Annotated in this window: 64 protein-coding genes (2 of these 64 cut by a window edge); 11 read left to right on the top strand and 53 right to left on the bottom strand. The window is 31.4% G+C overall.

Features of this window, described 5'->3' with window-relative positions; genetic code table 11:
• Together AB1282_RS19685 and phaQ are read right to left on the bottom strand one after the other, a co-directional pair.
• A protein-coding gene (locus AB1282_RS19685; protein ID WP_429900007.1) for a hypothetical protein crosses the window boundary here: on the bottom strand, positions 1 to 141 show its start. Its footprint begins 441 nt before the window's first position; 141 of the gene's 582 nt are visible here — the first part of the coding sequence; the start codon lies at positions 139 to 141; the stop codon falls past the left edge of the window.
• Entirely contained in the window at positions 138 to 560 is a 423-nt protein-coding gene (gene phaQ, locus AB1282_RS19690; protein ID WP_390311867.1) for a poly-beta-hydroxybutyrate-responsive repressor, read from the bottom strand. Before phaQ ends, AB1282_RS19685 begins: the two co-directional genes overlap by 4 nt.
• A 159-nt stretch (positions 561 to 719) precedes the next feature.
• On the opposite strand from phaQ, the gene AB1282_RS19695 reads away from it, so the two are divergent.
• Both AB1282_RS19695 and AB1282_RS19700 read left to right on the top strand, forming a co-directional pair.
• Positions 720 to 1,502: an alpha/beta fold hydrolase gene (locus AB1282_RS19695; protein WP_429900009.1), complete on the top strand. Its 783-nt coding sequence runs from the start codon at positions 720 to 722 to the stop codon at positions 1,500 to 1,502.
• A 163-nt stretch (positions 1,503 to 1,665) separates the two neighbouring features.
• Complete coding sequence (locus AB1282_RS19700) at positions 1,666 to 2,289, top strand: hypothetical protein (RefSeq protein ID WP_429900011.1); 624 nt, start codon at positions 1,666 to 1,668, stop codon at positions 2,287 to 2,289.
• 134 nt (positions 2,290 to 2,423) lie between these two features.
• On the opposite strand, the gene AB1282_RS19705 is transcribed toward AB1282_RS19700, so the two are convergent.
• The 5 genes from AB1282_RS19705 to AB1282_RS19725 all read right to left on the bottom strand — a co-directional run bounded on the left by AB1282_RS19705 (position 2,424) and on the right by AB1282_RS19725 (position 5,330).
• Positions 2,424 to 3,893 (bottom strand): recombinase family protein, encoded by a 1,470-nt coding sequence (locus tag AB1282_RS19705; protein ID WP_429900013.1) that lies wholly within the window; start codon positions 3,891 to 3,893, stop codon positions 2,424 to 2,426.
• Positions 3,887 to 4,042 carry a hypothetical protein gene (locus AB1282_RS19710; protein ID WP_335408428.1) on the bottom strand — a complete coding sequence of 52 codons (156 nt, stop codon included), beginning with the start codon at positions 4,040 to 4,042 and terminating at the stop codon, positions 3,887 to 3,889. The genes AB1282_RS19705 and AB1282_RS19710 overlap by 7 nt, the downstream gene beginning before the upstream one ends.
• A gap of 230 nt (positions 4,043 to 4,272) precedes the next feature.
• Positions 4,273 to 4,491 (bottom strand): YozE family protein, encoded by a 219-nt coding sequence (locus tag AB1282_RS19715; RefSeq protein WP_025671848.1) that lies wholly within the window; start codon positions 4,489 to 4,491, stop codon positions 4,273 to 4,275.
• 112 nt (positions 4,492 to 4,603) lie between these two features.
• Positions 4,604 to 4,894, bottom strand: a complete 291-nt coding sequence (locus AB1282_RS19720) for a YokU family protein (protein WP_098234086.1) — start codon at positions 4,892 to 4,894, stop codon at positions 4,604 to 4,606.
• Positions 4,887 to 5,330, bottom strand: a complete 444-nt coding sequence (locus AB1282_RS19725; protein ID WP_429901187.1) for a lysine 2,3-aminomutase — start codon at positions 5,328 to 5,330, stop codon at positions 4,887 to 4,889. The genes AB1282_RS19720 and AB1282_RS19725 overlap by 8 nt, the downstream gene beginning before the upstream one ends.
• A gap of 848 nt (positions 5,331 to 6,178) precedes the next feature.
• On the opposite strand from AB1282_RS19725, the gene recJ reads away from it, so the two are divergent.
• A complete protein-coding gene (recJ, locus tag AB1282_RS19730) occupies positions 6,179 to 7,849 on the top strand; it encodes a single-stranded-DNA-specific exonuclease RecJ (protein ID WP_429900014.1) in 1,671 nt (556 codons plus the stop codon).
• Between the two features lie 375 nt (positions 7,850 to 8,224).
• Positions 8,225 to 8,557, top strand: coding sequence for a hypothetical protein (locus AB1282_RS19735; protein WP_429900016.1), 333 nt, complete (start codon positions 8,225 to 8,227; stop codon positions 8,555 to 8,557).
• Between the two features lie 42 nt (positions 8,558 to 8,599).
• Here AB1282_RS19735 and AB1282_RS19740 read toward each other — a convergent pair whose 3' ends face one another.
• The 7 genes from AB1282_RS19740 to AB1282_RS19770 all read right to left on the bottom strand — a co-directional run bounded on the left by AB1282_RS19740 (position 8,600) and on the right by AB1282_RS19770 (position 18,712).
• On the bottom strand, positions 8,600 to 11,200 hold the full coding sequence (locus AB1282_RS19740; protein ID WP_429900018.1) for an AAA family ATPase: 2,601 nt from the start codon (positions 11,198 to 11,200) through the stop codon (positions 8,600 to 8,602).
• Positions 11,197 to 11,802 (bottom strand): hypothetical protein, encoded by a 606-nt coding sequence (locus AB1282_RS19745; RefSeq protein WP_429900020.1) that lies wholly within the window; start codon positions 11,800 to 11,802, stop codon positions 11,197 to 11,199. Before AB1282_RS19745 ends, AB1282_RS19740 begins: the two co-directional genes overlap by 4 nt.
• Complete coding sequence (locus AB1282_RS19750; RefSeq protein WP_429900022.1) at positions 11,799 to 13,268, bottom strand: hypothetical protein; 1,470 nt, start codon at positions 13,266 to 13,268, stop codon at positions 11,799 to 11,801. Before AB1282_RS19750 ends, AB1282_RS19745 begins: the two co-directional genes overlap by 4 nt.
• Positions 13,269 to 13,867: 599 nt before the next feature.
• Positions 13,868 to 14,314 (bottom strand): hypothetical protein, encoded by a 447-nt coding sequence (locus tag AB1282_RS19755; RefSeq protein ID WP_429900024.1) that lies wholly within the window; start codon positions 14,312 to 14,314, stop codon positions 13,868 to 13,870.
• 1,003 nt (positions 14,315 to 15,317) lie between these two features.
• Entirely contained in the window at positions 15,318 to 16,259 is a 942-nt protein-coding gene (locus tag AB1282_RS19760) for a hypothetical protein (RefSeq protein WP_429900026.1), read from the bottom strand.
• A 13-nt stretch (positions 16,260 to 16,272) separates the two neighbouring features.
• Positions 16,273 to 17,130, bottom strand: a complete 858-nt coding sequence (locus AB1282_RS19765; RefSeq protein ID WP_429900027.1) for a hypothetical protein — start codon at positions 17,128 to 17,130, stop codon at positions 16,273 to 16,275.
• A gap of 778 nt (positions 17,131 to 17,908) precedes the next feature.
• Positions 17,909 to 18,712, bottom strand: coding sequence for a hypothetical protein (locus AB1282_RS19770; protein WP_429900029.1), 804 nt, complete (start codon positions 18,710 to 18,712; stop codon positions 17,909 to 17,911).
• A 383-nt stretch (positions 18,713 to 19,095) separates the two neighbouring features.
• Between AB1282_RS19770 and AB1282_RS19775 the strand changes: the two genes are divergently transcribed.
• Together AB1282_RS19775 and AB1282_RS19780 are read left to right on the top strand one after the other, a co-directional pair.
• A complete protein-coding gene (locus AB1282_RS19775; protein WP_429900030.1) occupies positions 19,096 to 20,370 on the top strand; it encodes a DNA polymerase thumb domain-containing protein in 1,275 nt (424 codons plus the stop codon).
• Positions 20,367 to 20,711, top strand: coding sequence for a YolD-like family protein (locus AB1282_RS19780; RefSeq protein WP_429900032.1), 345 nt, complete (start codon positions 20,367 to 20,369; stop codon positions 20,709 to 20,711). Before AB1282_RS19775 ends, AB1282_RS19780 begins: the two co-directional genes overlap by 4 nt.
• A 197-nt stretch (positions 20,712 to 20,908) precedes the next feature.
• Here AB1282_RS19780 and ltrA (AB1282_RS19785) read toward each other — a convergent pair whose 3' ends face one another.
• From ltrA (AB1282_RS19785) to AB1282_RS19795, 3 genes are all read right to left on the bottom strand, one after another.
• The gene (gene ltrA / locus AB1282_RS19785) at positions 20,909 to 22,237 is read right to left on the bottom strand and encodes a group II intron reverse transcriptase/maturase (RefSeq protein WP_429899052.1); all 1,329 of its coding nucleotides are present in this window, start codon (positions 22,235 to 22,237) and stop codon (positions 20,909 to 20,911) included.
• 599 nt (positions 22,238 to 22,836) lie between these two features.
• Positions 22,837 to 23,469: a PH domain-containing protein gene (locus AB1282_RS19790; RefSeq protein ID WP_429900033.1), complete on the bottom strand. Its 633-nt coding sequence runs from the start codon at positions 23,467 to 23,469 to the stop codon at positions 22,837 to 22,839.
• A gap of 14 nt (positions 23,470 to 23,483) precedes the next feature.
• Positions 23,484 to 24,668, bottom strand: coding sequence for a YHYH domain-containing protein (locus AB1282_RS19795; RefSeq protein WP_429900035.1), 1,185 nt, complete (start codon positions 24,666 to 24,668; stop codon positions 23,484 to 23,486).
• Between the two features lie 442 nt (positions 24,669 to 25,110).
• Between AB1282_RS19795 and AB1282_RS19800 the strand changes: the two genes are divergently transcribed.
• Positions 25,111 to 25,470, top strand: a complete 360-nt coding sequence (locus AB1282_RS19800) for a hypothetical protein (RefSeq protein ID WP_429900036.1) — start codon at positions 25,111 to 25,113, stop codon at positions 25,468 to 25,470.
• Between the two features lie 150 nt (positions 25,471 to 25,620).
• Here AB1282_RS19800 and AB1282_RS19805 read toward each other — a convergent pair whose 3' ends face one another.
• The 18 genes from AB1282_RS19805 to AB1282_RS19890 form a co-directional block, all read right to left on the bottom strand.
• Positions 25,621 to 25,788 (bottom strand): hypothetical protein, encoded by a 168-nt coding sequence (locus AB1282_RS19805; RefSeq protein WP_429900037.1) that lies wholly within the window; start codon positions 25,786 to 25,788, stop codon positions 25,621 to 25,623.
• Positions 25,789 to 26,064: 276 nt separating this feature from the next.
• Complete coding sequence (locus AB1282_RS19810) at positions 26,065 to 26,376, bottom strand: hypothetical protein (protein WP_429900039.1); 312 nt, start codon at positions 26,374 to 26,376, stop codon at positions 26,065 to 26,067.
• 173 nt (positions 26,377 to 26,549) lie between these two features.
• On the bottom strand, positions 26,550 to 26,828 hold the full coding sequence (locus tag AB1282_RS19815) for a hypothetical protein (protein WP_429900041.1): 279 nt from the start codon (positions 26,826 to 26,828) through the stop codon (positions 26,550 to 26,552).
• Between the two features lie 97 nt (positions 26,829 to 26,925).
• Positions 26,926 to 27,111: a hypothetical protein gene (locus AB1282_RS19820; protein ID WP_429900042.1), complete on the bottom strand. Its 186-nt coding sequence runs from the start codon at positions 27,109 to 27,111 to the stop codon at positions 26,926 to 26,928.
• A gap of 166 nt (positions 27,112 to 27,277) precedes the next feature.
• Positions 27,278 to 27,838, bottom strand: coding sequence for a hypothetical protein (locus AB1282_RS19825; protein ID WP_429900043.1), 561 nt, complete (start codon positions 27,836 to 27,838; stop codon positions 27,278 to 27,280).
• A 160-nt stretch (positions 27,839 to 27,998) separates the two neighbouring features.
• On the bottom strand, positions 27,999 to 28,262 hold the full coding sequence (locus AB1282_RS19830) for a hypothetical protein (RefSeq protein WP_429900045.1): 264 nt from the start codon (positions 28,260 to 28,262) through the stop codon (positions 27,999 to 28,001).
• Between the two features lie 308 nt (positions 28,263 to 28,570).
• A complete protein-coding gene (ltrA, locus tag AB1282_RS19835; RefSeq protein WP_429899052.1) occupies positions 28,571 to 29,899 on the bottom strand; it encodes a group II intron reverse transcriptase/maturase in 1,329 nt (442 codons plus the stop codon).
• Between the two features lie 583 nt (positions 29,900 to 30,482).
• Positions 30,483 to 30,881, bottom strand: coding sequence for an RDD family protein (locus AB1282_RS19840; RefSeq protein ID WP_429900047.1), 399 nt, complete (start codon positions 30,879 to 30,881; stop codon positions 30,483 to 30,485).
• Positions 30,882 to 31,088: 207 nt separating this feature from the next.
• Positions 31,089 to 31,586, bottom strand: coding sequence for a hypothetical protein (locus AB1282_RS19845; protein ID WP_387331913.1), 498 nt, complete (start codon positions 31,584 to 31,586; stop codon positions 31,089 to 31,091).
• Positions 31,587 to 31,733: 147 nt separating this feature from the next.
• A complete protein-coding gene (locus AB1282_RS19850) occupies positions 31,734 to 32,072 on the bottom strand; it encodes a hypothetical protein (RefSeq protein WP_429900049.1) in 339 nt (112 codons plus the stop codon).
• A gap of 179 nt (positions 32,073 to 32,251) precedes the next feature.
• Complete coding sequence (locus AB1282_RS19855; RefSeq protein WP_429900051.1) at positions 32,252 to 32,479, bottom strand: hypothetical protein; 228 nt, start codon at positions 32,477 to 32,479, stop codon at positions 32,252 to 32,254.
• Between the two features lie 165 nt (positions 32,480 to 32,644).
• On the bottom strand, positions 32,645 to 32,800 hold the full coding sequence (locus tag AB1282_RS19860) for a hypothetical protein (RefSeq protein ID WP_156339672.1): 156 nt from the start codon (positions 32,798 to 32,800) through the stop codon (positions 32,645 to 32,647).
• A 1,037-nt stretch (positions 32,801 to 33,837) separates the two neighbouring features.
• Positions 33,838 to 35,166, bottom strand: a complete 1,329-nt coding sequence (ltrA, locus tag AB1282_RS19865; protein ID WP_429899052.1) for a group II intron reverse transcriptase/maturase — start codon at positions 35,164 to 35,166, stop codon at positions 33,838 to 33,840.
• Positions 35,167 to 35,715: 549 nt separating this feature from the next.
• Complete coding sequence (locus AB1282_RS19870) at positions 35,716 to 36,147, bottom strand: hypothetical protein (RefSeq protein WP_429900053.1); 432 nt, start codon at positions 36,145 to 36,147, stop codon at positions 35,716 to 35,718.
• A gap of 210 nt (positions 36,148 to 36,357) precedes the next feature.
• Positions 36,358 to 36,612 (bottom strand): hypothetical protein, encoded by a 255-nt coding sequence (locus tag AB1282_RS19875; protein ID WP_429900055.1) that lies wholly within the window; start codon positions 36,610 to 36,612, stop codon positions 36,358 to 36,360.
• 254 nt (positions 36,613 to 36,866) lie between these two features.
• Entirely contained in the window at positions 36,867 to 37,010 is a 144-nt protein-coding gene (locus AB1282_RS19880) for a hypothetical protein (RefSeq protein ID WP_429900057.1), read from the bottom strand.
• A gap of 71 nt (positions 37,011 to 37,081) precedes the next feature.
• Positions 37,082 to 37,621, bottom strand: a complete 540-nt coding sequence (locus tag AB1282_RS19885) for a hypothetical protein (RefSeq protein WP_429900058.1) — start codon at positions 37,619 to 37,621, stop codon at positions 37,082 to 37,084.
• 1,246 nt (positions 37,622 to 38,867) lie between these two features.
• Positions 38,868 to 39,215: a DUF2538 family protein gene (locus AB1282_RS19890; RefSeq protein ID WP_429900060.1), complete on the bottom strand. Its 348-nt coding sequence runs from the start codon at positions 39,213 to 39,215 to the stop codon at positions 38,868 to 38,870.
• A gap of 199 nt (positions 39,216 to 39,414) precedes the next feature.
• On the opposite strand from AB1282_RS19890, the gene AB1282_RS19895 reads away from it, so the two are divergent.
• The gene (locus AB1282_RS19895; protein ID WP_429900061.1) at positions 39,415 to 39,741 is read left to right on the top strand and encodes a helix-turn-helix domain-containing protein; all 327 of its coding nucleotides are present in this window, start codon (positions 39,415 to 39,417) and stop codon (positions 39,739 to 39,741) included.
• Between the two features lie 378 nt (positions 39,742 to 40,119).
• Here the strand turns inward: AB1282_RS19895 and AB1282_RS19900 are convergent, their stop codons facing one another.
• The 6 genes from AB1282_RS19900 to AB1282_RS19925 form a co-directional block, all read right to left on the bottom strand.
• The gene (locus tag AB1282_RS19900) at positions 40,120 to 40,917 is read right to left on the bottom strand and encodes a helix-turn-helix domain-containing protein (RefSeq protein WP_429900063.1); all 798 of its coding nucleotides are present in this window, start codon (positions 40,915 to 40,917) and stop codon (positions 40,120 to 40,122) included.
• Positions 40,918 to 42,149: 1,232 nt separating this feature from the next.
• Complete coding sequence (locus AB1282_RS19905; protein ID WP_429900065.1) at positions 42,150 to 43,688, bottom strand: recombinase family protein; 1,539 nt, start codon at positions 43,686 to 43,688, stop codon at positions 42,150 to 42,152.
• Positions 43,660 to 45,159, bottom strand: a complete 1,500-nt coding sequence (locus AB1282_RS19910) for a recombinase family protein (protein WP_429900067.1) — start codon at positions 45,157 to 45,159, stop codon at positions 43,660 to 43,662. The genes AB1282_RS19905 and AB1282_RS19910 overlap by 29 nt, the downstream gene beginning before the upstream one ends.
• Positions 45,160 to 45,178: 19 nt before the next feature.
• The gene (locus tag AB1282_RS19915) at positions 45,179 to 45,337 is read right to left on the bottom strand and encodes a hypothetical protein (protein ID WP_429900068.1); all 159 of its coding nucleotides are present in this window, start codon (positions 45,335 to 45,337) and stop codon (positions 45,179 to 45,181) included.
• A gap of 507 nt (positions 45,338 to 45,844) precedes the next feature.
• Positions 45,845 to 46,864, bottom strand: coding sequence for a DUF4030 domain-containing protein (locus AB1282_RS19920; RefSeq protein ID WP_429900070.1), 1,020 nt, complete (start codon positions 46,862 to 46,864; stop codon positions 45,845 to 45,847).
• Complete coding sequence (locus tag AB1282_RS19925) at positions 46,861 to 47,373, bottom strand: sigma-70 family RNA polymerase sigma factor (protein WP_429901189.1); 513 nt, start codon at positions 47,371 to 47,373, stop codon at positions 46,861 to 46,863. Before AB1282_RS19925 ends, AB1282_RS19920 begins: the two co-directional genes overlap by 4 nt.
• Positions 47,374 to 47,702: 329 nt before the next feature.
• Between AB1282_RS19925 and AB1282_RS19930 the strand changes: the two genes are divergently transcribed.
• A complete protein-coding gene (locus tag AB1282_RS19930) occupies positions 47,703 to 47,846 on the top strand; it encodes a hypothetical protein (protein WP_429900071.1) in 144 nt (47 codons plus the stop codon).
• 52 nt (positions 47,847 to 47,898) lie between these two features.
• A complete protein-coding gene (locus AB1282_RS19935) occupies positions 47,899 to 48,051 on the top strand; it encodes a hypothetical protein (protein ID WP_429900073.1) in 153 nt (50 codons plus the stop codon).
• A gap of 80 nt (positions 48,052 to 48,131) precedes the next feature.
• On the opposite strand, the gene AB1282_RS19940 is transcribed toward AB1282_RS19935, so the two are convergent.
• From AB1282_RS19940 to AB1282_RS19995, 12 genes are all read right to left on the bottom strand, one after another.
• Entirely contained in the window at positions 48,132 to 48,848 is a 717-nt protein-coding gene (locus AB1282_RS19940) for a hypothetical protein (RefSeq protein ID WP_429900074.1), read from the bottom strand.
• Positions 48,849 to 48,966: 118 nt separating this feature from the next.
• The gene (locus AB1282_RS19945) at positions 48,967 to 49,818 is read right to left on the bottom strand and encodes a hypothetical protein (protein ID WP_429900076.1); all 852 of its coding nucleotides are present in this window, start codon (positions 49,816 to 49,818) and stop codon (positions 48,967 to 48,969) included.
• A gap of 178 nt (positions 49,819 to 49,996) precedes the next feature.
• Positions 49,997 to 50,245: a hypothetical protein gene (locus tag AB1282_RS19950; protein WP_429900077.1), complete on the bottom strand. Its 249-nt coding sequence runs from the start codon at positions 50,243 to 50,245 to the stop codon at positions 49,997 to 49,999.
• Between the two features lie 207 nt (positions 50,246 to 50,452).
• Positions 50,453 to 51,235 (bottom strand): hypothetical protein, encoded by a 783-nt coding sequence (locus AB1282_RS19955; RefSeq protein WP_429900079.1) that lies wholly within the window; start codon positions 51,233 to 51,235, stop codon positions 50,453 to 50,455.
• Between the two features lie 254 nt (positions 51,236 to 51,489).
• Positions 51,490 to 51,750 (bottom strand): hypothetical protein, encoded by a 261-nt coding sequence (locus AB1282_RS19960; RefSeq protein ID WP_429900081.1) that lies wholly within the window; start codon positions 51,748 to 51,750, stop codon positions 51,490 to 51,492.
• 196 nt (positions 51,751 to 51,946) lie between these two features.
• The gene (locus AB1282_RS19965) at positions 51,947 to 52,387 is read right to left on the bottom strand and encodes a hypothetical protein (protein WP_429900082.1); all 441 of its coding nucleotides are present in this window, start codon (positions 52,385 to 52,387) and stop codon (positions 51,947 to 51,949) included.
• Between the two features lie 438 nt (positions 52,388 to 52,825).
• Complete coding sequence (locus AB1282_RS19970; RefSeq protein ID WP_429900084.1) at positions 52,826 to 53,017, bottom strand: hypothetical protein; 192 nt, start codon at positions 53,015 to 53,017, stop codon at positions 52,826 to 52,828.
• Between the two features lie 585 nt (positions 53,018 to 53,602).
• Positions 53,603 to 54,130 (bottom strand): orotate phosphoribosyltransferase, encoded by a 528-nt coding sequence (pyrE, locus tag AB1282_RS19975; protein ID WP_429900085.1) that lies wholly within the window; start codon positions 54,128 to 54,130, stop codon positions 53,603 to 53,605.
• Between the two features lie 78 nt (positions 54,131 to 54,208).
• Positions 54,209 to 55,219, bottom strand: coding sequence for a DUF4179 domain-containing protein (locus tag AB1282_RS19980; RefSeq protein ID WP_429900086.1), 1,011 nt, complete (start codon positions 55,217 to 55,219; stop codon positions 54,209 to 54,211).
• Complete coding sequence (locus tag AB1282_RS19985) at positions 55,197 to 55,724, bottom strand: sigma-70 family RNA polymerase sigma factor (protein WP_429900087.1); 528 nt, start codon at positions 55,722 to 55,724, stop codon at positions 55,197 to 55,199. The genes AB1282_RS19980 and AB1282_RS19985 overlap by 23 nt, the downstream gene beginning before the upstream one ends.
• A 281-nt stretch (positions 55,725 to 56,005) precedes the next feature.
• Entirely contained in the window at positions 56,006 to 56,413 is a 408-nt protein-coding gene (locus tag AB1282_RS19990) for an NUDIX hydrolase (protein ID WP_429901191.1), read from the bottom strand.
• Positions 56,414 to 56,597: 184 nt separating this feature from the next.
• On the bottom strand, positions 56,598 to 57,101 hold the full coding sequence (locus tag AB1282_RS19995; RefSeq protein ID WP_429900088.1) for a hypothetical protein: 504 nt from the start codon (positions 57,099 to 57,101) through the stop codon (positions 56,598 to 56,600).
• A 234-nt stretch (positions 57,102 to 57,335) separates the two neighbouring features.
• On the opposite strand from AB1282_RS19995, the gene AB1282_RS20000 reads away from it, so the two are divergent.
• Positions 57,336 to 57,671, top strand: the 5' portion of a protein-coding gene (locus AB1282_RS20000) for a hypothetical protein (protein WP_429900090.1). It continues 123 nt past the right edge of the window; the window shows 336 of its 459 coding nt (coding positions 1-336); its start codon is at positions 57,336 to 57,338; its stop codon lies beyond the right edge, outside the window.

Here is a 57,671-nt window from a genome sequence, read left to right on the forward strand (position 1 = left end):
ACTGTCTCTTAGATGAATCAAACTACTTTCATATTGATCCCAAAGTGTATTAAAAAAAGGATCCATAAAATATTTTTCTACTTTCTCATCTTCAATTTTTTGAACTTCCACCTTTGATTTTGAAGCTTTCTGTATCGTCAAACTTCTTCCTCCTCTTTTGGTATCGATTTTTTCTCTATTTTATCCTCTCTTTGTAATGGAGGAATGTAGAGTTCTAGAAAACTAGTGTACATTTTGAAAAATTGATCAAGCATTGATTGATAAAGTTCGAGTTGTCTTGCGTTACCTGTTAAGTATGCCTTCCCAGCTTCAGTAATTGAATAGCAGCGCTTTGCAGGTCCGCTTCCTTTCGTATCCCATTCCGATTGTACAAGATTTTCTTTCTCTAGTTGTCTTAGTAATCGATATAAATTTCCTTGGTCAAGTGTTTGAAACCCGAATGCGTGGAGCTTTTGAATTAGATCATATCCATGAAGTGTCATCCGACTTAGGAGTAGAAGAATAAAAGGCATTATAAAATTCTTTGATGGAGTAATATTTTTATCTTTATCATTGTTCATTGGTAACACCTCTATAAAAAATCTATAGGTGTATTTTACACATATATGAATATAGCGTCAATACAGTCAATATAATTTATTATAAATTTTCAAAAAACTTCAAACATAGCGTTTATTCGTTAAATATTTTAGTAAAAAAGTTACAAAGGAGTGATAAAATTGTACGTTATAAAAACGGAAAGTATCAAACTGTATTATGACCGGTTAGGTACTGGAGAACCTCTCGTATTAATTCATGGTCTTGGAGAAGTTAAAGAAAGCTGGTTTAAGCAATATGAACTAGCGAATGAATTCGATTTAATTATTCCTGATTTGAGAGGTCATGGAGAAAATGATTTAACTGAAGGGATCTCAATTAAGAATTTTGCAAAAGATGTACTTGATTTAATGGATGAGTTAGGAATTGAAAGTGCGCATATATTAGGCTTATCTATGGGTGGGATTGTTGCCCAAGAGATGTACCGCCAAGCACCTACTAGATGTCGCTCTTTAATTCTAGTTAGTACATTTCATTTTGCTCCAAGATTACTAGGATTATGGTTTATTCAATATAAAGAGCTTCGTTCAAAAATTTTTACTCCACAACAGTTAAAAGAGATGACAGCAAGAACATGCCTTTTTTCATGGGAAAAAGAGTCATTACAACAATTCAAACAATATTATCGCCCAAATCCAGAAGGTTATGACAAGTCAATGAAAGCCTGTTTTAAGGTCGATAACAGAGAATTGTTACCAAATATAAAAGTGCCAACGCTTATTATTGGTGGTCAGTATGATCCGATTACTCCAGTATGGCTTCAATTAATAATGCATAATAGTATTCCAAATTCTAAATTAGTTATTTTCAAAAATACTGGCCATGTATCCAAAATGGAAGCTGCAGAAAAATTTAATCAAACGATTCGCTCTTTTTTAAATAAACAAATACCTGTTAAGATTTAAGATTAATTTCGAACAAATTAGATCAACCTATTTCAGCTTTCTTTTACCTAATAAAGTTTTTTATAAATACGTAAAAAATGACCTTTATAAACGTATTGCATCTAATAGTACTATTCTAAAAAAAGCCTCCATATAGTTTAACAAAAACAGGAGGCTACCAAATATGTACGAAAATTGGCTGGATACATTATCATCTAATGATTTATTTCTGACCTTTCTATCAATCTTAATTGGTGCAATAGGTGGTTATGCCAATATATTATTAGCAAATGAAGGCTACATTAGAAGTTATCGTTTTAAAGATTCTGATGGTAGAGAAAGATATTCACTAGGTTCTAAGCGAGAAATAATTCTTGGAGCTATGGCAGGTTGTATATCTTACCTTATTGCTGTTCTAACGACAGATGATCAAACTCCTGTATCTATTATCATTTATGCTTTTATTTGTGGAGTTAGCGGCGGTGCATATTTAGAAAAATTGGTTGATAAAAACGTTAATAACAAAATCATTGATTTTAGTTCAACTCTTGAAGAAATGGAAAAAGAGAAAAATAATAACAAAAAGACAAGTGCCCCTTCGACTACCATGGGAAATATGCATCAAACTGATACTGGAGTTGTCGATGGAATAGAACTAAATAATGAAGATGACAGCACGAATGATGCAACGAATGAAGAAGTTGATTTTCATTACAATATTTTAATGAAAAGGTTAAAATGTGCAAGAAGTACTAAGGAAGCTGAAAAATATTTTAATGAATTAGTTAGATTGATCAATAGCAGATAAATAAAAAAAAGTTCAGTTCAATCTTTTCGAAGATGGTAAACTGAACTTTTTATTTTAACTTTGAGATTCTCAAAAAGTAATAACCGAGTGGCAGATTTCTAGAGGGAATCGTTTCATTGAAGATAATTAATGTGTTAGATCCATTCTATTTTAATAGTGGCAATTTCCTTACTTCGAGTAGTATCATGACTTGAATTCATATTACTACTAAACCATATTTTATTAATAAATACTTTTAAAAATTGATTACATAGTTCAGGATCAATTCCTTCTAAATCGTCCAGAGTTTCAATGATCTTCTCTATTTTTTGACGATCTTCTTTTTTGTTTCTTAAATTCTCTATTTGAGTCTGATAGAGTTCAATTTGCTCATTCATTTGATTCATTTGAACGATTAGTTCATTTTTTAATTCTTCAAATTCATTTTTAGTAATTTCTCCATCCATTCTCATTTCTCTAACATTATTATGTCTTTTTTGAATTTTATCCTTCTGTTTGATTAACGAAACGAGTTCAGTCGTTAATCTTTCTTCTAGTTCGATTGTTTTCTGAGAATCTAGTATTTTTAACGCATTCTCTAGCTCTGATTTTTTTTCTTTAATACTCTTTAAAACAAATTCTTCAACTAATTGATATTTATAGCCCCGATCATTACATTGATTGTTTGATATTTTATTTGAACATGATTTTATAAAATCAATATTTGAACGATCTTTTTGAATATATCGCTTCCGCCCACAGCAATTACAGTATATTAAATTTTGTAACCTACGAATTGATTTTCGGTTTGGAAAATAAACATTTTTATTATTTTCTAATATAGTTTGGACGGCAAAAAATTGCTCCTTTGTTATGATTGCCTCATGCGCATTTTCAATAAAAACTTCATCAATAATTTTATTATGAATACGCCTTCTAGCCTGAATTGCTCCATAATATACAGGATTCGTACGTAGCTGGCTAATATGTGATGTAGTAAGGATTTTACCTTGCCTACTTCGCCAATTTAACCTATTTAATTGTCGGGCTATTTCATTTACTGAAACACGTTCTAACGATTTATCGAATATTAGTCGAATGATTTTCGCTTCGTCTTCAATTATTTCTAATTTTTTTTCCGAATTTTTACGATATCCAAGTGGGGTCTTATTACTCATTACCCATTTTCCTTGCTCCGCTGCTGCTAATCTACCTCTTGATAACCGCTTCTTTATCTGTTTATATTCAAAATTAGCCAATACTGCTTGAAATGAAAATAACATTTCATTCGTTTCCTGGGATAAATCTATTTTACCTTGTGGGGTTAATATTTTAATATCATTTAAGATTAATACTTGCTTAATTTGTTCCGCATGAGCATTATCACGTGAAAGACGATCTATATCCATAATAATTAAATAATCAAATTCATGTATTTTCTTAAGCAATAAATTTAATTGTTCCCGCTCTGTATTGACACCGCTCGAAATTTCCTGATAAATGATATATTTTAAACTATGTTGATTGGCAAGCTTGATCAAAGCGTTTTTATGATTAAGTAAAACTTCTTCGACTTCTTTTTGTTCTTCGTTTCTTGAGAGTCTGAGATAAATAGCTGCTAACATAAAATCACCTTAGTATTATGCATTTTACTTAAGTGATGAATTCCCAATAAAAATAGAAAGTTTATATTTGTTATCTTACCGACAGTACCATATAACGTAATCACGACAATATCATCTACGTTATATTTGGGTTGTTTTTTCTTCGTCATACTTCTTACCTCCTTCTCCATACGTCGTGACTAATTCGTTTTTACTGTATACTATGCAACCAATAGATAATTGTCTGTCATTTTCATAGTAAATAAAAAAAGGGAATAGCCTATTTTGTAGGTAAGAAATTAATAGCTAGTTTCAAAAATGGTAGAATCAATAAATAAAGGGGAGATTATTAAAGGAGGTTTCAAAAAAAAGATGCAACTTAGTTAACCTAAGTCACATCTTATTGATCTTCTAAATATAAGTTCCATGCTTCATCAAAAACGCTCATCGATTGATGGAAAGTTCCATCAAACTCTAAATACGAGCTAATTTCGTCATAGCTTGAAGAATGTTTTGGAAATGAGTGATCATTAAAAAGATGATCTGCCAATATTCCAATTTCATTAGGAATTTTATAGTTTCTATGCTTCATCATATAATGGTAAAATGACTTTCTCATGATTCTCCCTCAGTTTTATTATTTATTTTGTCTCTTTTTCTAAAAATATTGTTACTTTTTAAATATACTTTAAACAATAACAGAGTTATTTTATATTTTAAAAATACTCGTTCTATGACGAGAAGTCAAAATAATTTCTTTTTAATAATCTAGGCTGCTTCATTAATTCATCAAATGTAACTGAAACTGGAAGTAATTTTGTTGAAATAAGAAACAACTGATCTTCTATTGATTTGACCATATCTTCCTTCTGATAGGTAAATTTGCACTGATCACAATGAAATGATGGTACACCAGTAATTGTGATTGCTCTGGAACCATCCGGTAATTCCCAATGTACAACTGCTTTTGTTTCCTGTACATTCTCCTCACCGCACCAATCACATTTTAATGTATTATTCATCTTTCTTTACACTTCCATCCATTTTTTGAATTTGTGATTGAAACTTTTTCTCCTTTAATTCATCTCGTTTTTCGCGTTTATTTTTTAATGAACTATGTGCTGGATCCGTTTGATATTGTTCTCTCTTTTTCATTCTTTCTAAATCTGAAGGAATAAGACTTTGCACTTGATCATTCATGATACTAGCAATACCAACCTTAGCTGCCTTATTTAAATAATCAGGGTAAACTAATGAAAAATAATCTTCTGCAGTATCCTCTTTATAGTTTTCAGGCTCTGGATAAGATGTGATGACACCCTCAAAATTTCTTAGTACTGTTTTTTTACTACTTTGAGAGACGATATAGTTTGGTTGAAGTGAGATTTTACCTCCTCCGCCTGGTGCATCTACTACGAATGTAGGTACTAAATTTTTTAAATAATGTACTTTAAGAATGGTACTACATCAAATAAATTTATTTTAGCTTAACCTCCTTTACTTAATCCAGAAAAGAGTTCAGAAATAAAAAAAACGGACTACTTTTTTACTGTAGTACCGTTTTTGAAGGCTATCATAACACTTTTTGCTATTAAATTAATATTTGGTTTATTTCGTAGAATAACTGTGCCAACGGGTTTTATAGGAGCTGATGTAGCACTGTTATTCTTTGAATCATCATTTACCATGCTACCCCGCCCTTTCCCTTTTGTATATGCCGAACTGTTGCTATACAGGGCGGTTAAGTGCTTATGCACATACCGTATTAAATTATATGTGTCGTATGCTTGCCTGTGTGCCTATGTACATGTAAATAAAAAAATAGAATGAAAAACGTTTAATTTCGTGTGATTAAAGCAAGGTGTGTTGTTACTCTGAACAGTCATGTAATAAGAAAAAGGATTAGCAAATATGCCAATCCCTTCAACCTAATTATTCTCTGCTAGCCAATTTTCAACCTTTTTGTTCATCTCTAATTGTAATTTTTCAATGTAAACGTCACCATATCCCCATTGTTTTACATACCTTCGCGGAAACATTCAATTTAAAGATACCCTAGGATTGTTTTCTTCTGGCTCTTTATATTCTACAACTGAATATGAGGATCCTTGTCTATTCAATTTAATCAAAAATGTTCCTTAATATTATATTAGTGAACCCTTTATTTATTAACTCCAAACAGTATATACACTAGTTTTTGAGTACCTATATCATTCTTGAATAAAAATAAAATGTTTTTATTTAAGAATAAACTCATTTCATGTCGTACATTCTATACATATGAAAGTTAAATTCGGAGGTACTTTATGAACTGGAATAAAATTAAACCGATTGAAGATGAAACAGAATTTGCAATGATTCGCTACCTCTCATCACAATATTGTCTTTATCCAACCATTATCCAACATTTATTTCATTTAGGGATAAATACATCTAAAAAACTGGGAGACTTTCTCATTCCCTCACTTAATTCGATGCATCATCCATTTTTACTAGATGAAATGAGTATGGCAGTCCCCCGAATCTTACAAGCTATTTCTCGGCAAGAACAAATTCTAGTATTTGGAGACTATGATTGCGATGGGATGACTTCTTCGACTATATTAAGCCAGGCTTTAATTGAATTGGGTGGTCATGTAGACACACGATTGCCTTTAAGAACAGAAGGTTACGGATTATCAAAGGAAATCGTTAACAGTCTATCAAAATCTTATTCACTGATTATTACAGTTGATAATGGGTCTAGTGCACATGACGCTTTACAAGCAGCGAAAATAAAAGGAATTGATGTGATTGTCACTGATCATCACGAGGTATTGAATGGGCGACCTGATTGTTTGGCTTTTATCAATCCAAAACGAAAAGACAACAACTATCCGAATGCAAACTTATGTGGAGCAGGCGTTGCATTAAAACTAGTACAAGCTATTTATCATAAGTTAAATCGAGAATGGATTGGTGAATCTTTTAAATTTTTTGACTTAGCAACCCTAGGAACAATCGCTGATGTTGTACCATTAATTGGAGAAAATCGAATAATCTGTTGGCATGGATTAAGAAAAATAAAAAATCATCCCCATCCTGCATTCAAAAAAATAATGGAAAAATTAAGGATTAGAACAGTTGATAGTTCAACATTTGGCTTTACGTTGGGTCCAATTTTTAATGCGTGCGGACGAATTGGAGACCCAAATTTCGCTGCTGCCATTCTTCGTTCTACTGATCCAACTAATGAAGAAATTGATCAACTCATTTCATTAAATGACAAACGAAAAAAAGTAACAGCAGAACAATTCTTGACGATTCAAGAAAAAATACAGAGTGAAAATTTACTAAACGATGACGTTTTAGTGATAAACGGGGATTTTCACAAAGGGATTATTGGGATTCTCGCATCCAGAGTTTCAAACTATTATAAAAAACCGACAATTGTTATCTCTAGTGACGGAACAGGTTCAGCAAGAAGTTTACAAGGAAGTCAATTTTCCATTATTAATTGTATATCTGGGTGTGAGGATTTATTGAAGAAATTCGGGGGTCATCCAATGGCAGCAGGTTTTTCGATCAATCTAACCGAAAACCAGGTTAATTTATTCCGATCTAACATACAAAAAGAAGCATTAAAACAGCACATCAGTTCACCACAACAATTTTATATTAGTAACATTCCAATTCAATCATTTCCAAGAGAATTGATGACTGATTTGCCTATATTGGAACCTTATGGAATGGGAATGCCAAAGCCAATTTTTAAAAGTAATGCAACCAAAATAGCATTATCTCAATACTTTGGAAAAGAGAAAGAACATTTAAAATTACTAATTAAAGATAAAAATGTTTTAGGTTTTTCACAAGCACATTTATTTCATAAACTAGAGGATCCATCAGTGTTAGATTTATTTTATTCAGTTAATTGTCATAAAAAAGAAGACTTCTTTTTACACGATTTGATGGAAATAAAAGAAAGAATCGATTAAATTTTTTAGTTTGGTTTAGTTCTTTTCATATATGATAGAAATTAATTTGGGGGCATTAGTAATTTAATATACCTATACCCTCTACAAAAATGTGTTAATGATTTCCTAAATTATTTCTTTTGAAGTTATTATCCATTAACGAATAAATGATCATTAATAACTTAATTAGATTAATTGCGAGATTATAAGAAACACATCACCAAGCTTCTATCTAGTTAGATTTTTCATATTTACCTAAAAACACTTAAGTGTCTGGATGAAATTGAAGATTTAATTATATTACGGAAAAAAATTTAATTTCAATCCTTTTTGGAATTCTACTAGCATAGATTTGAATTAATACTAATATAAAAAATGAATTAGAGAGGAATATATATGGAGAATAATTGGAAGTTTTTGTCAAACAGTGATAAAGATTTATTAATTGCAAAAGAAGTACTCGTTTTTAAATGCTTTCAGAAAGAAGGAGGATTCAATTGGTATAATGAACAGTATTCATTAGGGCATTGGAGATATAGTACTAACTTAGAAGACGCCCTTGATATGTACAATCGTCTTATTGGTGATGGAGAAGTACATATTGTTATGGGAAAAGATTTTTTTGCATGTGATGAAATTTCTAATGGAATAGAAAAAAAACCAGTCAATTTCAGGAGTACTACTCTGCCCGATTTATTGTGTAAAATTGCTATTTACTTAAAAAAATAGAAAAATAAATTATAAAAAACGTGTCAGAAATGACACGTTTTTTTATACTAATACAGTAGCATCACCATAACCTGTAAAATGAATATGAGTGTAATTAACTCCGAAACTTTTCATTTTATGTGTGATTAATCTTTCTAAATTTTCATCGCAAGTTGTAAAAAATAATTGGTCGATAAACCTATTGTTTTTGTTTGTCACTGCAAGCTCTGTACGAAGCAAATCAATGAACGATAGTATATTTAAATCATCCATTGTCTGGATCGGATCATCTAAAAAGAAACATTTAAAAGTATTCTCTTTCTGCCCCATAGAAATGGTCAGAAAGATTGCTAATGCCATTACAGAAAGTTGCCCAGCACTTAGGATATTTGTAGCGGCTACTTCTTCATTATTCACATTTGCATTTAAACTTGCTAACGGATTAGTTTTTCCTTGGACCAATAAATTTATATCCTGAATGTTCGTGTGTCGGTTAATTCTTCGATAAATTTGTTGAAGTGGAATCTTTAAGTTTTCCACCATTTTTTTATCCCACTGATTTCTTACGTTCTTTAGTTCTTTAAGGATTTCTTTCAGTTTTTCTAATTCTTTTATTTTTTTTATATAAGCCTCTTCACTCGCTCGATAACTACTCTTTAAATTAAGTACTTTTTTTTGTTTTAATGTTAACTCTTCATCAGTTTCAAGATGTATTATTAATTGATCAAGAAGTGCGATTTTACTTTCTAAATCTACAGGATTGACTTTATCTACTTCCATAATCAAAGGAAAAGCTTCTTTAATATTTTGATATTCTTTTATAAACAGTTGTATTGCATTAATTTTTCCATTTGTATCTAATAATTGAAAAACCGTTGTACTCATTCTATTACCATTTGTATCTAACATGCCAAAAAGTACTTCATTATCTCCGATTAAGCCTTTTATAATCATCTCTTCAAGTGATTGAATTTTTTTATCATCTGGTAATTCATTTTCAAGATTATGTTTCTTCTGATTGATTGTTACTTCACTAAGTTCGTCTAAATTTAAATTGAATAAATTACAGTAGTTTGCAAACTCATTCAACATGTTAAAGTTGCTCAATAAATTTTTTTGGTTTTTCAATCTAATATTAATGATCGTATCGAGGTATTCATAAAAAGATTGATAGATGATATTTACTTCTTTTTGATAATCAGTAAGCTTTTGTTGAAGTTCGTTTCGTTTTGTATCAATTTCTCCCAAAATGTTTTTTGCAATTGATGCGATTAAAATATTTTGATTAGCAAAATTCTCTTCACTACCACAAAGGGGACACTTTTTATGTCCATTACTACGATGAATTTCAAAGCCAGATTTATGATCAACGAGTAATCTCATGGCATTTAATTCATCATCTGCTGAATTAAAACCTTTTAATTCAGCTTCAATATTTTGATATTCCACAAGTTTAGAATCAATCGTCTTAAATTGTTCGATCTGTACCACATTTATGTTTTTCAGTTTTGTACTAAGATCTTTTAATATCTTGACTCCTTCTAAGGATGGTTTCGAAGATTTTAAAAGATCTTTATGGTAAAGACGGTACATTTGATTCACTTCAGTAATCGCCTGAATTGTTTTACCTTGAATACTGGTTATTTCTTCTTTAAGTTCAGCATAAGGATGATATATCCTCTTGATAAATTCGTCGTAATATCTCCTTTTTTCTAGATCCGCTTTAAATTGAGTAGAATAATGATATGAAATGGCTTTATCCTGTATGATTTTTATATTTTTTAAATAGTTTCTTTGCTTTTTTAAATGGATAACTTTTTCATCCATGTTTCCTTTTGAATCAAGAATAGACTCAGGAACTTCTTCTTCATTAAAAAGAAGTTGTTTAGGATAAATTAGCGTACTCATGTCCTCAATTTCATTATTTTGTTTTGCCTTTAACAAGCTATTTAGTTCCTCAACTGTCTCCTCATATTTTTCTTTTTTCTTATCAAAATCCAGTTTGATTTCTGTTTTAATCTTTAAATCTAATTGGTCAATTATTCCTCTTTTATTCTTATCTTTCTTGTCACCATCTAAATTCGTTATGATTGTTTCGATTTCTTTTGTCCCACCAAAAAATGAGGAGAACATATCATAAATATTTTCTCTGCTTTTTTCATAAACCCTTAAATTTTTCTCATAAGAACAAGTATACCGCTCATAAAAATCTTTCGAGATAGGCTCATCTAACACGTAGTCTATTGTTTTTTGTTCTAAAATATTATTTCCATTCACAAAAAACTGACTATAATCTGGCGCAAATGCAAGACTTTCATCTGCCCCATTAAAAACCCTTCTAATCGTTACATCATTCAGTTTATATACTGCATTTACTTCAACGATAACATCTTCATTTCTTCCATTATGCCGTATGAGACACTTTTTCAAATTTTTATTCTTTTTTTCTTTTCTTGCAATATAATCCTCTTTTAATCGTTGGACTGTACCAGTAAAACACCATTCAATTGCGTCGAGTAAGGAAGTCTTTCCGTACCCATTTGAGCCACTAAGTAAGATTAACCCCCGATTTTCTTCTTGTCTTTCAAAAAATGCGAATGTCTTTTCCTCGTATCCTCTAAAGTTTTTTATGTATATATTTCTAATTAAGAACCCGTTACTCATTTGAAATCCCCTTTTGAGTCTAATGACATCAGTATTTCGTTAAGGGCAAGATCATCAACTTCCCTTACCAAGAGATTAAATAAATTATCATTCATAACATCTTTTATTTCTTTAGTCAGACTATCAACCTGAACATTTTTTAATGCGACTTGTACATCTAATGCAAATGAGGGTAATATCGACATCTCCTGATTAAAATCATTACTAGAGGCATCTAAAAATATCTTTCTGCAATTATACTTACTTCTTTCAAAACTAATCATTTTATGAAATTCTTTTTGATTTTTTCTTGTATTAAATGGACATACTAATACTAGATTTATATTGTATTTAATTACATCTTTATTAGATAAAAATTGAATAAAAGTAAGGATTAAATTATCGAATTTTTCAAGTTCTGCTGGAGTAAACAAGCTCTCTTTTTCTTCTACTATATAAACCTCATTTTGATTTTGACTTATAAAAATTTGATTAAAAGGAAGAATATTTACTTCTTTCTTGTCTCTTCTCCCTTCACTATTAAGAAATGTACTATTTCTTAGAAAAGTTTTCTCAGTATAACCATTGGTACGTAAATAGTCGCAAACCTCTTCTATTTTCACGCTTCTTCTCCCCTAACTTTGCATTTATCCAAAAAAATATTCCCAATACGTCTACAATTTGATAGATCCGTAATTGCTAAGCAACCTAAACACTGTATATGATAATGATCTTCAGAAGGCTGCGCATATAAATGTTGTTCTACATCCTCTGATGGAGATGTAAAATCTAGCTCATAAGAGAGTCGATGCGAAGCATTAAACATTTCATCGTCATGTTTTACATACCAGACCTCTGGACGTAGTTCTTTATCTTTTAACCTAGGAAGCATATAGTTCAAGGATATGGAAAGATCGCCATAAAAATTTCCAATTAGCACACCCTTTCCTCTTTCTTCTGAAGGATAGGTGAATAACCAGCCTTTTTCATTTATTTCAAACCATTCGTCTAAGTAAATTTCTCCTTCTTCCATCTTATAATTAAATACTATTTTAGCTAGATTTGTTAAAATTTGCTTAATCGAATCACTTGCCTCTAAAAATGCTTTATATTCAGATAGTTTATTTAATTGGATTTCTTCTGTAAACTCCTTTGGAGTAATTGTTTGTAAAAACGAATACCTGTACTCAGCTTTTTGAAATTTCACTTTGAAAAAGGGACCAATGATTTCTGTATAGATTTTGGTGTAGATTTCTTTAACTTCATCTGAATATCCACGAATTTTATTATTAATAATTTCATTTATACTCGTATCAATAATCCCCATTACATAATCAATAATCTTAAGCATATAAAAATCTTTTTTTACAGTTACTTCTTCCTTAAATAAATTATTTAATTTCTCTAAAGTAAATCCCAACCCATTCGTGCTATCAGCAATTAGTTTACTAACTGCCGAAGCATATAGATGCTCTGGTGCATGACTAGGTTGAAGGTCTCCATATCTAATAGTCAGTTCATCTTTAAGTTGTTCAGTGATCGATGGATAATTGGGTGTTTTAACAAACTTTGTTCCAGATGAAAAACTTCCTCTATTTGAAGCGGAATCTAATCCAGTATGCTTTATCGCTTGAATAATACTTTGTAACTTTTTGGCTTCGGATTTTAAAGCATCACTTAATACATCCTGAGCATTCTTAACATCTGACTTATCATAATAAAAAATACTTGCCAGAAATTCTACATCTGTTACATTTCTTTCGATAAATTTTAAATAAGTAAAATATAGGCTTAGTACTGCACCATAATATTTTGAATTTGTTGTCCTTGAATCATGATGTTTCATCTGTGCAAGACGAATGTACCCTTTACCATCTTTTTCAAAATACTTTACGTAATCCTCAATTTTTTCTATTTGATAAGTCGCGTTACAATCTTCATCATCAAAAGCATCTTGCTCTCTACCATCAAATAATATATGTAATAGTGTTAATTCAAATTGGTAAAAGTAACCACTTATGGAATCAAACGCATCCCTGTCTTTGTTTATTTCATGGAGTTCGTTTATTGTCGTATCCAAATTCAACAACCCTTAAAACCTCCCATTATTAATCTACTAAGATAAATCTTACAATATATTCCAAATAATAACAATTTTTGCGCGTTTTATAGTATAAATTTATAATAAAAAAGAGGGCAATTAATGCCCTCTTTTTCCTATTAACATATTACTTTATTAAACTAATTATTTTATCAATAATATAATCATAAGTTTGAATAAATAATTAAATAAAAAACAAATCACTATTTTCTTAAAGGCTCTACTACAAAAAAACTTTAGTTTTCTTAAAATCCATATGATGAGTAAAGTTATTCATGCTATCAGAACAATCGATTGCATCCATATTTAATGTATCTAGTGTTACTTGATCAAAACATACAGAAAGAATACAAATCCGTTTGGTATGTCCTATTGCTGAATTATGTATTGTATCATATGCATGGACATAAAAATAAATAACCGAATGTATATGGAATTTTATAAAACTGGGATTTAGTTATTTAAAAATGTCTACGTCTTTATATCAATTATATCTGAAAGGGTAATTGGTTTTTTATTTTTACATTCACATAACAAAAAACCACTAACATTTTGTTAGTGGCAAGTATTTAAGGTAAAAATTCTATTTAATAGAAATTCTTTAAGACTTTTAATGTTAAAAAAGGTATCACAAAAAGAAAAAGTGAACAAATAAATGCAAACATTCCGTATCCATTACCAAATATAAAAGAAAGCACTAACCACGAAACAGCGAAGAGATATATACCACTTATTACCAAGAATAAGGTCGAAAGTGAACTATCGATTTCTTGCGATTTAACGTATACTTTTTTTCCTAATCCGAAGATTAAAATAATCGAAAATATACCAACTATGTAATTAAGCACTGATTTAATCCAATGTATTTCTATCCAGTTATGATGCTTAACCAACAATACATTTTCATCTCCGAACAAAATACTTAAAATATGGTCAAGTATATTTAATGGTATTGAAGAAACAAAAAATAACATGGCGACTATACCAGTAGCATATCTCAAAAATAAATATATGTCATCATCCTCATAATACACCTTACCACCCACCTAATTGTCTATTTTCACTTAAAATATATTATTTTACGGACGAGTTTATGCCATTTCACCTAAAAGAAATAAGCTCGATATCGCACATTTTGTACCAATATCAGAAACACAATATTGCTTTATGATAGATTTTTTCTAATAACAAAAAAGCAATCCATCAAATAAAGATAGACCGCTCAACTAATAACTGACATTCTTTTATGTATTAACCTGCTTTTCTACGTCATCCGTACCACCTAAAAGCCTATCTAGGATTAATTGACTCTCCTGGTTTGATTCTAATGGTAACACTAGAACTTTACTTATTTTCTTTTCATTCACCCTTGTTCTAGTTCTGGCTAAATCATTTGAATCGTACTTTAATGTTTCATTAGGTCCATACCAACCTTATAAGTAACCAGTATCATCATAATCTATATATTTCTCATTTTTTTAAAACACCTCAAACTAGTGACAGGACATTTTGTTTATTAAATACAAGCTTATTAAAAAATAATAAATCATTAATATCAATATAAATTTAACTATTCCCTTTATTTACATTTCATTTTAATATTGACCCTCTCGTCAAATTTCTAAGTTTTTCATACAAATCTAAATATTACCTTTCAACACTACGTTTGCTTTCTACTAAATAAAACCACCTATCTTTAGGTAGTTAAAAAAGTTATTTCCAATATATAAATAGAATTAATTTTGACTAATTAGATGTTAAAATGTAATGGTCGTATAATTTATTTTAGTTTGATAAAGAACGTGGTTTAATAGAAATATATTCTTTAATTGTAAATTACTTAGTTTTTTAAGCAGGTTCTTTGATTTTAAGTAGCTCACTCACGGAAAGTTGACTCATTTATTTCCGCTCCTTTATTTGGAGATTTTTTACATGATTGCTATTAATATAACAATTCTTATTTATGCTCCATTGAAAGAAAAAAGCACTTAACTACACGTTAAGTACCTTGGAAGTTCGCTCTTGTTACAGATATTTTTACAAGTAGCCAAATGCTTTAAATTGTTTATACCTATTAACTGCAAGAACTCCCATCCATTGTTGTCTTGCAATTTCAAAGTATTTAGGGTAACTTCCCCAACTCCATGAAATGTCCCAAACTCCATCCTTATTAATTTGTTGTACATAAAAATCTATATTTTTTTCAATTAAATTTCCTAATCTTTCGCATAGTGGATGGCGAGGATGATCAATAAAGTCTAATGGTAGGGATTTATACCCTGTTCCCCAATTAGAAACGTCTTTATCAATGCACTGTTCGGCTAAATCTAGTATTTTAATAGATATACTTTCTAAAGAGCGTTGTGTTCTTAGATCAAGCAGTTCTTTATACGGATCGATTATTTTAATGAATTGCTGATAATTATTAATTTCATGTCGATCCATTTCATTTTTTTGCATTAAATGATGAACTGCATTTTCAATCGAATGCCATCCTATCTTCGCAGACTCACTTTTCACAGTGGACCAATGTACTACGAAAGCAGCTAGTTCTATCCCTGGATTAAACATCCAATTTTCTTGCACACCCTCTATCCAATGCCACCAAGGCGCATGAGGATATTCATTTGTCTCTGCTAACACAGAATCCCACATACCTGATTCCTTATTATTTGTTTGAGCAAGATAATCAATCATTTGTTTTACCATTTGATGTTCTGCATCCAAATCGATTTCCATCATGATTTGTCCTGCAACCCACGTACCCATTGGAGATGAATTTGGTAACAAAAAATCTGGTTCTATGGCTTTACCAAAACCACCATCTTCATTCTGATACTCTTTTAACTCGTTCAATATTGATTTTTTATCACCATTCTCAAACTCAAAGTCAAACCTAGCGCTTTCTAATTTTCGACCGTTCGTCTTAATAAATGATTTGCCTTTATCGAATTGATTTTTCAGAATTTTATTAAACAAACAAAATCTCTCCTCATAATAAAATCATGTCATAATTCTTTAAAGTACGTAATACTTCCATGGTAATAATACTCTTCCATTCTTTTTCCCCTGTGCCAGCGTCCCAGTTTAATATAAAATTACCATCTTCGTCTTGGGTAAGTATCTCATTCGCTAGACAAGGTAGAGTATGTTCCTTAAGGAGAGGATATAGTGGACTTCGGGGTGAGGGAGCATACCAAAAAGGTTTTGCACAATACTCATTTGACCAAATCTCTTTCCTTGTTTCGATTAAGTCAAATATATTGGTTTTAACTTTATCTACTATTCTTTCGCGTAATGAATCTTCAACTCGATCAGCTAATCGAAGAAAACAAAGTGTAGCAAACCAACCATCCTTATTTAGCAACTGTAGTTTTTTCATAGCTTGTTCTGTCACATCTGTGAGAAAATGGGGCGGAACAAGTTCCTGATAATCATGTAAATAAGCAATTAATTCTGCACATGGATTCGCCCATTTATCTGTTATCATATAAAATTCAACAGGCGAATCTTTTAGATTTGGATACCAATATTTGAGATCCTTATCATAAGAGTTCATTATATAATTAATACCGTTACGAACAATCTCCTCATTGCTACTAGCGTTAATATCATGTAGGATTTGAAACGCCATATTTGTATCCATGGCATTTTCAGACTGCATTTCACCTTCACCTAAATTTTTGAATCCACCATTTTCTCCTTGATACTTTGCAAGTTCATAAATAACAGATTTTTTACTACCGTTTTCAAAATGGAACTTATATATTTCTTTTTCTAAATTTCTACCTTTAGTCATTAAATATTCTCTAGCTAATCTCAACTTATCATTAGATAGTTTTAGGGTCACTTAGTTCCCTCCATGGTATTTTTCTCAATTCCTTTAATGCTTTGCATATATTCAATTACTTGTAATAGTTAGCTTATTAGATACTTTAAGTATCAATCTTTACATAACCCGTTCTATTTATTAGCTCCACCAATTTCCTGTGTTTTTATTACTCAGTTTTACATATGAAGGAAATAGAAGAATAATAAAAACACCAAATATAGAAGATAGCGATCCCAAGGTTATAAAAACCTGTGTATCAAAAGAGATAAATTGTTTTTGACCACAATTGGCGCAATTCACACCTTCCCTTGAGTATGAAAGCTTCCACAATGATTTCTTACTCCATTTACAATCGCAACTTTGACATCTTGCCATAATATCTCCTTTTCGCGTTTATTTTAAGATAGTAGTATATATATACCATTTTCAAAGAAATTCGATCTAAATTAATTTTTTGTTATTTATTTTTATGAATTCATGCTTATTAATAATGCTTCTACTTCGTTGTTGCATTCAATAAATAACTTAAGTCGAAACAAAGTTTCTATCCCGAATTCTCATAAGTGATAATAGTGTATATTATCCAATTCTACATTCCTATATTAAGTCCTTTTTAAACTATAATGTCAGAAAGTGATTAAAGAGCTGAATTATCAACAGCTCCTTTTTTTGTTCGGATAACGCTAGCTTTAATTGGAGTACAACACATCACAAATTAATTATCACTTTTATTTGCTAAAATAACCAAAAAAGAAGCGTTCCCCTCTCTATAAGAAACGCCCCGTTTATAATATATTTAATGGAATTTTTGGCATTGTTTATTGCTTTCTTCTTGCGAAATAAGTTTCTCAATTTTTACATTTGCCACTTGTAACCCTGTTATGTTTGAATCCCTTACAGAAAAGGTAAGTTTATCATAATCTCCACCGTGGTGTCCTGAATAGTTTATAGCACTGGCAAAAATGAGATGTCTCCTGGGGTCCCCATCAATAGGTTCAATTCTGATTTTTGGACACATAAAAAAATCAGAATAAGATGGACCCAAATAATTTAAATAACGTGAATACAATGCCTCTTCAAGCAACTCTTCTTTAGTAGGTCCGTCCAATTCTTTTCTCCACTCTACTAAAAGCCAATCATAAAGAGATTGTGACTTTAATCGCATTTTTTGATTATTTTCCGAAACAATTAATTCTCCATCTTTAGCCGTACAGGTTTTGCGTTTATTGTCAATTACACATGTATAAGCGGGTTCAATGGTTATCACTTCATGGTTTGCCATTTTTAACATCAATTTATTGGATGGATTATCTAAAGATACCTCTATTGTTCCATTTACTCGGCTAGAGTTATTAAGCCAGTGTACCACTTTTCTGAGTACAAGTTCTTGAAAACCATCGTTAATACTGAATAAACGCTCTTGCCCAGAATCATTTTTAATTTTAATGTATTGAACCTCTTCATGCTTTAATGAGTGTGACTTTAATTGTTCCAAAAAAGGAACCCTTTGAATGGTATTATTCTTTGCTTCAGTTATTTGGCTGGATGAATTAATTAAAAATCCAATGAGGAATAGAATAACAAAATTATATTTCCTCATAATAGTGATTTTCCTACAACTAAAATTTCTAAAAAGCCATTTCTTACATGACAAGTTGTATCTTCATAAAAATTACTTGTTCCCAAAATAACCAAATGGGTTACCTCCTAGCTTTTAATTAACTCTAATTTTTAGTTTTGGAAAAATCCATTACCATTATTCTTGTTCAACTATACTGTCATTTAGTTCTACAAGAAATATCAATCTTGTTCTTAAACAAAGCCATTTTATCAATTGTACTTCAGACCTCTTAACAAAACACGAACAAAAGTTCTTGTTTTATATAATTTATCGTATACAAGAACAAATGTTTGTGTATAATAAATAATGAAACAAAATAAATAAGAACACACATTCTACAAAATGGGAGGTATTATTATATTATGTACGATTATTCAACTTTCCCTGAAGACCTGGTTTATTTTGTTGATATGAAGTCATTCTTTGCATCAGTTAGTTGTATTCTAATGGGATTAGATCCACTTAAAGTTAAATTGGCAGTCGTTGGTGATACAAATAGAGATGGATCAGTAGTCTTAGCAGCTACACCTGAAATGAAGAAATTAGGAATTAAAACAGGAAATCGACTTTTCGAAATACCTAAACAAAATGACATTTATATTGTCAATCCATCAATGAGTTTGTATGTAAATATTTCAAATAAAATTACTGAACTTATGCTTACTAAATATGTCGCTCCTATCGACTTCATGCAATATTCAATTGATGAATTTGCTTTTTCAATGAAAGGTTATGAAAAACTTCATAAGCTATCCCCTGTGGATCTAGCTTTTAAAATCCAACAGGATATTTACGATCATTTTGGCATTTCGAGTTCTATTGGAATTGGCAGTAACTTGTTACTCGCAAAAATCTGTATGGATATAGAAAGTAAAAAACATCCGAGTGGTATATCACAGTGGACTTATGTTGATGTTCCTACCAAAATGTGGAATATTACTCCATTAAGTAAATTCTGGGGCATTGCTAAGAAAACTGAACAAAAGTTAAACAGATTAGGCATAACTACTATTGGTGAGTTGGCGCGATACCCGAAAGAAGTTTTAATCAAACAATTTGGTAATGTGATAGGTACAGAATTACATCTCCATTCTAACGGAATTGATTACTCTCGAATTGGTGAAATGAAAGACTACAAACCGAAAGATAAGTCAATTGGCAAAAGCCAAGTTCTATTAAGAGACTATCATTCACATGAAATTAAAACGTTAATACTAGAACAACTTGAGGAAGTTTGTTTTCGATTAAGAAATCAAAACAATCAATCAAGAACTATTCATTTTGGTATTGGTTATAGTTCTGGCATTGGCGGATTTTCTAAAAGTGTCACCATTGAAGAACCAACAAATATAACAAATGACTTTTATCGAGTTTGTCTTAAAATTCTAGAAGAAAATTATAATCAAGAACCTGTAAGAACTATATCAATCGCTTTAAAGAACTTTGTAAAAACTGACTCAGAACAAATTTCATTTTTTACTAATCCAATTAAAAAGCAAAAGGAACAAAATTTATCAGCAGTTATGGATTCAATAAGAAGTAAATATGGAAAAAATAGTTTGTTGAGAGCATGCAGTTTTACAGATTTCAGCACTATTAGAGGTAATAATAAGAAAATTGGAGGTCATTTCGCATGACACAAGATCGAATGGGTCGAGGTATAATTAAATGGCAACCTTTTGCATCGATTCCACAGCAGTTTAAAGGGATTGCTGAAATTATCGATAATCAAAAAAAGATACCCCATCCAATATTAAATGATGATGAACAGGAACGTATTAATTATATTCTTGTTGAAGCTGTCGAAAGAAAAAATGATGTATCGTTAGTTTATTGGGTTAAAGGAAGTATTGTAACAGAAATTGGGAAAATAAAAAAGGTTGATCGGTTAAACGCTACTGTTATCTTTGTAGATAAATACGACTGTACTCATACACTCACTATGGTTTCATTAGTTGATGTTATACCCATTTTCTAGTCTAATGAAAATCTTTCCTATACATTAATTAGGTGGCTCATCTTTAAAAATTGGATATGAAAATCCAAGCCTTTTATAAATTCCTAATTGAACTAGTCGAGTAGAATGGAGTCTCTTTACCTTACGGTAAATTGCACTCCAAACCCTCTCAGAACCGTGCTTGCACTATTAATGCACACGGCTCCTCCAGTAATCATTTACAGAATATAGCTAATTTCTTTTCTTAAATCATAAATATTCACCTTAGCCCTTGGTGTGGGTAGTGGAAATTTGCTAAGGAAGAGTCTGTATTTCTCCCATTTAAAGGATTTTCTTTGACTTCTTCTATTGAGCCACTTAAATATTAGGTTCTCGATTTTAACTTTGAAAATGTTAACATTTGGGATATTATCAGTGATGCAATAGTAGTTGAAGTAGCCAATAAGAGAGCGTTTGAATCTGTCCATAATTATATGAATATTATTATTTCTATTCTTCTTCAACCATTCTTTAGACTCTTTTAATTTGCTTTGTACTTTCTTCCTACTTGATTTGCGTTTCACTCGAAATTTTCCTTGTTTACTTTTTCCACAATAGTGCGTAAAACCTAGAAAATCGAAGGTTTCTGGTTTTCCATTTCCTTGGTGCTTTTCAAGTTTCTCCGCAAGTCGTCCGAAAGGGATAATTTTGGTTTTATCTTCGGCTATTTCCAGATTGAACTTCTTGAGTCTTAATTTTAGAGATTGAAAGAATTCCTGAGCCTCATTCTTAAATTGAAAACAGCACACAAAATCATCTGCATACCTTACCAGGTATGCTTGTCCCTCGCACTGTTTCTTGACACTTTTCTCGAACCATAAATCAAGTACATAATGAAGATAGACATTAGCTAATACAGGAGATATTACTCCACCTTGCGGTGTACCATTATCTGTTTTGTATTTCTTTCCTTCTTCCATATATCCACCTTTAAGAAACCTACCGATTATTCTCAGTAAGCTCGGGTCAGTGATTCGAAGTTTTAAAAATTCTATCATCCATTTGTGGTCAACATTGTCAAAGAATCCTTTTATGTCTACATCTACAACATAGTTTACTGACCTCTTTTCTATATAGAAGTTCAGTATTTTCAAAGCATCGTGGCAACTACGATTTGGGCGAAATCCGAACGAACAGTCCAAAAAGTCAATTTCATAGATGGAGTTTAATATTTTCGTAACACCTTTTTGAACAATCTTATCTTCATGTTCCGGTATACCTAATGGTCTTTTCTTTTTCGAATTGAGCTTCGGAATATACAGTCTCCTAACTGGAACAGGACGATAGCTTTTGCCTTTAAGTCTCATTACTAAATCTTCTATGTTTTCCTCGAGATTTGCACTGTATTGTTCTTTAGTTGTGCCATTTATCCCAGTTGCTTTCTTATTTGGTAATTCAATGTGACATTGAACTAGTGACTGCTTATCTAGTAAATATGCAAGAGATGTAAATTGCATTTTAGGATCAGATTTTGCTAATTCTGCTATCCTTAGTAGTTTTGTTTCCATTTGTTATACCTACCTCTGTGTGTAGTAAATGTGTCCCTATTAAGGGTGATAAACTGGTAGTAGCCTTTCCTCCATCGGCATTACCCAACTTCATAGGTACTACGCTACTATCCGACTCCCAACATCGGCATTTGGCTTCCTTACTTTTTATCGCTTGTACACCATACTCTTCTAAAAAAAAAAAGAAAAGACCGGTTGGGTCTCCCGAGTTGCCGTATCATATCAATGTATGACGTGCCAAGGTCTCTGACTCCAGAGAGGCTTTACCATTCTTGCCTTACCGAAAGGTAAAGTGTAGCTTTCTGCTATGCGTAAAGCATCAGCCCTCTCGATTTACTAACATTATGGAGCTCAATCCCTTCAACCATTTGGCTTTCGGCCCGCCACCTAACTGTCTACGCTTAAAGATTAAAGTTACCTTTAATCCTCCAAGACTCGCTACGAGCGAATGGCTAGTTCTTACTCGACGGGAATCCCACCCGTTATATGATACGACCTATGCTCGGCCGCACACGCATCTGATAGTTCAATTAGGATATGTTTTATTTACTTTTGAATATAGCAAAAAAGGCTGAGTAAAAAAATACTCAGCCTTTTAATTATGCTGTTTGAGATATTTGTAAAATAGTGTTTCCTATTCTTTTCATTTGATTTCCATCAAAAATTTCATCAAATTCCAAACGTTTGACACCGTATTGTAAGTATAAGCCTTTCTCCAACATACCATCCTTAAACCACGAAACATCCTTTATCGTTTGATAGCGGAACTTTTGTACCATCGTTTGACTGTTATCAATAAACCACACTCTTTTATTTGTAGCAATCAGAAAACCTCTAATTTCTTTCTTTTTAGTTTTATCAAACTCACAATTAATAAATGTTAAACCTTGCTCTCCTGGTTCAAAAATGTTGTTATAAACACATTTGAAAAATTCCTCATTCCTTTTTACTTCGTTGTATTCATATTGTGTGTAATCTAAGTTTTTCACGTCAACAAATCGAGATAGGACTGAAAGGATTCTTTGCTTTTCTTGTTCTTTCTTTTCATCAGCGGCGCGTTGTCGTTCTTGAGTACGTTTAAGATGTACTTGTTTCTTACGAGTTTTCTCTTCCGCTATATTTTTTCTATATGTTTGAACATTTATTAAAGCTTTTTCTTTATCCGAGTTCCTTGTCAGAAACTTTATAAATATATCTTCAACCGCGTAACAAATCTTTTGGTATACTCCCATTCCGTCCACACCCCTTATTTAAGCATTTTTTTGGCAACATAAAATCTTCTACCTAACCATCCCGCAACACCAAAAGCAAGTGTACCAGCTATTTGACGATTATTTTCTTTTTTCTCCTGTTCCCCTTTTACATAATTGTATTTATAAATTACATCAGCATGCGTATATTTCTCAGGAACTTTATTGCTTTCACCATTTAAACCTGCATTGAAAGCGACTTTCGCTATGGATTTTACTATTTTATTAGAGTTAAAACCTTCTCTATACCATCCAATATATTTATCATTTTTTAATTTTGGTTGTTTATATTTAACCATCCTAAATGCTGCTTCATATCCTTGTTTGACGTACGTTTTTTTTAATTCCGCTTGACCCTTTTCATAACCTTTTTTATATGAATCTACAATAATGGCATTATCATTTTTAAGATCATTTAATACATCTGACTTTCCATCTTTATAACCAAAAGCTGTATACCTTTCAGTTAAGGCTTTATTAAAGCCTTGTTGATATGTATCTTTTAAAGCTTTAATTGATATGTAGCTTTTAGGAATTGTAACCTCGTCTTGTTTTTTACCCAACGAGTAACCCTCATTACTCGCTTTAAATTTAAGTTTTTCTAATTCTGCTGCACCTTTTTGGTAGCCAGTTTCATACCCTTTTCCAAACCCATCCTGATAAGCATCTGAACCAGTAGTTGATGAATCTTTTGAATTTCCTTTTTCACCATCACTTAAACCAGCTGAATAACCAGCTTTTTCACCTTTTGAGGAATCTCTTACAGCTTGTGCTTTCGCTATTTGCTCGGGACTTCCATTTATCTTTGATGTATCATATCCAGACGGCACCTCACACGGAATTCCATCATCAACCACGTTTCCCCAACCATCCAATTTCTCTGGGTCATAGGTAGCCGTATACCCTTTTTTATTCCAATATTCAACTACTTCATCGTAGCTAGAGAAATCAGAGCAATCTTTATCCCATGAACTATTAGAGTTTCCAGAAGAACTAGAACCTCCGCTTGAAGTTGAGCCGCCACCGTTATGGTAGTGATATCCTGTACAAAGTCCCTTTGCTTGTGATTTTGCGGAACAGTTGTGCCCCCCATTTGCATCGGTTCTTCCAGAGTGTGCATACGCATTTTGTTGAAACAAAAACACAAGTAAAATAGCTAATACTGTTGAAACCTTCCTCATCCCTTTATCTCCTCTACCTATTTAGTTTTCTATTACTATCTTACTAATTCCAAATAATGGATGTAAACGATTTCCTCATTTTTTGTTAAAAAAATTTAATTAAAATTTAATTTTATACAAACAAAGAAGCAATCTAATTTTAATAATCAACTTTCTTTTCAGAAGTAGAAACACCCCCACCCGTGCGTCTTTTTCTGTTTAATTTCATTTTGCACGACAAAATTGCAAATGAGCTCCAGTTAATTTAACATAGACTAAAAAAACTAACGAAATGCGTTAGTTACATAAGAAACTCTATAATTTCAAAATATCAATGATTCGGTATTAACAAATTGAAAAGATCAAAACACTGAAAATAAATTAAATTTGAATTTTAGAAAAATATTCCAATTCCTGTAAATTTCCAATAAAATAAAAGATAAAGAGGATAGGAGGTTTATTAATGAATAGAGTTTATTCTTTAGACCCAACTACTTATTTTCTAGGAAGTTTAAGTGTAATTGTTAACTTAATGGTGTATTTTACTTTTATGTTTCGATTAGATCTTCAAGACTTAGATGCTTTATTCATTATTAGTCTCTTTATTTTTATCCCAATGGGGCTTTTAATTTTAGGTTTCCGTTTTAGAAATCATTTGTTTATATATGGAGCCTTTTTAATATCTATCCCCTTTGGAATGTATTTGTTTTTTTTAACTCCAAATATCTTCATGCGAATTGGTGGATTACTTCAAGTAATTTATCTAATAATTGCTATTCGTATGACAACACATTTATCTAAAGCAAAAGAGGAAACTAAATAATAATTCATTTACTATGTCACTACGTATTAAAGACACGAAAGAAAGACCAATATGTTATCCTGAAATAAAGTGAACTAGAGGAAGATCTAATTGATCCTCCTCTAGTTGTTGTTGCATAACTAATGCATACGTTAGTTGAAGATTAATTGTTTATTCTCTATTCTTTTTTGATTTAAGGCGTAATACATCTAATGTAAAAAATAATCCTATAAATGCAAGAAAGAATGCCACTGAAGATAATTTTGAAGGATAATTCCAAATACCAAACACTAAAATAACAACAGTTAAACAAATTCGATAGAGTAATAATTTTTTCATTCAATTACCTCCATCTAAGATTTTTAATTTCATTTTTTAAAATTATACTTCGTCACGTCTGTAAGAAGTACCTGATTCTTATGCAACTTAACTGCTATTTAGTTCAATAAAAAAATCGACTTCTCAGCCGATCATGTTGTTCAACTAAAGCATGCGTTAGTTGAATAAGTTTTTATTTTTATCTATTAATTGATTTTCTAGTTTTAGAAATTAAGTTTTTAAGAAAATAAGCTTTTTTGTACAAGTTCAATAAGGGATACGGGCTTAAGTTTGCTCTTATTTTTCTTTTTTTGTGAAATAAGTAAGTACGAAAGGAATCAGAGGTACTAGCACAAGTAATCTAAACCAATTCTCTGATGCAATAAAAAAATACAGAGTTGGAAGTAATAATACAATTCCACTTATTAGTAATGATGTCCAAGATTTTTTCCAAAGACCCCATGCACATAGAACTAATCCAGAAAACATTAATACCCAAAAAATGAGACTTACCCAATCGATAACAATTGGAGCATCGATAACAATTGGAGCAGGTATTTCCGAAGTTCCACTTGCATCATCTACTAAAGTCACATTTCTTATCCTCATTACTCCACCTCTTATCAAAAAGAAAAGTTTTATAATAAATATTAAATATAAATATCAAATAGACCTTCTTCCAACAATACCAACTGTCAACCCAACCAAAGTCTGTAAAACAGTTCTTGATGATCTTCAACTAACGCATTAGTTAGTTACATAAGAAATATTACTTTGATTCATTAAATTTTTTGCACCCAAACCATAAATACCAGCTGATTATTAACCTTTTCATAGTCTGAAAATATAGCATGCTTCTTTTCAGTAAGTGTGTTTAACCTAACCAATTCAAATACTAATGAAGATGCAATTTTTTCATCTGTGGTTTTGTATCCATCATATAAATTTCCTATCTCGTTATATATTACATTATATGCCCATTCATGTGATTCTCGCATCGTTGAAAACGACATTCCATCTTCATACCATCGAATCCATGAAGCATTAGAAAGCTTTACCATTTAATACACCACCTATGAAATCGGATTTCTCTTATTCAACTAATGCATCAGTTAGTGCAATAAAATTTAAATAATTAATTTAAATTGCCTAACTGTTTTAGCTTGAAAGTTTATCTACTTCTTTATTATGTTGGAACACACCCCAAAGTAATACGATTGATATGATAAAATCAGTAACTTCAAAAGAATGAAACAAAAATAGTATGAGATGCAATAATATTGCAGTTAATATAATTAAATAAATGTTAATTTTCTTCGGGTATATTTCAGCACTTTTTTTCAATAATTCCCCCTCCTAATTCCAGTATATTTCTCTTTATTTGTTAAATTTCCTTCTTCAATTAATCTACCATTTACTTCAATAAAAAAACGAGCTGCGAGCAACTCGTGATCTTCAACTAAAGCACGCGTTAGTTGAATAAGGAAGATAGTGTGAATACGATGATGTATTAATTTTCTTTTACCGAACCAAGATACATTCCGTTCTTCGGATTATAGTAAACTTTAATAAGTTTATTTTCTTTAGTAAAGCCTTTAACACATAAAAAAAGCATTTCTTTTTGTTTCTCAAGACTAAATTGATAGCCATAAAAATATGGATTACCTTTTCCTGGTTTTATCTGAAATTCATTTTCTGCTTTTTTTACTACATAATCTGTATCTATTTTAATTTCATTAATATTCATATCTGGTTCATTAAGCCATGTAACTTTAGTATTCTCTCTAACAATTCCATCCTCAATAAATAGAACGTTTTTTTGTTTTTCAATAGGAAAATTAACAATGACGTTCCAATACCTTCTCTTGCCATCTCTTCCATTACACTTTGGATAGTCAACTGTATTCGCTAAAACAATTCTCATTCCATTACATTTTTCAGCAAAAAAATCACATGACTGTTTTAATGCTTCTTTTAATGTTATACATGTGTAATCTGAATTTGCACTTACAGGATTATAAATTAATAGAACACATAAAGCGACTACTATAACTTTAAATAAATTAATCATTCTTCACCCCGAGAAAGAGTATTTAAAGTTATTTTCTCCAAACATTGCTAATTATCCTTATTGAACTAAACTGCCATTTTGTTGAATAAAAAAAGCCGCATATAAGCAGCTTGTGTTCTTCAACTATTGCATCAGTTAGTTACATAAGTTAAATATAATTTTACTTACTTGTAATTGGTGATGTTTCTTTTCTCCAATCAGTAGGTCCTTCATTATTAGGTAAGAATTTTCTCCAGTATTCACCAGTTTCTTTATTAAAGATTATTACATTATTGTCGTTTGCTTGAATCATTTCGTACTTATATTCATTTGTTTTAACTGGATTTTCCTTTGTATTATCTGAAAAAGTAAACATTAAAAATAGCCCTAATATAGTACATCCTATGATTATTGCAACACCTATAATAATGTGATTATTTTTCAAATAAAATTCTCCTTCTCTAATGATATTTATTTATTTTAATTCAATTATCAATTAAGCCACAGTAAGCGTCAATTGGGTTATTTTTTGTGAGGTTTATCACATTTTTTAAATAAATAATCACCTTTATTTAAAGATTTTTTATACAACTAAACTGCCAGTTAGCACAATAAAAAGGCTGTAAAACAGCCTTTCGTGATCTTCAACTAGTCGAGTAGAATGGAGTCTCTTTACCTTACGGTAAATTGCACTCCAAACCCTCTCAGAACCGTGCTTGCACTATTAATGCACACGGCTCCTCCAGTAATCATTTACAGAATATAGCTAATTTCTTTTCTTAAATCATAAATATTCACCTTAGCCCTTGGTGTGGGTAGTGGAAATTTGCTAAGGAAGAGTCTGTATTTCTCCCATTTAAAGGATTTTCTTTGACTTCTTCTATTGAGCCACTTAAATATTAGGTTCTCGATTTTAACTTTGAAAATGTTAACATTTGGGATATTATCAGTGATGCAATAGTAGTTGAAGTAGCCAATAAGAGAGCGTTTGAATCTGTCCATAATTATATGAATATTATTATTTCTATTCTTCTTCAACCATTCTTTAGACTCTTTTAATTTGCTTTGTACTTTCTTCCTACTTGATTTGCGTTTCACTCGAAATTTTCCTTGTTTACTTTTTCCACAATAGTGCGTAAAACCTAGAAAATCGAAGGTTTCTGGTTTTCCATTTCCTTGGTGCTTTTCAAGTTTCTCCGCAAGTCGTCCGAAAGGGATAATTTTGGTTTTATCTTCGGCTATTTCCAGATTGAACTTCTTGAGTCTTAATTTTAGAGATTGAAAGAATTCCTGAGCCTCATTCTTAAATTGAAAACAGCACACAAAATCATCTGCATACCTTACCAGGTATGCTTGTCCCTCGCACTGTTTCTTGACACTTTTCTCGAACCATAAATCAAGTACATAATGAAGATAGACATTAGCTAATACAGGAGATATTACTCCACCTTGCGGTGTACCATTATCTGTTTTGTATTTCTTTCCTTCTTCCATATATCCACCTTTAAGAAACCTACCGATTATTCTCAGTAAGCTCGGGTCAGTGATTCGAAGTTTTAAAAATTCTATCATCCATTTGTGGTCAACATTGTCAAAGAATCCTTTTATGTCTACATCTACAACATAGTTTACTGACCTCTTTTCTATATAGAAGTTCAGTATTTTCAAAGCATCGTGGCAACTACGATTTGGGCGAAATCCGAACGAACAGTCCAAAAAGTCAATTTCATAGATGGAGTTTAATATTTTCGTAACACCTTTTTGAACAATCTTATCTTCATGTTCCGGTATACCTAATGGTCTTTTCTTTTTCGAATTGAGCTTCGGAATATACAGTCTCCTAACTGGAACAGGACGATAGCTTTTGCCTTTAAGTCTCATTACTAAATCTTCTATGTTTTCCTCGAGATTTGCACTGTATTGTTCTTTAGTTGTGCCATTTATCCCAGTTGCTTTCTTATTTGGTAATTCAATGTGACATTGAACTAGTGACTGCTTATCTAGTAAATATGCAAGAGATGTAAATTGCATTTTAGGATCAGATTTTGCTAATTCTGCTATCCTTAGTAGTTTTGTTTCCATTTGTTATACCTACCTCTGTGTGTAGTAAATGTGTCCCTATTAAGGGTGATAAACTGGTAGTAGCCTTTCCTCCATCGGCATTACCCAACTTCATAGGTACTACGCTACTATCCGACTCCCAACATCGGCATTTGGCTTCCTTACTTTTTATCGCTTGTACACCATACTCTTCTAAAAAAAAAAAGAAAAGACCGGTTGGGTCTCCCGAGTTGCCGTATCATATCAATGTATGACGTGCCAAGGTCTCTGACTCCAGAGAGGCTTTACCATTCTTGCCTTACCGAAAGGTAAAGTGTAGCTTTCTGCTATGCGTAAAGCATCAGCCCTCTCGATTTACTAACATTATGGAGCTCAATCCCTTCAACCATTTGGCTTTCGGCCCGCCACCTAACTGTCTACGCTTAAAGATTAAAGTTACCTTTAATCCTCCAAGACTCGCTACGAGCGAATGGCTAGTTCTTACTCGACGGGAATCCCACCCGTTATATGATACGACCTATGCTCGGCCGCACACGCATCATTTAGTTGAATAAGAAATAAGAAAAAAGCTACCGTAGCAGCTTTTTTCCACAATATATACTAGTTATTTATATACTACATAGGTATTAGCTAATTTATCGTGTAATGCTGTTTTCCTGGAAGAAAAAGCAATCATAATATAACCAATGCATAAAATAAAGCTGGAAACACATTGAGCTAATCCTCGACTAATTGCATCCAATAAGGATAGCCTGCTTCCATCTTTATTAATTACTTTAATTCCAACTGTAAACTTTCCAATCGTACCTTGTAATTTCGTTGCTGGCAAAAACATTAGATAAAAAATACCAATAAGGTCAGTTACTAAATTGTATGTAACATTTGATTTAGTAAAGATACCTAGAAAAACTTGACTAAGTATGTAACCCAATACGATGATTATAAAAAAATCAATTGCATACGCGCCAAACCTTATCCAAAATCCTGCATATTTAAATTGCAAAACTGACTCCCCCTAACATATACCTTTCACTTAGTAACTATAATTCGTCATAAATATACGAAATCCTTGTTCAACTAAACTGCCATTTAGTCGAATAAGAAGAAGCTACCCGAATTGGTAGCATCTATTGAACTCATGCATCATTTAGTTGTATAAGTAAGTATCTTTTAGATTCATTTTAGGAACTTGGAAAGCCATCTTTTGATTTTAAAAATTCTCATTTGTCGACTTTTTTAACTTTATGAGTTTCTCAAGACGAAGATAAATAAAGCTAACCGATATACCCACAATGAAACCACCTACTACTGCAAGGTCACTCCATTCAACAATTCCCCCTACAATATCATCCCAAAATACACTTTTCCAATTTTCCCAGAAGAATCGGTCTCTGTGATTAGATATATGCATTTCTGGACTAGTTGAAATTCCGATAATCCCAAGCTGAAAAGCATTGGATAAATAATAAAAAATAATTGAAACAAGCCACGTTGAGCTACTTGCTAAAGCGGACATCAATCTTGATTTGGAAGTTCGTGCTTCATTCAGAGCGATGGGTACAATTGGTACTAACCAAACACCATAAGTCAGCACTTTCCAAAAAAGCTCTCCTTGAACAAGCACATTTGAAATAAAACTATGAAAGTAAAAATCAAACACCCCAAATACAATCCCAATTACAATATAGACGAACCATCGTATTTTCACTAAACAATTCCTCTTTTCAGATTTATTTATCTTAAATTAGATTGATATTGTATATTCGGCTTCTAAATTAAACTATCCTGCCATTTTGTTGAATAAAAAAAGCGTTCTTCTATTGAAGAATCGCATGCTTAGTTGAATAAGTACTAACTAATCAATAATAAAAAAGTCATCAAAACATTCGCCATTTAGCTTGAAAAGCATTTTATAGACTCCAATTTTATTATCTTTATAAACGATTGGAACATAAGAAGTAACGTAATCAAAACCGTACTGCATATATGCATCTTTATTCCAAGCATCTATAAAAAGACCTAGTCCTTCCATATTAATAAACAACTGCTCTTTATCAAAATCCTCGCCAAAATTTTTCTGAAATTCATCATTTTGTTCCTTTTGATAATTTACAAATACTTCCCAAAAACTTTCAATTGTATAACTTTCAATAGAATGTTTTTCTGCCCATTTTCTTAGTTTATTTGTATCCATTTATAATTCCACCTTTCATGAAAAAACGGAGTTTACATCTAGAAAAATTATATCATAGGTTTCCTTTTCCTTATTGAACTAATCTGCCATTTACTTCAATAAAAAAACGAGCTGCAACACAACTCGTGATCTTCAACTATCGCATCAGTTAGTTGCATAAGACTCGATATTTTCTTTGTTTAAATTTTTCTTTTTTTGGTGTAAAAAGAAAGTGCAAAAGGAATAAGAGGAATCAGAGCAAGGTATTTCAACCAACTCGGTGAACCACCGAAATATAACATTGGTAGTATTAAAGCAAATCCACTCATTCGCAATGATTGCCAAGATTTTTTCCAAAGACCCCATACGAAAAGTACTACCCCTGAACCAATTAACCCCCAAAAGATGTAACCTATCCAATGATCCATTTGTTCACACCCTTGTCTATTTGCTGTTTATTAACATCTTATATGTCCTTGTTAAACAATCCTGCTCGTCAAACATATAAAAAGGGCTACCGAAACAGCCCTATGATCTTCAACTAATGCATCAATTAGTTGAATAAGAAAAGAAATTAGTAGTTATCAAATAAATTATTTTGAATTTAATAATTGGAAAATATTCCATAATTGTCCTCTAATATTGTCCAAATCCTCTTGTAAGTTATGAATTTGAAAACCGATATAGTATAACCCTGAAATAAGAGCAATACCAAAAATATACAGTGAAATTTTATCAAATTTACTCATTTAAATCCTCCTGATAAATTAACGTTAGTAATGATTATTCGGCAAATTAATATATAAACCTTTACTAAGTAAATTTCTTGGATTGTTATGCAACTAAACTGCCATTTAGTTGTACAAGAAAGTAGGGAAATCTCTCACGAGACTTCCCCCTTATCAAACCGTACGTGCCCTATTAAGGCATACGGCTTACCCATATGTTATATTGATTACCAAGAAGTTGCGTTCCAGGCATTATACATCCACTCTTGGCTCATTACTATTCCATACATTTTCTTAATGTTCATCCAATCGGTTTTACCGCAGTAACTCGATTGTTAACATAACATCTTGTCCATGACATGGAGCCATAGGTCGTTCCCCTTCCATTCATTCGGTGTTATGGTCACCGAACTACTCCTGTACTATGAGAACGTCTGACTTCTCCACCTGTTCTTCATCACTTCGGATTACCCTTATAGATTAGAACCCTGCCTGTTCGGTAAGGTGGAGATCTCACGGGGTCATCGCATTTTCCTTCAAGACATCCCCTGCACCATCACGTTATAAGCCACATTTTCTCGCTCTGACTTCTAAAGAAAATGCCGTTTTAGTGGGCTTCCTCACTTTTAGCAGAGTCGCCAACTTATCCCGCCGCCGTGCTTCACACTTCTTGCATTAGGGTCTATCTTTTCGTCTACGGGTCTCTCGATTTACCGCATCTCCTTCAGACACTACCTCACGATAATGCCCTAGATTAGACTTCTCGAGCTAGGTCAGTCTCCTCGAGTATGGATTTTCACCATCTGGAATTCATTATTTTATCTTTCTTCCAGTCGATACACCGCAATGCCGTCTCTGTCCAGATAACAAAATGAAGAGTGTTGACTGGGTCAGCACCCTATGCGACTGCCCGTCGCACAAAAAGAGCTGCCGAAGCAACTCATGTTGTTGAACTAGTCGAGTAGAATGGAGTCTCTTTACCTTACGGTAAATTGCACTCCAAACCCTCTCAGAACCGTGCTTGCACTATTAATGCACACGGCTCCTCCAGTAATCATTTACAGAATATAGCTAATTTCTTTTCTTAAATCATAAATATTCACCTTAGCCCTTGGTGTGGGTAGTGGAAATTTGCTAAGGAAGAGTCTGTATTTCTCCCATTTAAAGGATTTTCTTTGACTTCTTCTATTGAGCCACTTAAATATTAGGTTCTCGATTTTAACTTTGAAAATGTTAACATTTGGGATATTATCAGTGATGCAATAGTAGTTGAAGTAGCCAATAAGAGAGCGTTTGAATCTGTCCATAATTATATGAATATTATTATTTCTATTCTTCTTCAACCATTCTTTAGACTCTTTTAATTTGCTTTGTACTTTCTTCCTACTTGATTTGCGTTTCACTCGAAATTTTCCTTGTTTACTTTTTCCACAATAGTGCGTAAAACCTAGAAAATCGAAGGTTTCTGGTTTTCCATTTCCTTGGTGCTTTTCAAGTTTCTCCGCAAGTCGTCCGAAAGGGATAATTTTGGTTTTATCTTCGGCTATTTCCAGATTGAACTTCTTGAGTCTTAATTTTAGAGATTGAAAGAATTCCTGAGCCTCATTCTTAAATTGAAAACAGCACACAAAATCATCTGCATACCTTACCAGGTATGCTTGTCCCTCGCACTGTTTCTTGACACTTTTCTCGAACCATAAATCAAGTACATAATGAAGATAGACATTAGCTAATACAGGAGATATTACTCCACCTTGCGGTGTACCATTATCTGTTTTGTATTTCTTTCCTTCTTCCATATATCCACCTTTAAGAAACCTACCGATTATTCTCAGTAAGCTCGGGTCAGTGATTCGAAGTTTTAAAAATTCTATCATCCATTTGTGGTCAACATTGTCAAAGAATCCTTTTATGTCTACATCTACAACATAGTTTACTGACCTCTTTTCTATATAGAAGTTCAGTATTTTCAAAGCATCGTGGCAACTACGATTTGGGCGAAATCCGAACGAACAGTCCAAAAAGTCAATTTCATAGATGGAGTTTAATATTTTCGTAACACCTTTTTGAACAATCTTATCTTCATGTTCCGGTATACCTAATGGTCTTTTCTTTTTCGAATTGAGCTTCGGAATATACAGTCTCCTAACTGGAACAGGACGATAGCTTTTGCCTTTAAGTCTCATTACTAAATCTTCTATGTTTTCCTCGAGATTTGCACTGTATTGTTCTTTAGTTGTGCCATTTATCCCAGTTGCTTTCTTATTTGGTAATTCAATGTGACATTGAACTAGTGACTGCTTATCTAGTAAATATGCAAGAGATGTAAATTGCATTTTAGGATCAGATTTTGCTAATTCTGCTATCCTTAGTAGTTTTGTTTCCATTTGTTATACCTACCTCTGTGTGTAGTAAATGTGTCCCTATTAAGGGTGATAAACTGGTAGTAGCCTTTCCTCCATCGGCATTACCCAACTTCATAGGTACTACGCTACTATCCGACTCCCAACATCGGCATTTGGCTTCCTTACTTTTTATCGCTTGTACACCATACTCTTCTAAAAAAAAAAGAAAAGACCGGTTGGGTCTCCCGAGTTGCCGTATCATATCAATGTATGACGTGCCAAGGTCTCTGACTCCAGAGAGGCTTTACCATTCTTGCCTTACCGAAAGGTAAAGTGTAGCTTTCTGCTATGCGTAAAGCATCAGCCCTCTCGATTTACTAACATTATGGAGCTCAATCCCTTCAACCATTTGGCTTTCGGCCCGCCACCTAACTGTCTACGCTTAAAGATTAAAGTTACCTTTAATCCTCCAAGACTCGCTACGAGCGAATGGCTAGTTCTTACTCGACGGGAATCCCACCCGTTATATGATACGACCTATGCTCGGCCGCACACGCATGCGTTAGTTGAAGAAAATTTTTATTTGCCTTATTAATTTTTAGGTTTAACATTAAATTCAGCTACTTTATTAAAAACTCTGTTGTTACCTTCACTCCATTTTAACGTAAACGATAAATGACTATTTTTTTTTGAGTAAACGCTACCTTCATAATCATAACTCCCAAAGGTTTTAAGCGGTGTTTGAGGTTTTACGTTCTCATATCCTAATCTAGTTTTATCGTAATTCGATACAGTTAAGTGAAGTACGTTTTTTTCTCCCAAATACGTAATCGACGTATCATAAACCCATTTTTTATGGTCTAACCTTGGAATTACTTTAATATCCCAATTCTTAATTAGCTTCGTTTGTTTAACGTCCAATGTTTTTGGCTGTTCTGTTTCATTGCTGGCATTCATTGATGAACATGCGGACATAAATATGCAAAATGTTAGAATTAATGCTAGAAAGTAACGTTTTTTCATAAACTCTCCTTATTTGTAATTATTCTATTTTTCTTTATTCAAGAAACCACGACACAATTCCTTTTTTATGCAACTAAACTGCCATTTACTTAAATAAAAAAACGAGCTGCAAGCAACTCGCGATCTTCAACTAAAGCACTGCGTTAGTTCAATAGATACATTTATTTTTTTACCCAAATTTTATATAGGATTTTTCCATCTATTTTTTCTTCAGCTATTTAGTGCCTTCCCATCACCATTAAAGTCGGTTTCTCCCCCATTAATAACGATATTTAAAACTTTTATTTTTTCTGGATTTTCCCCCTTGTACTTTACTACATAAGCTCCATCTTCGTTATCCCCATCTATAGTCGATTTGTACGTGCCAATCCAATTTATGCTTTCACCTTTAAAATGAAGGGAATCATTTGAACAACCAACTAGCATTAATAAAGTAACCGAAAACAACAAGTAAATATTTCTCATAATCCATCTCCTTCATTTTCCATTATATGTAATTTTTCGAACTAAAATGATAATCCCTTCATTAACACTCTCAAAGTTATTTAACTAATTCTTATTGAGCTAAACTGCCAATAGTTGAACAAGGAAAGTCTTAATTTTATTCATGACGAGCAACAATTAATGTGAAAACCGCTACTAGAATAAATCAATCTTTCTACTCAAATGAATTCCAAAAAAGTATAAAAATATACCCTTAAAATAAATAAAACACATTCCTAATTTGTAAGAGGAATTTTAAGTTCATTTCCGACTTCTAAAGTACAGTCTTTTCGATTCTTAACTGGAGCAAAAATCATTACGTATTCATCATCTGCCCCTGAATAAAAAAATCGACTAATATAGCCGATAATGTTGTTCAACTAACGCACTGCGTTAGTTGAATAAGATTAATGATTTAGAAACCAAGGAGTTAGTTAAAGCATATTTTGCTTTATTTTGTAGAATAATCAATTGAATTAGCTATTTGAACTAATATTTCAGGGGTCACTTTTTCAGAGACCTTTTCATTTGCACTAAATAAATAATGGAAATTACCTCGTTCAAAAACCAATAGGTTGGCACCTCTGATATTCATATATGTTGCCTTTTCTCCATTATTAAGTTTATATACCCTTACAACGTCCCTATCAAATATTTTCATCCTATACTTTGCAAGCTTTACATTAATAAAGAAATGAATTCCTGATGACTCCTCACTAATAAATTCCATGTCAAATGAGTCATTCTGTTCACCTTCCGAATCATTGAATCGTCCAAAAACATGAGTAAATGGAATAGGTGGTACTCTTAGTGGCAGTTCTAAGTTTTGTCCAAAATGTTGTTCAAATGCTTTTACAGCTTCATCGACAGATACGTATCCAAGATTGCTATAAGATTCTTCTATGGTACGTGTTTTATAGTTTGAGTTTGCATGCACCTTACCATTAAATAATGCAAAAAATATAAATATAAGAATAATAAACTTGTTCAATATAATCATCCTTTTTTCTATTTTTGATTATTTTATCCAAGTCTATTCCTACTATCCTTATGATACTAAACTGCCATTTAGCCACCCATGCAGCGCAAGCGCTGCACCACAGCGAATGAAAATATATCGAAAGTGTCTATACTGATACTGACTTTATCCAGTCAACTGTAATCACTAGGCTTTTTAGATAACTCTACTCTTTTTTTTAGCCGTAAACCGCATATGGTTTCCCAAACCAATGGAAATATGGTAACTCTTTTGGGTGCGTAGGGATAAAAGCAGTAATGAATGTCAATGCCAAACTTAGTATAACAGCTAGATTTTTTTTCATTTTTCCCCCTCTTTAAAATAGTTTTAATTTAATTATATCTAATTATCAACTTTTGAAACTTGGGGGATTTTTCCTTTTTCATATAAAATTTCAGATGATACTTATTGAACTAATCTGCCAGTTTGTTTAATAAAAAAAAGACCGACTAATCGTCGATCTTGTTGCTCAACTAATGCATGCGTTAGTTCAATAAGATGAATTCAGAGTAATTCAAAAACCCTTACAAGAATTGTCACAAACACTAAAACAAATGGGATAGGGAAAAACCATTTTGGTACAGCTATGTTTCGTTTCCCTAAAATTATATTTATAAAATTATCCAATAAAATATAGAAATATAGTGTAATACAGAAAATTAATAGCCTAAGTATTAAAGGCATGTCTAAATTACTAAAAAAACCTATCCTAAAAAGTAAAAATACAATAATTATTACGGTTAAAAATTCACCTAAATCATGCCTGCCTCTTCTTTTCTTAGTTAACCACGTATAATTTTTCAAAATTTTCATGTGTTTATGACTCCCAATTTAATGAATTATACTTTAACTTATTTATTCTCTTTTTATTCAAAGAGTCCTTTTCTTATGCAACTAAACTGCCATTATGTTGAATAAGGAAAAGGAGTTTTGTTCAAAAGATTGACCCAAATTGACTTTATTAGAAAGCAACATAAAAAGGGTCTTCTTCTTCATTTAGTGGTTTTTTTATTTATTCTTTGAGATTTGACCACGTAATTCCCTCAATGTCTCCTATTGTAAAAAACCTACCTCTTATCATTAGCTCTTCAGGTTTGCAATTCTCCACCTATAGTTTATTCCAATTGTTGCATCTATTAGCTTGTCTAGGTTCAATTATATAATTTCAATCTCTTATATAAAAAAATAATGACCCAAATAAAAATAGGGTCATTCCCATCTACATAACACAAATTTGTTGAAGTACCTTAAAGTAATCATCATTATTTCTCCATGCATACGAAGCATTATTTAAATGAAATGGATTGTGCCCCGACCAAAAATGTAATCCCAAATCAACTAAATAATTTGTACCTTCCCCATCATTTAAAGAATACACCAAATTAGAATTTTCCTTTTTAAAATACCAATCAAATGGTCCATGTAGACGCTCTGTGAAATCGATACGATTAAAAATTATAGGAATAGCAGCTACATAACAAGCCTTTTTATAGTCTTTATGATCATTTTTAAAATATTTTAATAAGAATTCATAATTGTTCTCGTGTTCTGGGCAAATAAAGTACATTGTTTCCCTCCTTATTAAAAGCTGCTTGATAAATTAATTAAAATAGTATATGTGGACAGCATCTGTTTCATGATTACCGACTATTTATTAAATAAAATGAGATAGATCAATAAACTTATATTTAAAACACAAATATTTAAAGGGAATATTCTTTATATATCGAAATTATGTTTAATAAAGCTTGATTCGGAGGGAAATTATGTTACTTGACCTGGGTGAAAAAATGCGGGAATTACGTCTTCAAAAAGGGTATGGTTTAAATGAATTTGCTAAAATACTAAATATTTCACCGAGTTACTTAAGTCAATTAGAAACAGGAAAAACGGAGAATATCTCGTTCTCCCTACTTCAGAGATTTCAAGAAGAACTTGCCTTACTTCCTCTAAATGTTGATGAAAACTCAAGAATTAGTCGTCTATTTCAACAATTAGACTTGCTAAGAGAAGTGGACGAAGAATCGTATGAATTTGTTTTATTTAGTTTAGAATCAAATATTAACTGGTTAATTGAAAAGAAAGTTAGATAACAGTAATCTCAGTATTTGCATATTCATTTAGTATTAGTTTATTAAAGAAAATAGCATGCGTATTACATATTATTTTTCATTCGAATATTCATCTACATTGTCGATTAAATATACTGGTTGTTAATATTCTTCGTTATAAGGGTTAGTGTATTATCTTGTATCTCAGAAACAGCATACTAAACTTCCATTAGTAATGTTTATTATAATCCTACAATAGTCTATTAGTTTATTAAGCTACGTTTCGTTCATCTGAAACATTTTTTTATTTTGGAAACCCCATATACTCAGTCGCTGATTATACAAATAAACGCTGTTGTAAAAGACATGATACATCGGAATTTAATTATACGCTCAGTTCATTGTTGTTTCATCCTTACTTTATTTAAGCCCATCCTTTTCCAAAAGTTCAGCTGCAACATATTTGGCTGTCTGATTCAAAAATGGTTTACACATTTCAAACTGTTTTCCTGAGTATAAACATTTATATTTCTTTTTATCTAATGGTTGGTTCCATTCTGAAATTCTATTTAATAATACATTTTTAATACTCCCTAAAATTTCTTCTTTATATTTTGAAAAGATATCGAATAATAATGTTGAATGCATTGCATCTAGAATTTGTTCATCATTAAAGGGTAAATTTGTACCCATTAATTCTTCCCCATTAACTGTCTTCTCTTCGAATAATGCAAGTTGAGTAGTTCCATCCTCTTTTTTTGAAATATTTTTTGACTTACTTTTACTGGTAACTGTATTATTTAAGCCGCTTTCTTCTAGAGAAATTATTATTTGCTTGATTAAATTCAAATTTTCATTAAAACTTGACATCCTGTTTGTTATCTCGATTAATTGATTTTCAATTGCTTTTATCGATACGAGTTCCTCTGCTTGCACTTGAAAAGAATATGTAATTTTTTGTTCAATAGATCCTAACTTTTCGGTTAATGTTTCAATTGAACTTTTTATTATTTTTGAATTATTAAGTAACTCAAGCATTTTAGGCTTCTTTTCATCGATAAAATTCAATAGGTCTTCCTCACTAATATAATAACAGTGATCTTTCTTCTCACTTTTTATTAAATTTTTGCTGACCCATCTAGTTACAACTTGTTTTGAACGAGAAATTTCAAATTGCTCTAATAATTTAAACGCTTCGTCGACAGTGTAATATTTCATTACTCATCTCCTTGTGAACGATATTAACTAAATTAATTTTATGAGAGGAAAATTAAAAAATTGACTAATTTAATGCCTGTTAATACTAATTAAATTTCAAAAATTACAAACAGTAAGAGGTTGATGAATAAAAAGTACCCAAAAATGATAAATAGGTAGCATTTATCTTCAAGAGATTATTTCATAATAATCCTAAAAATCTAAATTTCTATTTTTGAGGTTCATTCCTTGCAATTGTTCCATCATCAAAAATAACAAAAGTAAGCCATTGAAATTTCCAACAGCTTACTTTTGTTACTTCTTATATTGTCCTTCTGAAGTAATATTGATTGATGAGTTTAAGACAAGCACGGATACCTAATTATTGTTTTTCTAAACGTATCACATTTCAATTCATTTTTTTGATGTCCATTGTACCCACATTCAAATAGAATAGTTTGTAACCAATTATTAGTATTTAGGCTTTCATTTTCTATTAAAATCCTTTAATTAATACTCCTTTTCTGCTACCTATGTTTAAAGGGTTTTTATAACATCTATTCACCTTAAGGAAAAGATTTATTCGGACAAGTCCCATTATTTTAGCTATTTTACTGGAGTAATATTACTTTGGTAAACTGTAGTCGACGCCTTTCTCTCTAAATCGAAGTCATCCTCTATAATTCTACTAAAGATTAGATATAATTTCATTTAACCGTATAATCTTAATAACCGCTTGTCTTTAACCGAGTAATCTATATAGCCGAAAAAAATCAGTCTAACTATTCATAATTCTTAAGTCAATGGACAAATTCCCTTGAAATCAATGGGGACAAGCAATTTTATAACTTTTTTTTCGGTAATTAAAATTGAAACCGATCGGTTTCAATCCTATTTACCGATAGGTATAAATATGGCTTTCCTAATAACCGAAAAAAATGCCCTCTAATTTATTCAAATCTAATAAAGTATTACTCAATTAAGCTAGTAAACAGATATTAGTCGTTCTGATTGTTCGTATTTATTCCTCCTATACAACTTGTCCAGTTGGAACTTTTTCGGATATTAATTTTATTCTTCAATTTCCTACTTACGAAAAACGGTTCACCCCCTTCGTAATTCGTTGTTACTATTATTTTTTTCATTTTTTTTCATTTTTTTAATCATTTTCAACTTAAGAATTAATAAAAAATAGATTTTTGCAAAAAAATAAACCAAAAGCTTCATTAGCCCTCGGTTTACGTTGACACCATTTAATTGATTACATCTAAATGCAGCTTACCATCTAGATCCACATATAGAACAGAAATTAACTCCAATATCATTTTTCTAAATTGAACATGATTACTTTCTTCTGTTAATTGAAAACCTTTAAAATGGATTGAGTGAGGACCTTCCGCATATTTTATTGCTTTTTCTAGCTGTTGGCGCTTTTGTTTTAATTTTCCTAGCTGATTGTACATTTGTTCTCTTTCTTTTTTCTTAAACAATTGATAATGAAGTAGAGACTCCAAGAACAATGCATTTTCCTCATTCTCTTCTAGATCTTTCTGGAACATTTCTTGAAGGAGCATTTCCATTTCATTAATTTGAATGCTTTTCTCGCTGGTTTGCTCATTTAATTGAAGAATAGTGTCTTTGATGTTTTGTTGGTCAGCTATTAATTGTTGTGTTGCTTTATTGAAAGCCTTCTCTTTGCTCGATGCTAGTAAGTTTGATAATAATTCATCTTTAAAATAATCATGGATCTTTTTTGCTGTTACTTTTAATGAGCATTGATCGGACTCACAATAATAATAAAGGTCGCCGTAGTTGTTCTCACCAACTTCCTTTATCTGATTCTTCGTTTTTAATAATTGCTTACATTGTTGACATCTAACAATATCCTTTAAAATAAATGGTGTATTGTACCGTTTCGGATTATGCCCTTTACTTTTCTTTTTTTCGTATAATTGCATTACATATTCCCATTCTTCTATTGAAATGATGGGAATAATTGTCGGATTCCTTGCAAATTTCCATGTTTCACGATCAGTCAACGTATTCTTTTTCAACCGATTCGCGGTTATATATCCTGCATAAAATGGATTTGTAATAATCATTTTTATTTTATCCTTACTCCATTTTTGAACACCATCATTCAGCTCAGATTGTACTTTTACGACGATTTCATTAAAGCCATAACCACGTTTAAACCAATCAAATATTTTAATAACAATTTGTTTTTCTTCTTTCACAAGTGAAAATGTTTTTGTTTGACAATCATAACGATAGCCATAAGGAGCTTTTCCGCCAGTCCATTCCCCTTGTTCTTGCTTGCTTCGTAAAGTATCTGCTGTTCGTTCTCGAATGTAAATATATTCCATTCTCGTCATACCATCTTTTACTGCACGCGGAATTACTTCCATCGATGTATATAATTCTCTGTCTGACACACTAATTACTGGCATTCCTACTTCATTCATATCTTTTCTAAACTGCTGATGTTCTACTGTGTCACGTGCAATTCGGTCATCCTTATAGATTGCTATAAAATCAAATTCTCCCATTTTCGCAGCAGCTTTTAATTTTTGCAATGCAGCTCGTTCTTTAAGTGGTGTTTTAACAGCTGATACCCCTGCATCTATGTATTGATGATTTTCCAAAAAGATACAATTATGTTCAGCTAAAAAATTCTCAACAGCATTTTTTTGCATTAAAAAGTCTTGTTTATCAGTCGAATATCGTGCATAAAAAGCTGCCTTTCGATTAGGTTGAAGTACCTCATGATAAGTTAGTGGTTTTTGTGTCATGATTATACATCTCCTTTGCTGTAAAAAATGGATGTTTAAACTGAAAATCAATTTCGTATTTTCCGATATGAACACTTTCAATAATATCCGTATAAAAAATGTCCAATTCATCAATTGATACTTTCTCTAATACATTTCCTTTAAATAGATTATGTGACTTTTTAATTTTATCCATAAATTTATTTATTTCTTCTAACTTCTCAAAATAAAAAGCTATTTCTTTCTTAATCTCTTTTAATTTACGGTAACAATCTACGAGATTATCTTTATGAAGTTGGTTTTTACTTTTAATAAACTTTTCCGTTCGCTTAATTGCTTCATCTTCTAATCCTTTGACCAATTGAAAATTCTTCTCAATGATAGTATTTAAACGATTTACGTTTGCTTTTTGCTGCCGCTTATAAAGCTCACTAAAATGGCTAGAGAGTAGATTTTGAAAGTAAAAGTCAGATTGAACTTTAATATTCTGCTCAACATCATCTAAAAAGGCTCTTGTTTTACATTCCTCGTTTTCACAATTTACAATCCGATAGTTAGTACCACTCACCATTTGCTTACTTAAAACTAAATTCGCTTTACACTCCTTGCAATAAAGGAATTTTAGAATAGGACAGCGAAATTTAACTTTACCCTTTTTATTTTCGAGGATTTTTTCAAAAATGGCATTTGCATCAAGCCATTCTTTTTCTGTAACGATGGCTAAATCGTCGTATTTTCTCTCATATTTCTCGTTACCAAATTTCATGATTCGAGTGCCTGCATACATCATGTTACCAATGATTTCTTTTAATTGTGTCTCATCCCAAGAACGCTCTTCTCCTTTTTTGGTCATTCGAATAAAATCATTTTCCCTTAAATACCTCGTAATAGATGAAACATTTTCATGATTTCCATGTAAGAGTGTATCAAAAATGGCTTTTACAATTTTAATCTCATCTGTATCTATCTCGATTGAGGGTAACTTATTTTCTTCTTCAATTTTTTTATAACCAAATGGGAGATTACCAAGTTTAATCCCTTTAGTATAATTCGCGATCCTTGTTTCAAGAATTCGAAGCGCAATTTGTTTCCCTTCGTGCTCAGCCATCGCACCTAATATGGTTTCCAAATATTCACCAACAGGTGTGTACATCATCGGTACTTCATTTTGTGAAGTAAAATGAACTTTAATATGATGTGTTTTAAACAGTTGGTACAATTCCAAGTGTTCTTGCACATTTCTTGCCAGCCGATCACGCTTATATACAACAATTCCTTCGATTAAACCTTTCTCAATTTGTTTTTGAATTTTATGAATTCCTGTTCTTTCTTTTAGCCCAAGTTTCCTTGCAGACGTATCAATATCTTCAAACTCTTCATCAATGATGATCCGATTCTTACTGGAGTAAGTTAACGCCATTGATTTTTGCATTTGAATCGAATTTTCTTGTAGATCTGTTGAATTACGATAATAGGCAACTGTCTTTTTCACTGTTCTGTTCACTCCTTTCTTATTCAATATACGTCTGTCCATCTTTTTTAGACGCATTCGTGATAAGCATTTCTTTGGCAAATTCTACATATAAGTCAAACCATTTTGTTGCTGCATGTTCATCATAGACATAGCGAATTGATCCGATTGATAATTCATGAATTTCATGTTTTTTCATTTGATAAATTTCCTTTCAATTTATATAGATAGTATGACCAGCTAACAGTTTATTATTCTTAATTAAAAATAAATTATTTTTATATAAAAATAATTTACAATCTCAGCATACGCACTAAGTAAAAACCCAAAAAGACAACTGCCAAATTTATAGCAATTGTCCGAATTTCATCATACAAATGATGAAATGAATGTTTCGTTTTAGACGCGTAAAACTCTAAAGCACATAAAAATCATTACCAAATTATTATTCTACCTATTGAACAAAAGTGGGAAATCAATCTAGGTCAAAGACTAATATTATTGCTTAAATACTTTGGTCTTCGAAAGAGAAGGGTGGCTTGTTTTACATCTAGCTACTAAATTAACGATTTGTAATTTTACTAAGTAATGCAGTTTTTAAGTTAAATAATAACAATAGATAGAAAGTAGAAAGCGCTATGTATTTCATTTGAACAAGAAAAAAAGCTGCCGAAGCAACTTAAGTAGTATGATTCTATTTAAATAATCAATTTATTTTCTTTTTATCCTTACTGTATACAATAACCTTAACTTTTTCATCACCAAGTAAAGACAAAATATCATCTGATTTTAGGTACTCATTGATAGCTTTATCAATTTTCATTCCTAATTCTTTTGCTGTTGGATCATAACTTTGTATGGAAGTGCTTATTATAATCATAAATGGTTTACTTTTATAACCGACTCCAGTAACCTTGTACTCTTTTTTTGACAGTAGTCCTTCAGCTATAGCAGGAATAATCTGACTTCCTTTATCAGCTGGTCTAACTTCTACCGTTACTCTAGTTACTTTAATGTTATATCCAGGATAATGATTTGATTCAGCAATTTCCTTCGCTGCCTGTTCAACATCCCGTTTCACTTCGTTATAATACTTTTTTGACCCCTCCATATTAATAAAGATCGTATCTTCCGTCGGGTCAACTTGAACCATGTTAAATGTATAATTTAAAGTTGTTAATCTTTTCGTAATTTCACTTTCAAGTATAGTTTTTTCTTTCTTTTCTGCTTCATTTAATTCATAGTCGATCCGTTCTTGATATTTGGAAATTTTGACGGAATAAGAATCGTAGCCCTTTGATTGAAGTATGTCGTTTACAGTCTTATTGATTCCGCCTTTTACCTCATTATAATATGTCTCTGATCCATCTACCCATATATGGATTGTTTTCTTAGGTGAATAAGTGATACCGAAACTACCTATTTTGTATCCTCTCTCTTTCAGCTCTTCCCAAATCACTTTCTCTAAAGGTTTCGATTTAAAAATAAGATTAAGATACGGTATTTTGGAAATGACTTCTGCCATCGTAGGTGAAATAAAAGCAGCGCTGATGAACAAACTGAACAATAATACAGCTACACTGCAACCGTAAAGTATCTTCCGTCCAAGTGTTCTTTGTTTCCTCTTTCCATTCTTGATTGCAGCTTCTATGGCATGATTTAATTTTTCTTCTGGAATCTGTATGTTCTGAATTTCTTGTTTCAATTTAGTTGAGAAATTATTCATAAGATATACTCCTCTCGCAGATCCATTTTCAACTGATTAATCGCTCTATGTAAGTTTGTTTTTACAGTTCCTTCTGGACATTTCATTGTTTGTGCAATCTGTTTAATCGTGAAATCGTTGAAATATCGAAGAATGATTACCGTTTTATATTTTGAATCCAGTTGGTCAATTGCATGAAGAAGATCCATGTTTTCTTCAAGTTGCTCACATCCTAATTGTTTGGATTCATCTATTCTTTCCATTGGAATCATTCTACTTTTTTTCTTCATCCAATCTAACGCATTATTAATTAAGATTCGAGTCAACCAGGTTGAAAAGTACTGTTCTTCTTTCACATTTTTTATTGCAATAAATGCTTTATAAACCGTTTCTTGTACTATTTCCAATGCATCATTTTCATCTTTTACGTACAAATAAGCCGTTCTATACAGTTTCTCTTTCTCAACTTCAATTAGCTCCTGAAATGCTTTACTATCACCTTTTTTGGCTTGATTGATTTTTTCCTCCATCAACAATGTCACCCCTCCAATCTTTACAATTATTAGACTGAAAACTTTCTCAAAACGTTTCAAATTTAGCCATTAAAATAAAGAAAATAATTATACAACTTAATAAGCTTTGTATTCTGCAAGTTAAATTCTTTAAAATATATACTATTTTCGCCTGATTTTACTAAAGGTCCTTCTACGATAAATTTTATTTGAACATTTACAGCGAACTTTTTTAACACTAAGTCCATTTGGTTCTAGTTCTTTTCATACATTCCCCCTAATAACTTAGACTAAGATTAGGATGGAATGTATAAAGATAAAGCTAATTAATAAAAGTGGGGATTACAATGAATTGGGAAGAGTCATATATCGGGAAGCTTAGAAATTTTGTAGGTCATCAAAAGTTAATAGTTCCATCAATTAGAGCAATTATAGAAGATACGAATGGAAACATCCTCTTTATTGAGAGAAAAGGTGAGGAAGTTTGGTGATGCGTACCAATTATTTGAATTCTTGTTTTTGGTTGAAGCATGGAAGGGATCATTGATTAAATTTACGGAAGAAACAATTGATGCAAAATTTTTTATTTTAGACGAAATTCCTCAAAGTACGAATCAATTTTGGACATTATTTCATAAAGAAGTAATTGAGGACTATAAACAATTCAAAAACAATGAGAGATTAATATTAAAATAACAAAATAGAGGGAAACCAATTTAGGTTTCCCTCTATTTTGTTTCAATACCAACATTAAATTTGTTCCACTAAAGCATGCGTTAGTTGTATAAAATGGAATAATTTGTTGGACCATAAAAAGGGTTTTTATCATTTAAATAATAAGGAATGAATTCAATTGTTTTCGCTTGATACATTTTATCACGATATTCATAAACAATTATTATATCTCCAATAAACATCGCAGGAGATATTTGTCCACTAACTCTGACCATAAGTTGCTTCTTTATTACCTCATAATCAACAATACTCCCAAAACCAATATCCTCAAATAAATGTGATGGTTCTATCGATTTAGTATCAACAATAGATACTTTGTCACCTATAATAACTTCGGCTTTTTCTCTGATTAATTTTGTTTTTACGTTTTTATATATATTTGCTAATGGATTATCAACAAGTTCGTCAATCAATCCATTAGTATATCGGTAAACGTAAACCTCTTCATCTAATACGCCTGTGCCATAGCCTTTAGTTAATGTAATAATTAACTCTTTTTTTTCATCTTTATTAATATCTTCATAATTAATTTTTGGTGCATATGTAGAATTAGTTACATTCATCCAGAAAGGTCTAAAATACGTTTCACCTTTAAAATCAATTTTAAAATCCCTATACAGACTTCCAAACTTCTTAGCATACAAGGTTATATTTTCTTTGTCTGACTTTGAAACTACCACATATTCTCCACTCTGGGCTTCTATATTTTTGGGAACCAAAAAAAGTAATATTGTCACTAAAATCATATATTTTTTCATCAAAAAACACCTCATCTTAGTGTTCCAAATGAGGTTTTTCTTATTTAACTAATCTGAAACTTAGCTCAATAAAAAAATCAACTTTTCAGCCGATCATTTTGTTCAATTAATGCAAGAGTTAGTTGTACATGCCATATTTCTTTTCTTCCAATCTGTCACTTAATTTGTTAAAGATCTTAACTACCTCAGGCATTGATAATTTTTTTGCTAACAAACTCCCTTTTTCAATTGATTTAGATGCCTCTTCGAATAAGCTTGATTTAATTTGAGCATCTGCAAGGCAATACCAGTAAAACCACGTATCCATTTTCGAAATTTTATCATTATAAAACTTTTCAATAACAGAATAGTATTTAGAATATAATTCTTTATCATTAACTAATTTTTCACCATTCCATTTTAAAACATCTACTAAATAACTATCTGCTACATACATTCGCCAAACTGCCATACCTACTTTTTGATTACCATTCAATAGGTCGATTTCATGATAAGGAACTTCTGCGATATTTTTAAATGAGTTATCAATCCACTGAAAAATTTCAAGGTTGCTTCCTACTGCTGCACCAACTGTAACACCAAATAAATATTCTTTTACACCATCACCAGTAATATCAGCTAATCCTGAAAAATTTAAATCTACTCCTTGAGTTTTTGTCTCCCATACTTTTCCCCACTCGTTATTAATCTTCTTTAATACTATTACTCCATACTGGGAAGGAGAAGGTTGCTCTTTTGCTTTAATTTTATATGTTACAATTAATTCTTTCTGCCCATCCTGGTTAAAGTCATAAAGTTGAACTGGAGGCGTGGACAAAGGTTTTTCAGGACTTACAAGTAAAGCATTTGACGGAGTAAACTCTTTAACAATTTTCATTAACCCTTCATTTAGTTTTTCGTCAGCCTGAACAGATATCGGTGATAGATTCAATGTCACAAATAGTAAGGTAAATCGCATAATATTCTTCATCAAATATGTCCCCTTTTACTGGTATAGGGCTATATTTCCCTACTATCAATTTGGATATTATGGTCTTTTTTTGAAAACTCTTATTGAACTAATCTACCAAATCCAAAAAAAAAACAGCCAAGTGCTGCTCATGATCTTCAACTAATGCATGAGATAGCTTAATAGGGTATATGAAGAATTAAAATAAAAACTTACTAATTAAAAAAGTGATTAATGCTAGAAAAATATACTTTAGTATAGTTTGCAACTTCCATTTTTCTAAGAAATAATAAGCTACAATATAATAGAGTGAGGTTGCTATAAAATAGAATGTGAATGACAGATGGAAATATTCTCGAATAAATGCAATACCAAAAAAAGCTAATAAATGAACACCATCGTATTTCTCTTTTGGTTTTTTCTCTTTATTTTCCATTTCCTGTGACATTGCAACTCTCCCTTATAAGATCGTTTAGATATATTATATTCCTTAATATATTTTTAAATCATTGCTCAATAAATGTATGCCTTAGTTACACTTATTCATTTAAACATTTAGATCAATAAAAAAAATCGACTAAACAGTCGATCATTATATTCAACTATTGTATGAGATAGTCGAACAACAATTATTTTTTTAAATAGAAAAACTTACTTAAATTTCTAATTGAATCGTTGTTATTTTTTTCTCTCTATTTACCCATAAATACATATTCTTACATTTGTGAGCAAAATATCTAATCGCTACGGAATCTTTTAAAGATTCATCTAAAACCAGACTTACCCATGAAAATGATAATAAGTGTTTACCTTTTGTTGTCCTAATTAGATATTCGAATACCATATCAAAGTCTTGATCTTCGTATTTTTCTAATTTCTCTGTAATTACCTTGTAACCTAAAGATGGACTCCATTCTGGTTCAATTTCACTAACCTTACCATAAAGTTCGCTAATAATAGGATTTATTCCTTTTTTATGAATCTCATTTAAAGACACCTTTTTAGGATTAGATAATCTTACTTCAGTCGGTAAATCATTTTCATAAACAACTCTACAATTTTTAAAATGTAAAATAACTTCTGTTATCAGCCAGTTATCCAACTTTTTATTAACAAAAACGGAAATTTCACCGTTTTCAAATTGATTACCTAACATTAAATAAAATTCTGTTATTAATGAAAAGTGAGGCTCATCTTTTTTACTTGGTATAAATTCTCTAATTCTAAAATCCATGCTGACCTCATCATAATCTCCGACTACTTCAAGATTTTCATAAAGTTCTAGCCATTCCATATTTTCGAAACTTAAATTTTCTAAGTCAACCATATATTCTGGTTCAATCGTTAACGTAGCATATGAAGTCCATCCTACATTTTTAGGCGTAAATCCAAACAATCTAAATAACTTTTCCTTGTAATAATCATTAAGTTTACCCATCTATACCTCCTAAACTTATTCATTTCAATATTCAAGATACTCCTAGTATTCCCCTTCTTATTCAATTAAACTTCCATATAAGAGAAACAGAGGATGATCGATTAATGATCATCCTCTGTTGTTGTTTAACTAAAGCATCAGTTAGTTCAAAAAGATTTGATATTTAATTTCTGTTTATTTTACAATATCAATCTGTTGTAACGTTGCTTTTCCTTCACTGAATATAGGAGTATACATTTTACTTGATTTAAAGCTCAACACCATAAAATATTCGCGGTTTTTTCAATTAAATTCCAGACATTTTCTTCTTTTACAATTACTTTTCCTGTTATATTTTTGTCATTAACACCAGCAACCTCAATGATGTATTTATCTTTTGAACGTATTTTATCTATTACTTTCATAGAGGTAGTTGTACTATTATTTACGGGTTTATTTGTAGAAGAATAAGCTCTATATCCTGTAAATATTAAAATCAAAGCAATTACCGTTAAAAGAATACCACGAAATTTCATTATCATTTTACTCCCTTTTTATTTGTTAGAGAAGATTTTCATTAAACTTCCTTCCATCATCTTTTTCTATAACGCTCTCTTAAATACCTGTTTTCTAATTCAACTATCCTGCCATTTTGTTGAATAAAAAAAGCCGCATATTAGCAGCTCTTGATGTTCAACTATTGCATGCGTTAGTTACATAAGCTTTATTACACTACACATTCGTTTGAACCTCTGGATGTTCTATATTTTTCTTTTCTAAAACAGTTATAAGTATATATCCAAAAATCAGGGCAGCAACGAGATATATTTCACTAGACAAAAGCACAGTGCTTATATAGTTTGGTAACATCAAGATACGTGCTTTGGCATAAATCAAAGGATACAATGCAATATATAGTGCTGGTACACCAACAAATACCAATTTTTCTAATTTGAAAGCCCATCTTCCACTTTTACTGTTCTCTTTAAGAATCGTTGGTAATCCGAGGAGTATCCCAATGATGATGTATAACAAAGGGGCATAAATTATCATTGGGATGAAATTATAAGTTTCAGCTGTATGTTGTTTCAACAATCGTTGGAGTTGTAATACTATGAAAATTGTAATAAAGAAAACAACCGAATATAAGAAGTATCGAAATGCTACCTTCAACGAAATAAGAATCACTCCTTTTCAAGGTTTACATTTATATATTCTTCAGATTACAGATTATACCTTTTGCTTGAGAATACAGAACGCCTGCTAATTAGTACAATTGGTTTAGATCAACACTAAAGGGATTTGACTACATTTGTTATAAAGGATCAAAAAAGTCGACTTCCGTCTTCGAAAATCGACTTTTTAATATACTCTTGTTCAACTAACGCATGCGTTAGCCATCCATGAATCCTTAGATTCACAACAGTGAATGGAAGTTTATATCGTACTCCCATGGTAGTTGAATAAGGTTTCGCCTTTATAAAGTAAGCTCTTCAAACCAACAGTTGGAGAATCTCACTCTATTATCGAAAAATATTGTATCTGGATCATCACTACTAGAAACCGCATCTCTACCGTACCAATCCCATTTATTTACAAAACTTTTAAGTATTAAATGTTAATTGGACAACCTGTTTCAATATCAAAAACTATTTTATACCAGCCATCAAACTTCCAATACGCTTCTTTTGAGAATAGCTTAAAAGAAGACGTATATTTGTCATTTAATTTTAAGCATTCATTCATTATTAATAAAGCCTCTTCTTCGTTGTTGCATTCTATAAATAATGTAATTCTGAGCATTTTTCCTCCCTAAAACCCTTTAGTGATAATTGTATTTAAATATAATTCTACAATACTGCACTTACTGTCTCCTATTACGTTTAGTAACTCATCTAATTCAAATATGTAACCTCGATTGAGACGAATCTGTTCCCTTAGGACTGATTTTTGTAACGTCTCCTCCCACCCGAAAAACTCATCATTCGATACAGTACCTATATAACTGGCATTTGAGGAAATATTCCACGGTAAGTATGAGGTTTTTTGATCTAATGACAACTCAACTGTTGCACGTTCCTTGACAGGTAAAAAGCTTGGACGCTCCTCGAAAAAAAGTAATCAAATTCAGGTACAAATTTTTGATTCCATGATTGCAAAACTTCTTCTGTAATTATATTGTGTTTTATTTTATGCATTATTTCTCACCAATCTTAATCTGTATGTTTAGAACCTTTGTGGCTCATTTTTATTTCATTAAATTAATTTCGACATTTATCATTATTTCCTTGTTCAACGATACTGCCATTTTCTTGAATAAAAAAAGCTACCGAAGCAGCTTTAAAGTTGTTCAACTATTGCATTACTTTAGTTACATAAGAAAATAATTTATTTTGTAACAGCAACTAAGTCAGCCATTGTAAGTAATGAGTGTAAGATTAATCCTGCTTCGTATAAATTTTCTTTACCATTTTGTTTTCTATCAATTACACATAGAACATCTTTTACGTTAGCACCAACTTGTTTTAAATCTTCAGCACTAAGTTTAATCTGTCCTCCAGTTGTCACTACGTCTTCAATAATACAAACGTTCTTATTTTGAATATCGATTCCTTCTGCAAGTTTACAAGTTCCATAGGCTTTAGCTTCCTTTCGAACAAAAACTACTGGGATGCCTGTTTTTAAAGATAAGGCTGTTGCAATCGGAATTCCACCCATTTCTAATCCAGCCAAAACTTCAGTACCTTCTGGTATTAATTTTGATAAGTGCTCAGCTATTTCTCTTAACAGTATTGGATTCGATTCAAATAAGTATTTATCAAAATACTCGTTTGATACTAATCCTGATCTTAACTTAAATTCACCAGTTAAATGGGCGGTATGATAAATTTCTTGCGCTAATTGAGCTTTGTCCACTATTAAATCCCCCTAAATATCATCTATATACAATTAATTTTAACAATAATTCTCTATGAATTTCTAAAGCAAATTTTCCTATTTATTCAATTCAATCCTTATAGGTTTAAATTCGACTTCCTTGAAATTTTCTTGAAGAACCGTTGGTTTCACAAATATGTCACTATATTTTTCATTTAAGACTTGCGATATGACAACTCGTCTTTCTACCGTCAATATAGAGTCCTTTTCATTCTTTTGTACAACCCCGTCACTTAATACAGGGATTTCTTTTCCACTAGTATTAGATACATTTAATCCATAAGTTTTATAATTTCTAGAAGCTGGATAGGACACTTGATAGTTAATGACTGTAGACGCTTTTCCATACAAAATAGAAGTAACTTTTATTAAGACGTTTTCCTTTTCATTTTTACCGTCAACCCCATTTATTAAAAACTCAGTTGCTTGAATTTGCTGAATCGGTACATTAAAATCCCAATTACCTTCTTTCTCTCCAATCTTTGTAAATGATAATGGAATCTCCATGTTTTTTAATACTTCTTTAGAGAAATTATAGAATTGTATATTACCTGAAAATCCATTTTTCGTTTTTTTTATTTCAGTAATTTCAGTGCTATCATCAATGGTAGTATCTCCTCCAAACAATTTGTACATTACGTAATATCGTCCGTCGTCACTTTTTGCTAAATCGCCATTTATATGAAATTCAAAACCGATTACATTCCCATCGTAATAGGCACCTTTAATTTTTACATCAATTCCCTGGTTTGTAGACGATTGATTTAATTTTGTGACCAGCTTTTGTTGTTCTAAATTTCTGCCAATCAGTTGATTAAACGTTTCATAGAAATTTCCAATCAATGGAGTATCAGCTAAAGCATGAGAAAACTCAGGCACAATAAAACTTGATATAAGTAACAAACTAGCTGCTACTGCAAGACCTGTTATTACTTTTTTCCCTTTTTTTATACTTGGTAATGTTGGGACTGTTTGTGCACGATTTACACCGATTTTAATTGCTTTTATTACATCCTCTTGTGGAACTTCAATACTATCAACATGTTCAAGAAATGTTTGTTTGTCCATTTTTAGAACCTCCCTCAATTAATTTCCTTAGTTCTTTTCGCCCACGATTTAAGTATGTTTTAACCGTATTTTCAGGGATCTGCATTGTTTCCGCAATGTGTTTTATCGAATAATCATGGTAGTAAAATAATATAATGGCTGTTTGATATTTTTCTTGGAGTTGCTCGATAGCTTCTTTCATTTCGATTTTCTCATTTGTATTATCATTAATGTACAATTCAACTTCTTCAATTGGCTCTTGAATCTGTCTCTTTTTTATAATTGCGTTTGAGCAATTGATTAGGATTCTCGTTACCCAAGTTAGAAAGAAAGAATCATTTTTTAACTTGCCAATAGATTCGAAGCTTCGATAAGCCGTTTCTTGTACGACGTCCAAAGCATCTGCACGATTGCCAACATATAAAAATGCAGTTCTATATAATTGTTCTCTATGCTTCATCAATAGTTGTTCAAATGCATTTGTATCACCATTTTTAGCTAGTGTAACTAATTGAGTATCATCCATTTTCGTCCCTCCTCATCTATTAGAGTTTGAATTGTCACAAAAAGTTTCAATAAATTGTTAAATGTAACATTTTGCGGGCTTTTTCTATATCAACAAATAAAAAAAGTCGCATTTGCGACTCTTTATCTTGTTAACGATTTAGTTGAGTTAATTTTCTATCTTTTCTATATTTTAGCACAAATTTTATGTTCAACTTTCCTGCCAAATACTAAAGTAGGAGTCGATCATCATAGACTCCTAAATTTAAGCAACTATCGCATGCGTTAGTTGCTTAAAATTTTTTAAAACGCCACATAAAAAGGATGTTCTTCTTCATTTAGTATTTTTAGAATTCTTTCTTTGAAATTTGACCATGTGATTATTTCTAATGCCTCTTCTAGTGTAAAGAACCCTACCTCTAAACTTTCACTACTAGTTTCCATTTCTCCACCAATTGCTTTCCCTAACCAACATGTCGCACAAACATTCGATTTTAAATTATGATAAATACCACAAAACTTGATTACTTCGATATCAATCCCAGTTTCTTCTTTTACTTCTCTAATAACGCCATCATGTATAGTTTCACCGATTTCGATTAGCCCACCTGGAAATTCCCACCCCCTACGAGGACCTTTAATTAGCAAGATTTTACCTTCATCATTTAAGACAACTGCACCAGCAGATAAAGAATGTTTAGGATTAGAAATTTTGCCCGCCACCTTTTTGGATAATTTAGAACCATAGATTCTTATTTATTTCATCATAAATCTTTAATTTCCTATCATTGTTGTTCAATTATACTTCTATTTTGTGTATTAAAAAATCGAATACAAAATCGATTATGTTGTTCAACTATTGCATGCGTAAGTTGCATAACAAACTGAATTTTTGTTAACTGTTTGGTTGTACATAAATCACGAACTTGCCAAATAATTTGTCTGCAATATAGACGTTCAACTTCCATTTACCTGGCTTTGAAAACACCATATTTGAAGGTAGAGTTGCATTAGCACCTTCAATCGGACTCGCACCAATTCCAAGACTAGATGCGGTAAGGATTGTTTCTTTTTTTCCTTTTTCAGAAATTCCTTCTACCCTCATTTTCCCTTTTAACTCTTCATCTTTACCCCAAAAATACCACATATACTTATCTGTTTTTCCTTCAACAATCGGATTTACAACGCCCTTACCTTTTTCTCCCGAACCAATTTGAAAAGCAACTTTACCTTTCTCACCAATCAAGATATATTCACCCTTTTTACCATCACCAAAAGTTACTGGATAATTGAATGTAGAACTTAGCTTTGGTGTATCAGGGTTCTGTGTAGATACATCTTTTGAACAACCCACTAACAATAAAAAAACAATCGAAATTAACATATAAACTTTCTTCATAGGCATCTCCTTCTTTTTCCATAATATGTTAATTCTTTAACTGAAATGATATTTCCTTCATTATTCCTAAGCTAAGTTTTTCATTTATTTCTTATGTAACTAACCTGCCATTTACGAAGCAACTTTGGGTTGTACAACTAGAAAATAAACTACTTATAAAAAAACTATTTTAAATGTATAGCAATTTCTACTTTAGAGAAACTAAATTAAAAATAATTAAAGGAGAACGGCATTATGAAAAAGTTTTTATCATATATATGCATTTTATTTGTTTCATTTTTTGGAAGTGCAATCAATGCACATGCATTTACTCCTAAATCCTTACCAATTATACAAGAGACTGATCATTGGAAACTAAAAATAGATACATCTACTGAACAAGAAGCAAGAAAAGATGTTTTTGATGTATATTCTTTATCTGTTATCAATAACGCTAGTTGGGCTTATAATGTTCATGTTGATGTTTTTCGAAACGAACCAAAGACTCAAACTAAATTTGAACTATTTACAGATGAACAGGATAAAGTAGGTCGCAATAGTTTTAGACGTCACTTTCCAATTTCAGTTAAA

It is taken from the genome of Gottfriedia sp. S16(2024), assembly GCF_050473765.1.
In the GTDB taxonomy this organism is placed as follows: Bacteria; Bacillota; Bacilli; order Bacillales; family Bacillaceae_G; genus Gottfriedia.

Bases quoted from the DNA above. Each gene is read 5' to 3' on its own strand.
- AB1282_RS19940 (WP_429900074.1), bottom strand. From the start codon at position 48,848: ATGAAAAAATATATGATTTTAGTGACAATATTACTTTTTTTGGTTCCC.
- AB1282_RS19960 (WP_429900081.1), bottom strand. From the start codon at position 51,750: ATGAAATTTCGTGGTATTCTTTTAACGGTAATTGCTTTGATTTTAATA.
- AB1282_RS19720 (WP_098234086.1), bottom strand. From the start codon at position 4,894: ATGAATAATACATTAAAATGTGATTGGTGCGGTGAGGAGAATGTACAG.
- AB1282_RS19895 (WP_429900061.1), top strand. From the start codon at position 39,415: ATGTTACTTGACCTGGGTGAAAAAATGCGGGAATTACGTCTTCAAAAA.
- phaQ (WP_390311867.1), bottom strand. From the start codon at position 560: ATGAACAATGATAAAGATAAAAATATTACTCCATCAAAGAATTTTATA.
- AB1282_RS19955 (WP_429900079.1), bottom strand. From the start codon at position 51,235: ATGGGTAAACTTAATGATTATTACAAGGAAAAGTTATTTAGATTGTTT.
- AB1282_RS19995 (WP_429900088.1), bottom strand. From the start codon at position 57,101: ATGAAGAAAGTTTATATGTTAATTTCGATTGTTTTTTTATTGTTAGTG.
- AB1282_RS19775 (WP_429900030.1), top strand. From the start codon at position 19,096: ATGTACGATTATTCAACTTTCCCTGAAGACCTGGTTTATTTTGTTGAT.
- AB1282_RS19855 (WP_429900051.1), bottom strand. From the start codon at position 32,479: ATGGATCATTGGATAGGTTACATCTTTTGGGGGTTAATTGGTTCAGGG.
- AB1282_RS19810 (WP_429900039.1), bottom strand. From the start codon at position 26,376: ATGAGGATAAGAAATGTGACTTTAGTAGATGATGCAAGTGGAACTTCG.
- AB1282_RS19930 (WP_429900071.1), top strand. From the start codon at position 47,703: ATGAATTGGGAAGAGTCATATATCGGGAAGCTTAGAAATTTTGTAGGT.
- AB1282_RS19970 (WP_429900084.1), bottom strand. From the start codon at position 53,017: ATGCTCAGAATTACATTATTTATAGAATGCAACAACGAAGAAGAGGCT.
- AB1282_RS19715 (WP_025671848.1), bottom strand. From the start codon at position 4,491: ATGAGAAAGTCATTTTACCATTATATGATGAAGCATAGAAACTATAAA.
- AB1282_RS19700 (WP_429900011.1), top strand. From the start codon at position 1,666: ATGTACGAAAATTGGCTGGATACATTATCATCTAATGATTTATTTCTG.
- ltrA (WP_429899052.1), bottom strand. From the start codon at position 22,237: ATGGAAACAAAACTACTAAGGATAGCAGAATTAGCAAAATCTGATCCT.
- AB1282_RS19795 (WP_429900035.1), bottom strand. From the start codon at position 24,668: ATGAGGAAGGTTTCAACAGTATTAGCTATTTTACTTGTGTTTTTGTTT.
- AB1282_RS19710 (WP_335408428.1), bottom strand. From the start codon at position 4,042: ATGACGAAGAAAAAACAACCCAAATATAACGTAGATGATATTGTCGTG.
- AB1282_RS19945 (WP_429900076.1), bottom strand. From the start codon at position 49,818: ATGAAGAATATTATGCGATTTACCTTACTATTTGTGACATTGAATCTA.
- AB1282_RS19805 (WP_429900037.1), bottom strand. From the start codon at position 25,788: ATGAAAAAATTATTACTCTATCGAATTTGTTTAACTGTTGTTATTTTA.
- AB1282_RS19925 (WP_429901189.1), bottom strand. From the start codon at position 47,373: ATGGAGGAAAAAATCAATCAAGCCAAAAAAGGTGATAGTAAAGCATTT.
- ltrA (WP_429899052.1), bottom strand. From the start codon at position 29,899: ATGGAAACAAAACTACTAAGGATAGCAGAATTAGCAAAATCTGATCCT.
- AB1282_RS19740 (WP_429900018.1), bottom strand. From the start codon at position 11,200: ATGAGTAACGGGTTCTTAATTAGAAATATATACATAAAAAACTTTAGA.
- AB1282_RS19735 (WP_429900016.1), top strand. From the start codon at position 8,225: ATGGAGAATAATTGGAAGTTTTTGTCAAACAGTGATAAAGATTTATTA.
- AB1282_RS19800 (WP_429900036.1), top strand. From the start codon at position 25,111: ATGAATAGAGTTTATTCTTTAGACCCAACTACTTATTTTCTAGGAAGT.
- AB1282_RS19875 (WP_429900055.1), bottom strand. From the start codon at position 36,612: ATGAGAAATATTTACTTGTTGTTTTCGGTTACTTTATTAATGCTAGTT.
- AB1282_RS19920 (WP_429900070.1), bottom strand. From the start codon at position 46,864: ATGAATAATTTCTCAACTAAATTGAAACAAGAAATTCAGAACATACAG.
- AB1282_RS19815 (WP_429900041.1), bottom strand. From the start codon at position 26,828: ATGGTAAAGCTTTCTAATGCTTCATGGATTCGATGGTATGAAGATGGA.
- AB1282_RS19900 (WP_429900063.1), bottom strand. From the start codon at position 40,917: ATGAAATATTACACTGTCGACGAAGCGTTTAAATTATTAGAGCAATTT.
- AB1282_RS19985 (WP_429900087.1), bottom strand. From the start codon at position 55,724: ATGGATGATACTCAATTAGTTACACTAGCTAAAAATGGTGATACAAAT.
- AB1282_RS19825 (WP_429900043.1), bottom strand. From the start codon at position 27,838: ATGATTAATTTATTTAAAGTTATAGTAGTCGCTTTATGTGTTCTATTA.
- AB1282_RS19850 (WP_429900049.1), bottom strand. From the start codon at position 32,072: ATGGATACAAATAAACTAAGAAAATGGGCAGAAAAACATTCTATTGAA.
- AB1282_RS19770 (WP_429900029.1), bottom strand. From the start codon at position 18,712: ATGAGGAAATATAATTTTGTTATTCTATTCCTCATTGGATTTTTAATT.
- AB1282_RS19870 (WP_429900053.1), bottom strand. From the start codon at position 36,147: ATGAAAAAACGTTACTTTCTAGCATTAATTCTAACATTTTGCATATTT.
- AB1282_RS19905 (WP_429900065.1), bottom strand. From the start codon at position 43,688: ATGACACAAAAACCACTAACTTATCATGAGGTACTTCAACCTAATCGA.
- AB1282_RS19890 (WP_429900060.1), bottom strand. From the start codon at position 39,215: ATGTACTTTATTTGCCCAGAACACGAGAACAATTATGAATTCTTATTA.
- AB1282_RS19915 (WP_429900068.1), bottom strand. From the start codon at position 45,337: ATGAAAAAACATGAAATTCATGAATTATCAATCGGATCAATTCGCTAT.
- AB1282_RS19950 (WP_429900077.1), bottom strand. From the start codon at position 50,245: ATGTCACAGGAAATGGAAAATAAAGAGAAAAAACCAAAAGAGAAATAC.
- AB1282_RS19705 (WP_429900013.1), bottom strand. From the start codon at position 3,893: ATGTTAGCAGCTATTTATCTCAGACTCTCAAGAAACGAAGAACAAAAA.
- AB1282_RS19860 (WP_156339672.1), bottom strand. From the start codon at position 32,800: ATGAGTAAATTTGATAAAATTTCACTGTATATTTTTGGTATTGCTCTT.
- AB1282_RS19980 (WP_429900086.1), bottom strand. From the start codon at position 55,219: ATGGACAAACAAACATTTCTTGAACATGTTGATAGTATTGAAGTTCCA.
- AB1282_RS19790 (WP_429900033.1), bottom strand. From the start codon at position 23,469: ATGGGAGTATACCAAAAGATTTGTTACGCGGTTGAAGATATATTTATA.
- recJ (WP_429900014.1), top strand. From the start codon at position 6,179: ATGAACTGGAATAAAATTAAACCGATTGAAGATGAAACAGAATTTGCA.
- AB1282_RS19780 (WP_429900032.1), top strand. From the start codon at position 20,367: ATGACACAAGATCGAATGGGTCGAGGTATAATTAAATGGCAACCTTTT.
- ltrA (WP_429899052.1), bottom strand. From the start codon at position 35,166: ATGGAAACAAAACTACTAAGGATAGCAGAATTAGCAAAATCTGATCCT.